We start from the raw sequence: 56568 nt of genomic DNA, 5'->3' as shown, positions 1-56568 counted from the left end.
GCCCGGCGAGTCGAGCGGGACGAGGAACATGGTGAGGCTCTTGTGTTTCGGCGCATCGGGATCGGTGTTGGTGATGAGGAAGACGTACTGGCATTTGTGCGCGCCGGTAGTGAACATCTTCGAGCCGTTTATCACCCAGGAGTCACCGTCGCGCACCGCGCGCGTCTTGCACGTGGCGACGTCGGAGCCACCCTCGGGCTCGGTGTAGCCGAGGCACAGCCGCACCTGACCGTTGAACACCCTGGGCATCACCTCCGCCTTCAATTCGGGGGAACCGAACTTCTCGACCGACCGCGCGATCATGGCGGTAGTGCCGAACGTCACCCACGGCACGTGTGCCCTGCGCTTCTCCAAGTCCCAGATGCGCTTGCGCACGCGGGTGAATCCGCCCTCGGATTCGGGCTTCCATTCGAGCGTCAGATAACCGGCTTCGCCGAGCGCCAGATGCACGCCCTCGTCGAAGTTGTCACCGGTCTCGCGGTCACGCCGGATGACGTCGTCAGTGACGAGTTCGCGCAGCAAGGTGCGGGACTCGTGAAGGAACGCCTCGTCCTCGTCGGACAACTGAACCCGTGAGAAGTCCATTACTACGCTCCTCCACTTTCGCGCGCCGCGACGATCTCGGCGATGTGTTTCGCGCTCGCACCGGGATCGCCGCCGGCCAGCGCCCAGCCCCTGGCGCGAACCAGATACGCGCTCGCTGCGGCCTCCGCGCTCACGCCGAGACCGCCCTGAACCTGCACGGCAATGGTGGCCGCCTTGGCGGCTTCCTCGGCCATGAACACGAACGCCGACGGTGCCAGCTCCGGCCGTTCGTCTGGTTCGTTGTCGAGGAACCACGCCGCGCGCCGCGCCAGGTTCCGCCCGCCCGCAACGGTGATGGCGATATTCGCGAGCGGATGCGAGATGGCCTGCAGAGTCGAGATCGGCACCCCCAGCGTGTACCGGTGCTTGGCGAACTCGGCCGCGATCGTCATGGTCTCCTCGACGAGCCCCACCAGCGCCGCAGCGGTCAGCACCCGCCATTCATCGAGTGCCCGTTGATATGCCGCCAAGGCCTGCGCTCCGCTCGCGACAACGATCCTGTTGTCGGCGGCGGCCGGATCCACCCACGCCATCGGCAGCTTGCCGATGTTGTCCACCCGGACCGGTCGCGTGCCGAACGTGAGCTGGACGATGTCCTCGCCGTCGCGCAGCAGGACTTGGTCGGCGATGGAGCCGGCCGGGATCAGCCGCGTTCCCGATGCGCTCTCATGCTGCGGATCGAGGGCGGCGAGTTGCTTGCCGGTGACGAGATCGGAGTCCGGCGCGCCCAGCCGTGCCAGCAGGCGCGTCGCAGCCACATGGTCTATCCACGGGACCGGCGCCAGCGAGCGGCCGACCTCCTCTGCCACCAGCGTCAGGTCGACGAGCGTCGCCCCGTCTCCCCCAGCGGACTCGGGCACGGCCATCGTCGTCGCACCCATCGCGCACAGTCGTTCCCACAGGCTCTTGTCGAACCCGGTTTCCTCTGCGGCGCGCACAGTTTCGATCGGAGAGTGCGTCTTGAAGAATTGCTTGTAAGCCTCCTGAATCGCCTTGTGGTCTTCGGAGAGGCTGTAGTCCAGCCTTCGCAGTTCGTATCGGTCCATCCTCAGTGCTCCCCCTGCTCCCTGCGTCCGCCGCGTTCCTGCTCTGCGAAAAAGAATTCCTTGGCGTTGTTGTACAGATAGTTGTCCAGCACGTCGGCGGGCAGGTCCAGTGCAACCGCTTCGGGCACCACGCGCCGCATCCGCAGCACCGGCCAGTCCGACGCGTAGATGACTTTGTTCTTGCCGCGGGTGCGCATGTAGTGCAGCAGGCTGTCGGGCAGGCGTTTGGGCGACCACGCCGAGGTCATCAACCGCAGGTTCTGGTACTTGATCATCAAGCGGATCGCGACGTCCCACCACGGGTCCGCGCCGTGGATCATGCACAGTTTCAGCTCGGGGAAGCGAACGCACACCCGGTCGAGGTGGATCGGATTTTGCACCTCACCCGGTATCGGCGGTCCCGGCAGGCCGGTGTTGATGCACAGCGGCAACTCCATTTCGGCGCACTTGGTGTAGAGCGGATAGTAGACCGCGTCGCTGGGTGCATACTGCCCGTCACCCCAGAAGCTCGGTCCCACAACGGCATACGCCACGGGTAGGTCTGCGACGACGGCATTGAGTTCGCGCAGCGACGGCATCGGCTTGAGCAGGTTGACGCCACCCATCGCCAGCCTGAACCGGTCGGGGCGCGACTCGACGAACTTGCGGGCGGTGACCGACGGCCTGGCGAGATTGTCCATCAGGATGGCTTTGGCCACGCCCTGCTCGTCCATCTCGTCGAGGAGTTCGGCGAGGTCGACCGGGCCGAACATCGAATCGGGACCCTTGAAGTAGTCGTCGCGCACCTTCAGCATCCAGGTCGGTTGCTGCTCCGTTTCTCCGAAATGCACGTTGACGAGGCAATCGATCGCTCTGTGTGTCATGTCAGCGCCCGCTGCGCCGCTTGGCTTTTCGCCCACCGGTAGTCTGCCTTTCCATTGCCGAGGCGGCGCACCTTCTCGACCAGGATGAACTCCTTGGGCGCCTTGAACCGGGCCAGGGTCTCGACGCACGAGGCGTGCAGTGACTCGGCATCGATAGTTGCCTCCGGATGGATCTGCACGAGGGCGACGATCTCCTCTCCCCACCGCTCGCTATCACGGCCGACCACCAACGCGTCGGCCACACCGGGGCATGCCCGCAGCACGGCCTCGACCTCCTCGACGAAGACCTTCTCACCCCCGGTGTTGACGACGAGTGAGTCGCGGCCGTACAGGCGCAGCGTGCCGTCTGCCTCGAGCGACGCCCGGTCACCCGACACCACAACGCGCTCACCGTCGATGACGGGGAAGGTCTTGCGGGTCGCGTCGGCATCGTCGAAGTAGCCCAGCGGTATCCGGCCTCTGCGCACGACCCAGCCGACCTCCGGCTCGCCGGGTGCGACGAACCTGGTCAGGTCGTCGGAGGCCACAGTCCCGCCCTCGCGCAGATCGAACGTCTCGCGGTGCGAATTCCGCTGGTTGTGACCGAACGCCATGTTCCCGGTCTCCGACGACCCGTAGCCGTTGATGATCGTCAGCTGGGGCAGCTTCTCCAGCAGGGCGCTCACATGCTTGGGATTGGTTGCTGCGCCGCCGGTTCCGATGGCGTACAGCGTCGAAAGGTTGTAGCCGGTCCGATTCAGCTCCTCGATCAGTGGGGCGGCATACGCGTCACCCACCATCGTCATCATGCCGACCTTCTCGCGTTCGGCGGTCTGCCATACCAGCGCCGGGTTGAAGTTGTTGCGGTCGTCATACAGCACGACCGGCAGTCCGGCGAGCGCGCCGGAGAACACCGTCCACAGACCCGCCGCGTGCATCAGCGGCGACACCGCGAACCACGGCGCGCCCTCGTTGCGCCGCACCTTGTCGTGGATCTCGGTCGGGGAATCATGGTCGCCGCCCACCATCGACGACACGTAGGTGTCACTCTGCCGCCACAGCACTCCTTTCGGCCGACCCGTCGTACCACCCGTGCAGTACATGATGAGATCGTCCGGGGATCCAGCGATCCTCCGGTCCGAATCACCCTGCGCGACAGCATCGTCGAGTGCGATGGCGCCCGGGATGTCGGGGCCGTCGCTGCCGTCGTCGACGGCGATCAGCAGATCGAGATTCAGCGATCCCAGCACGTCGGCGAACTTCGCCCCGAGGGCCCGGTGACAGATGACCGCCCGCGGTTTGACATAGTCGAGGAGTTCGGCGACCTCGCGCGGGGCGTAGTGGTGATTGACGTTCACCGGGACCGTCCGGGCCTTCGCGCAGCCGATCACCATCTCGGGATAGCAGTCGTTGTACATGATCAACGCGACGCGGTCCTGGCCGCACTCCCAGTTGTTAAGCCCGTCGCGCTCGCGATGTGCGCCGAAGCCCCTGTCCGCCAGGAAGTTCGCCAACTTACGCGTGCGCACCGCCATGTCGCCGTACGTGGTCACGTGGTCACCGCAGACCGTCATCGTCCGGTCTCCGATGACGTCGGCGATGGCGTCGACGACATCGCCTATGGTCCACTCGCCCAACGTCATGCTCCTCGCGTGCGCATCATGCCGGAACGTTCACACCAAGTAGGCCGAGGGCGTTGTCCCGCATCACCTTCCGGGTGTCTTCCTCGCTGAACTCCGGGAACTGTGGAATGTCGGCGGTGAACGACATCGGATCCGCGAGCCCCTCACCGTGCGGCCAGTCCGAGCCGAACAGGATCTTGTCCACGCCGATGGTCCCGGCAAGCAGCTTCACGTCATCCTCGTAGTACGGCGCGATCCACACGTTGTTTCGCAGCTGCTCGACCGGGTCTTCCTTGAAGTGGTACGGCGCGGTGTTGGCCGCCTTCTTCAACCGCTTGATCAAGCGGTACACGAAATAGGACCCGTTCTCGATGCTGGCCACCTTGAGCGTCGGGTGCCGCGTGAAGACCTGGTGGACGATCATCGAGGCCATCGAGTCGTGGATGGCACGGTCGTCGAGCAGCACCTGATCCAGCGGATCCTTCTTGCCGAACCCTTCGAACGTCGCCTTGCCGCCCCAAAGCGCCGCGATGGCGAGATAACCGCTGTCCGAAAGGTGGAAGACCACCGGAACGCCGGCTTCGGCGAGCCGGGCCCATACCGGGTCGTGCAGCGGATCACCCAGCGACCGCGGCTTGACCAGACCTGGCACCGGCGCGGGTCGCACACACACGATCTTGGCGTCCCGGCCCAGCACGAACTCGACTTCCTCGACGGCCTTTTCGGGATCGGCCAGCGAGATGATCGGCGCAGCCAGGAACCGGTGATCGGGCCGGTCGAAGCCCCAGTCCTCGTCGAGCCACTGATTGAAGGCGTGCACCGACGCCATGGTCGCCTCGATATCGTGCTTGAGGGCCTCTTCGACGCCGCACGCGAACGTCGGGAGCATGAAGGCGGTCTCGAGGCTCTGGCGGTCGAGAATCTTCACCCGGGCATCGCGGTTCTGGTATTCGGGATGATCGGCCAGGCGGTCGACCTTCATCAGCGACGCCGGGTCGACGCCCTCGGGGATCTCGCCGCGGAACAGCAGATCGAGACATCCGGGCTCGATGATGGGATCGAACGTCGGGTTCGGGATGAAGTGGTTCACGACGCCACCCATGATGGCGAAGGTGCGCTTGCCCTCGGTGAGCATCTGCACGCCGCGGCGCTTGAACTCCTTGGGCAGATGCCGGGTGAACGAGTCGGTGGGCTCGTAGTAGTGGTTGTCGACGTCGATCGCCTTGTAGTCCAGTGTCATCGCGTGACCTCCTCCAAGGGTGGAAAGTTCGGTGTGCGCTTTTCGAAGAAGGCGGTGATGCCCTCGATGAAGTCGGGACGTCGCATGGATTCGCCCATCAGCTTCTCGGCGTGGTCACTGGCCTCGAACACATTGAGCATGGTGTCTGCGTACACCTGTTGTTTGATCACCGCCAGAGAACTCGGCGCGCAGTTCGCGGCGATGTCCTCGGCGTAGGCGATCGTCCGGGGCAGCAACTCTTCCGGAGCCACGACGTCGTTGACGAGGCCGAGCGCCGCGGCCTCCTCGGCAAGGAACACGCGACCGGACAGAAGCAGGTCCATCGCCACGCCCCAGCCGACGACGCGCGGAAGTATCCAGCTGATGCCGTACTCCGCGATAAGACCACGACGCGCGAACGAGGTGGTGAATTTCGCTCCCGCGGCAGCGAACCGGACGTCGCACATCAGCGCCTGGGTCAGCCCGATGCCCGCGCACGCCCCGTTGATCGCGGCAATGACCGGCTTGCGCAGCGTCGCAACGAAATGCGGATGCCGTTCGCCGACCAAGGTGCCGACGTCGGTCTCGCCGCTGGTGTCGGCCTTCTCGATCGACGACAGATCCCCCATGTCGGCCCCTGCGCAGAACGCTCGCCCCGCGCCGGTGACGACGATCGCCCGCACGTTCGGGTCGGCTTCGGCACGGTCGAGCAGCGCGTAGAACTTCGCTGCGAGCCCGCCGCCCCAGCCGTTCATCCGCTCAGGGCGGTTCAGTGTCAGCACAGCCACGCCGCTGTCCCGAAGCTGGTAGAGCACCGGGTCGTCGGCAGCCACCCCGCGGACCTCCTCACGTGCGGTTTCGTCCTGATGTATGCGCATACTGTACACCTATCGGTAGCGCGTTCCGCAACGGGCTGCGGTCATGCAGGGGCCAGTCCGAAGCGCCGGTACGCAGCATCGACCTGCGCCTTCCCCTCGGCGGGGAACTCGGCTTGGGGCGGCCGCGAATGCGGGTAGTCGCCGATCGGCAGACCGAGCACCGACGCCGCGTATTTGAACGCCCCGCCCCAGTGCGTGAAGTAGTCCGGCCGGCCGGGATAGCACGTGAACCAGGAGGCCATATCGATACCGAACTGGTCGAGTCCGGACTTCTCGGCGTAGTCCATCGCCTCGACCAGCTTGTCGTTCCAGACCAGATCCCAGTACCCGGAGATGATCGGCTGCCGCGGAGTTTCGTACAGATAACCTGCCGTACCGAGCTGTGCTGGACCGACGATCCCCGCGCGCAGCCAGCCGGCGCGGTAGACGGTCAGGTCGCATTCCCAGATCGTCAGGTTGGCCGCGAGCTCGTGCAGCAGCCTGCTGCTCGCGGGCCGGAACGCGCCCTCTTTCGTCGCGCAGACGGCCGGGATCTCGGCATAGATCCGCGCACTCTCCGCCGGCGTCAGCACGTAGCCCGACGACGGCGAGTTGAACATGCCCAGTGCGATGTCGGTGCGATCGGCGATGTAGCGGAAGAAGTTCAGCACCCCTTGCCCGCCGTGGGCCTCCATCTTCGGCGTCTGGATGTAGACGATGTCGGCCCCGGCCTCCTGGGCGTGTCGCGTCAGCTCGAGACAGTCCTTGGCGGCCGTGGTCGCGGTGCAGGCCTGCACCACGACGTCGGGGTTGGCCCGTCGGCCCTCCTCGATCGCGATCTCCAACAGGCGTTTTCGCTCATCGATCGTCAGCGACCAGAATTCCGCGATGCCGCTGGTGCACCACAGCATCGGGTGTTTCAACTCGCCGACGCAGTACCGCACCAACGTCCGGTAGGCGTCCCAGTCGATGTCGTCGCCGTCCGTTCCGGAGAACGGGGTGTAGAGGCTGTTGCCGATTCCGCGCAACGCGGAATGTGCCCACTCGCGGGCCTCGCGTGCTGTTGCCATGCCGCCCCCTTTATCTCATTGCCGCGCTCCTCAACGCGGCTCGTCCCTCGCCGCTTGGTCGTCGCGCGGCGCTAGGTGAAGTCGCTGCCGCCGTCGACGTTGGTGTTGGCGCCTGTCATGTAGGAGTTGCGCCGCGACACCAGAAACGCGACGACGGGCCCGATCTCGTCGGGCCTTCCGGCGCGCGGCAGATGCGCGGGATGCCCGAAATGTTTGTCGATGCCTGCCATCACGGCGTACGGGTCGCTGCCGTCGATGCCGACCGAATCGGCCCAACCCGCCGGCGACTCCGACAGGATGCTGCCCGGCGAGATCACGTTCACCGTGATCTCGTCGGGGGCCAGCGCCAGCGACAGGTTCTTGGAGATGCTGGTGACCATCGCCTTGGCCGCGGTGTAGGCGGGCAGGATGACGCTCTGGCGCTGCGTCGAGTGCGCCGAGAAGTTCACGATCCGCGCCCACTCCGCCTTGCGCAGCAGCGGTAAGGCGGACCGGACGCAGTGCACCATGCCCATCACGCCTTTGTCGACGGCCTGCCGCCACTGGTCGTCGGCGAGGTCCTCGAAGGCTCCCACCGCGCCGGGACCAGCCACGTTGACGAGAATGTTGAGCTCGCCCTGCCACCGGTGGCTCACCTCGTCGAAAACCCGTTGCGCCGCTTCGGCATCGGTGACATCGGCCACCAATCCGAGCGCATCAGGGCTGCCGCGGCTCGCCAGGTCCTCGGCCGCCTCATCGAGGACCGACCGCGTTCGCCCGACGATCGCAACGCGCGCCCCGTCGTCGGCCAGACAGCGTGCGGCGGCCAGCCCCATACCGCGGCCGCCGCCGACGACTACGGCGGTGGCGTTCGAGAGCCCGAGATCCATCGCGCCGCCGCCTTCAGGTACCGGTCCAGTTCGGCACACGCTTCTCGGCGAAGGCGATCGCGCCCGCCTTGACGTCGTTGGAGGTGAAGACCGTGATGACGAGAACGCGTCCGCGGCGCTCGCGTAGGAACTCTTCCGACACACGTAGCCCTTCGCCGCTGAAGCACGATTTGCTGGAAAAGCTTACTATAGGCCTTACAGTAGAAGAACGAAACGGTGCCGCCCCCGGCGGGTACATTCGCTTCGGCCATTTATTTTGACGGAGGTGCCCTGCGTGGCAAAGCAAGTAACCGCGGAAAAGCGTCCGCGGCGCGAACGCGGTTCCATCAATCCTGATGACATCATCAAGGGCGCGTTCGAGCTCGCCGAGGACGTCGGCATCGACAACCTCAGCATGCCGCTTCTGGGCAAGCACCTCGGCGTCGGCGTGACAAGCATCTACTGGTACTTCCGCAAGAAGGACGACCTGCTCAACGCGATGACCGACCGCGCGTTGCGGCAATACGTCTTCGCCACCCCCTATGTGGAGGCGAAGGACTGGCGCGAGACGCTACGCAACCATGCGCGGACGATGCGAAAGACGTTCCTCGGCAATCCGATTCTGTGCGACCTGATTCTCATCCGATCCGCGCTGAGCCCGCGAGCGGCGAAGCTCGGGGTCGTCGCCGTCGAGAAGGCCATCGAAAACCTCGCCGAGGCCGGGCTGTCTGCCGAGGATGCCTTCGACACGTACTCCGCCGTTTCTGTGCATGTGCGTGGCTCCGTTGTGCTGCAGCGGCTCTACGACAAGAACAGAGCCGCCGACGGCGGCCCGGGCGACTTCGAGGAGACGATGGTCGTCGATCCGCAGACCGCGCCGCTGCTCGCGCAGGCGACGGCGAAGGGCCACCGCATCGGGGCGGCGGACGATTTCAACTTCGACTACGGCCTCGAGTGCATCCTCGACCACGCCGAGCGACTGATCGAGACGTCGAAGAAGAAAAAGTAGTGATTTCGGCGCGGAAACGTGCGCTCAGCGTGGGTCAGCGCGCCGAAATCGCTAGACCTCGATGACGACGGCGCCGCCCTGGCCGCCGCCCGCGCACATCGCGGCGACACCGATGCCTCCGCCGCGCCGCTGCAACTCGTACACCAGCGTCGTCACCATCCGGGCACCCGATGCCGCGATGGGATGGCCGAGGCTGCAACCGCTTCCGGAGAAGTTCACCAGTTCTTCGTCAAGGCCGTATTCGCGGCACGCCGCGATCGGCACGGAGGCGAACGCCTCGTTGATCTCCCACAGCGCGACGTCCGACGGCTTCAAGCCGGCCCGCTCGAGCACCTTGCCGATGGCCTTGACGGCACCGAGCCCGCAGTCGCGCGGAGCGACACCGGCTGCCGCCCAAGCCTTCACGGTGGCCATCTTCGTCAGATTCTCTGCAGCCGCGTAGTCCGCGTCGACGAGGGCTATCGCGGCCGCAGCGTCGTTGGTTCCGCTGCTGTTGCCCGCGGTGATGGAAAAGCCCTCGATCTCGGGGTGCAGCACCTTGAGACCGGCCAGCTTCTCGACGGTGGTGTCGCGCCGCGGGTGCTCGTCGACGCTGAAGTCCACGACGGATCCATCGAACTGCTCCACCTTCAGCGCGATGATCTCGTCGAGGAACTTGCCCGCGTCGATCGCGGCGATGGCGCGCTGATGTGAGCGCGCGGCCCACGCATCCATTTCCTCTCGGCTGATGCCGACCGTCTGCGCGGTGTTCCACCCGACCGTGATCGACATGTCCTTGGCCGGCGCGTCCGGCGTCTCGACGTGCGTCGGCGGCATCCACCGCTCCTCGAACTTCAGTTCGGGGCCGGGGATGCGCCAGTTCGTCAGCGGGGTCATGGACAGTGACTGCACCCCACCGGCGACCAACGCCCGCTCCATACCGGAACCGATCTGCGCGGCCGCATTGCCGATGGCCGTGAGGCTGCCTGCGCAGTGCCGGTTCACCGACTGCCCCGGAACGTCGTCCATGCCGGTGGCCGTGGCCGCGTAGCGCGCGACATCGCCGCCGCCGTAATGCGATTCGGCGAAGATGATGTCGTCGAAGGCCGCCGGGTCGACTCCGGACCGGCGGACCACCTCGGGAAGCACCGTGGTGATCAGGGTTTCCGGCGGGGTGTTGACCAGCGTTCCCTTGAAGGACCGACCGATAGCTGTCCTGGCGGCGCCGACGATGACGGGTGTGCCCATGTTCTTTGACCTCAGCTTTTGGCGTTAACGACTTTACAAAAGTAGCAGATACTGTATTGCAGCCTGTATGTGATCGCCCTCACTCCGGTTCGGGCACGTGGAAATGCTCGTCACGCAGGCGGAACGCCTCCTTGGTGCCGTGCGCTGCCCGCGTCTTGACGAAGTTGAACTCGCCGTCGGCGAACTGAAGGTTCGTTCCGTAGGCGTGAAACAGGTAGCTCGCCACCTCTTCGCCCTGATAGGCCTGGCTCTGCTCGACCAACCGGAAGGCCTCCTTGGCGATGACGACGCCGTCGGCCGGCATCTTGGCGGCCTTCTGCGCCCAGTACCTCGCCCTGGCCGCTACCTTGGCCGGCTCGCACGTGTCGGTGAAGACGCCGAGATGCTCGATCGCACCCGCCTCGATGATGTCGCCGGTCAGCAGGAGCCGACGGGCCAGCACCGGGCCCAGGCGGTGAAAGAACATGTGCAGGCTGCCCAGCGCGGGTCCGAGGAAGCGGGTGGCAGGCATGCCGATCTTGGTGTCGCGGGCGATCACGGAGATATCGGTCATCAAAGCCATCTCGAAACCGCCGCCGAGTGCGTAGCCGCTGATCTCGCCGACGGTGACCTTCGGAAACCCCATCAGGTTGTGGTAGAAGCCGAAGGACTTTCGGTCGACAGTCAGCCGCCGGCGTTGGCTCGGGCGACTCTTCTTCTCTTCGCGGGGGCGCTCATCGCCATACCAACCGTAGGCATTGTTCATGTCCGCACCGGTGCTGAACACCCCGTCCGCTCCGCGCAACAGCACCACCGTGATGTCGTCGTCATCGGCGACACGATCGAGGCACCGGGCGACGGCCTCGCGCATGGCGGCGTCGTAGGAGTTGCGCTGCCTGGAATTGTTCAGGGTGATCGTCGCGATCCGCTTGTCCGGATCGACGTCGAAGAGCACGCGATCATCGGTAGAAGCCGTCATTGTCCCGCACTCCTCGAAATCAGTTTCGCCTGAATGGTTTTGTCGGCCCCGGCGGCGAGCGTGCCCCGCCGGGCGGCCGAAAGATGGTCCTGCGCCAGCCGTACCGAGCGCGCTGCGTTGCCGTCGCGGATGGCGTCCAGTACCCGTTGATGATCGCGCAGCGCGGCCCGCATGGTTTTGTGGTTCACGTCGTCGTCGCTCCATACCGAGGATTCGTGGGCCGACCAGACCAGTTCGAGCGAGCCGATCAGCAGAATCATCGGCTCGTTGCCGCAGCGCGACACCAGAGCTTCGTGAAACCGCCTGGCATTCGGCACGTAGGCCGACAGGTCGTCGAATTGTTCTGTTTGAGAATCGATTTCGGCCTGAAGATACGGTACGACGGCCGTCATTCGATCTTCGCGAGAGGCGCACATTCCCGCGCAGATCGGCTCGAGGTGCAGTAGCGCCTCGCTGACATCCGCAGGTGTGGACCCTCGCGTCTGTAGCACCATGCTGATCATGTGTGCTGTGCGGTCGGCCGACGGCTGATGGACGATCGCTCCGCCGACATTGCCGCGGCGCACCGATATCAGGCCGTCGCTCTCGAGTATGTGGATGGCCTCGCGCAGCGCGGGCGGACTCACGCCGAACTGCTGGAACAGACTTTCTTGCGACGGCAACTCCTTCAGCCGGCCGGAGAGGATCTCGTCGCGTAGCCGCGACGCCACGATCTCTGCGACGCGCGGCTGGCGAATGCCCTGCAACTCCACGAGGTCAGACTCGTCGCTTGCCGAAGTCGAACCCGGTGAGCCTGTCCGGCGACAGGGCCAGCGTCGTGGCTTCGCCGACGCACAGCACCTCGTCGTTCAGCAGCAGCCGCGCCGTCGATGTCACTCCGCGATCGCCCTGTGCGCGAGCAATGTCGAAGCGCAGCTCGGTCAGGATGGGCGTCGGCCTCCGGAATTTCACGTTCAGCGACCGCGTCTTGCCCGACATCTCGGTGGCGCAGTTCTGGTGCTGGATCACGCAGTCGAAGAAGACCGCGAGGAAACCGCCGTGCACCAAACCCGGTGGCCCTTCATAGACGACGGGAAAGGTGACGCAGCCTTCCGCCGTCTCGGCGGTGATGCGGTCGAATTCGTACTCGGGAAAGGCCGGGTTATAGGCGCCGATGTCGAATGCGTGCGCAAGGTAGACGCGTTGGGTGCCGGTGCCGCCGTCACCGATCCGAGGTGTGGCATCGGGCGGGATTGCGGCGGCCAGCGCGTTCTCCCACTCGGTGAACTGCGCCAGCATGGCGTCGACCGCGGGGTGGGACTGCTCGAGCGACAGCAGGAGACCTGCGAGACGACGGAGCGCGCCTGCGGCGGCCACGGTCTGGGCAAGCGGCTGCTCGCCGAACCGGGGGGTGTCACCGTCCGCCATCCGGGCTTTCCCTTCTATCTTGTATAGGATAGTAATGGTTTAGCCTACTGTATGGGTATCCGTATACGGCTCGAGAAGGGACCCGGCAGTGAGTCAAGAGGTCGGCTCCGCTGACGGCGCGGTGACCGTGCGCCGGGACGGGGCGATCCTGCGGCTCACGCTCGACCGCCCGGCCAGACGCAACTCGCTGAGTCACTCGATGGTCGATGCGCTCGTCGACGCGCTGGCCGCGGCCGCCACCGACGATGCGTTGCGGGTCATTCACATTCGCGGTGAAGGCGACGACTTCTGCGCGGGCGCCGACTGGGTGGCCACCAATTCCGGCGGCGCACGGCCGCGCACAGGCCATCTGGTCCGGCGCATCCCCCATACCTCGCACCGGCTGGTAGAACTCGTCCACAGCATCCATCTGCCCGTCGTCTGCACCGTGCGGGGCTGGGCCGTCGGCCTCGGTTGCAATCTGGCGCTGGCCGCCGACTTCACCGTGGCCGCCGGCGACGCGGTGTTCTGGGCACCGTTCGTGACCCGAGGTTTCAGCCCCGACTCCGGCGCGACGTGGCTGCTGCCACGGCTGGTCGGCATGGCACGCGCCAAGCGGATGCTGTTGCTCGGCGAGAAGGTGGCGGCATCTGACGCCGCGGAGTGGGGGCTCATCCACGACGCCGTCGACCCGGCCGGACTCGACGACGCCGCCGGCCGGCTGCTCGTTGCGCTTGCATCGGCACCAACGGTGGCGGTCGGGCTGGCCAAGCAGGCCATCCACTACGGCCAGCACGCCACCCTGCCGCAGACGATGAACCAGGAACTGTACAACCTGGAGCTCTCCTGCCGGACAACGGATTTCAAAGAGGGTCTGGCCGCGTTCCGCGAACGACGCACGCCGGAGTTTCACGGCCGATGACCGACCAGCGACTCGACGAAGGGAACATCGATGGCCGACAATGCGTACGAAACCATCAAATACGAACGCGACGGGCATAAGGCCACCGTCACACTGAACCGACCGGACGCACTCAACGCGCTGAGCCCCTACATGATCGCCGAGTTGCGCAGGGCCTACGACGAGGCGGAGAACGACGACGACGTCTGGCTCCTCATCGTCACCGGTGCCGGCCGGGCGTTCTGCACAGGTGCGGACGCGAAGCAGATTCCGCAGGACGGCAAGGTCATCAACGAACGGGCCTACCTGTCGACGTATGACCAGTGGGAGGCCCCCCAGGAAGGCACTCCGCCGTTTCGCCGGATGGCCAAGCCCGTGCTGGCAGCGATCAACGGCATCTGCTGCGGCGCGGGCCTGGACTGGGTCACCACTGGCGACATCGTGATCGCCTCCGAGGCGGCCACCTTCTTCGATCCACACGTCAGCATCGGCCTGGTGGCAGGACGCGAGATGGTACGGCTGGCGAAGGTGCTGCCCCGAAATGTCGCGCTGCGCATGGCGCTGACGGGAAAGCACGAACGGATGGACGCGCAGCGGGCATACGAACTCGGGATGATCAGCGAGGTCGTCACCCACGATCGCCTGCTCGAGCGCGCGCACGAGATCGCCGACATCGTGAACAGCAATGCGCCGCTGGCGGTTCGCGGCACGCGGCTGGCCATCCACAAGACGCTGGACCTGCCGCTGCACGACGGCGAGATTCTCGCCGAGGCGTTCAGGGAGCGCAATCTGCACACCGAGGACTCGCTCGAGGGGCCGAGGGCGTTCGTCGAAAAGCGCACACCGAACTGGCAGTGCAGATGAGCGAAGGTTTCGACACCATCCGGCTCGACGTCGATGCCGGCGACCACGTCGCCACCATCACGTTGAACCGGCCCGATGCGCTCAACGCGTTCAACCGCACGATGTGCGAGGAGATGGCGCGCGCGTGGCGCACCGTGAAGCTCGACGATTCGGTCAACGCCGTCGTCCTGCGCGCGGCGGGCGACCGCGCGTTCAGCGCCGGGCTCGACGTCAAGTCGTCCTACGGCCAGCCCGACAACGTGTGGAATCACGAGGATCCCGGCGAGCCGCTGAGCCCGAAGTGGCAGAAGATGTGGAAGCCGGTCGTCTGCGCCGTGCAGGGCATCTGCACTGCGGGCGCGTTCTACTTCGTCAACGAATCCGACGTCGTGATCTGTTCGCAGGACGCCACGTTCTTCGACTCACACGTGTCCGCCGGCCTGGTGTGTGCGCTCGAACCGATCGGCCTGATGCGGCGCATCGGCCTTGGTGAGACCCTGCGAATCGCCTTGATGGGCAACGACGAACGCGTCAGCGCCGACACCGCGCTGCGGATCGGGCTGGTATCCGAGGTGGTGCCGCGCGACCGGCTATGGGAGCGTGCGCACGCCATCGCGGCGACGATCGCCGCCAAGCCACCGGCCGCGACGCAGGGCACCGTGAAGGCGATCTGGGAGTCGCTGGACAAGCCGTATCGGGCCGCGCTCGAACAGAACCTGATCTACACCCGGCTGGGCAACCCGATCGGCGCGGCGGAACTCGCGCAGCGCGGCGGGCCGGTGAAATCCGAACCACGGATCCGGTGATGGCCGGACATCCGCTGTGCCGGCGCATCGCCGACGTGCTCGATCTGCAGCCCGACGCGTCGGCGATCGAGTACGACGACCACTGGTTCACCTACGGGCAGATCGGCATGCTGACCCGGCGGGTTGCCACGATGGCCGCCGGCCGCGGTCAGGTCGGGATGCTGCTGCGCAACCGGCCGACGCATGTCGCCGCGTTCCTCGGCGTGCTGCTGGCCGGCGGGTCGGTGGTGGTCATCAACCCGTCCCGTGGCGACGACCGCACCAAGGCCGACATCACCGCGCTCGACCTGCCGGTGATCATCGGCGACCCGGACGACCTGACGAAACTGGTCGGACCGAACGCCGGATCGACGGTTCTTTCTCTTTCGGTGTTCGACGCCGAGCCACAGGTGGTGGCGGTCGGCGACGGCCACCGGGCGACGAGATCCGGTGTCGCGGTGCGGATGCTGACCAGTGGGACGACAGGGCCACCGAAGCGCATCGACCTCACCTACGACATGCTGGCTTACAGCGTGATGGGTCGCGACCCGGGCCGGTCGCCGTCACCGAGCGAGGTTCGCAGCGGCGTCGCGATCGTTAACGCGCCCCTTGTGCACATCGGCGGGGTGTTCCGGGTGCTGCAATGCGTCGCCGAGGCCCGACCGTTCGCGCTGCTGGACCGGTTCGAACTCGGCACATGGGTCGACGCCGTGCGCAGGCACCGACCGCGCGCGGTCTCGCTGGTGCCCGCCGCACTGCGGATGGTGTTGCACTCCGCCGTGCGCCCGGAAGACCTCGAAAGCGTTCGTGCCGTCACATCGGGTACCGCGCCGCTTTCCGCGGAGGACGCCGACGCCTTCCGGCAGAAGTTCGGTATTCCTGTGCTGACATCCTATGCCGCAACGGAATTCGGTGGTGGTGTGGCCAGCTGGACGCTGGCCGATCATCAGAAGTACTGGCAGGCCAAGCGCGGCAGTGTCGGACGCGCCAACCCGGGCGCAGAACTGCGCGTCGTCGACGACGACGGCAAGCCGCTGGGCGCCGATCAACCGGGCCTGCTCGAGGTCAAACCGGGTCAGCTCGGGCCGTCGGCGGACTGGATGCGCACCACGGACATGGCACGCATCGACGAGGACGGCTTCCTGTGGATTCTCGGTAGGGCCGACCAGGCGATCATCCGCGGCGGCTTCAAGGTGATGCCCGACGATGTCCGCGCCGCCCTGGAAAGTCATCCCGCCGTGCAGGGCGCGGCGGTGGTGGGTCGGCCTGACGACCGGCTCGGAGAAACACCCGTCGCGGTGGTCGAGCTGCGCGACACCGCCTCCGCCGACGCGAGCGAGCTGCTCGAATTCCTGCGGAACCGGCTGGCGCGCTACGAGATCCCCACCGAAATCAGGATCGTCGACGCGATCCCCCGGACACCGTCCGGCAAGCCCGATCTGAGCGCCATCCGTGGCGGCTGAGGCAGACACCGTCGCGGGAGTACTGCGACGGCAGGTGAACGCCAGGGGTTCGCACCCCCTGTTGATATGCGACGGGGACCGCCTCAGCTACGCCGACGCCGACCGTCTCTCGGCCGGACTCGCCCGCGGCCTTGTGGCGCTCGGCGCAGGCAAGGGTACGCACATCGGGCTGCTCTACCCGAACGGGTCGGCGTTCGTCGTCGGCATGCTGGCGGCTGCCCGGATCGGCGCGGTCACCGTTCCGTTCACCACGTTCGCCACCGCATCCGAACTGCGCGAGCAACTCGTGCACAGCGATGTGGCCATCTTGCTCGCCACGTCGCAGTACCGCGGCAACGACTTCGGGCAGCGGCTGGCCGACATCGGTGACTCCGTCCCGCTTCTGCGCCATGTGCTGATCGACGCCGAACCGGAGAGCACCGTCAGCGGGGCGCTGCTGGCGGCGCTGGAGGCCGACGTCGACGGATCCGATCCGCTGGCGATCATCTACACCTCCGGGTCGACCGGTACGCCGAAGGGCGTCGTGCACACTCACGCCGCCCTGCTCGAACACCAACGAAATCTCAACGCGATCCGCGGGCTGACCGCCGACGACAAGCTGTTCTGCAACTCGCCGTTCTTCTGGATCGGCGGCTTCGCGTTCGGTCTGCTCGCCACGCTGGTGGCGGGCTCGACGCTACTGTGCTCGAACGCCACCGACGCAGGCGAGACGCTCGATCTCCTCGAAGCCGAGCGGCCGACGACGACCAACGGTTTCATCGCGGGGATCGCTCACCTGGCGCGTCACGACAGCATGCGCACCCGCGACCTGTCGTCGATGCGGCGAGGAAATCTGTACCCGATCATGGCGCCCGACACCCGGCCGGCCGACCCCGAACTGCGACACAACATGCTCGGCATGACCGAGACAGGAAGCGTGGTCCTGCTCAGCGGCGACGAAGCCGACCAACCCGAGCACCGGCGCGGATCGTTCGGCAAGCCCGCGCCGGGTTTCGAGGTGACGGTCGACGCCGATGGTGAGATGTGTGTCCGCGGACCCTACGTCATGCAGCGCTACTACAAGCGCAGCCGCGAGGAATGCTTCGACGCCGACGGCTGGTTCCACACCGGCGATCTCGTGCGCACCGATGCCGACGGGTTCTTCTATTTCATCGGCAGGCGCGGTTCGATGATCAAGAGCGCGGGCGCCAACGTCGCTCCCGCGGAAGTGGAGAAGGCGATCGTCCGGATCAGCGGAGCCGCCTCGGCGTATGTGTTCGGCGTACCCGATCCCGACCGCGGGCAGGTGGTGGTCGCCGTGCTCGCCACCGACGACGACGTCGACGAATCAGCACTCCGGCAGGAGTTGAAGCGAGAGCTCTCCGCCTACAAGATCCCGAGAAGGATTGTGGCGATGAAATCTGCGCAAATACCGGTGCTGTCGAGCGGCAAGGTCGACGTGAATCGGCTGGCGGCGGTGTTCGGTGGCTGAGGCGCCGTCAACCGTCGATCAGCTGGTTCGGCTTCGCGCCACCCAGTACGCGGACAAGCCGATGGTGATCGATCCGGTTAACCGGGTCACCTACGGCGAACTCGATGCGAGGACGCACGCGGCGGCGGCGGCATTTCTGCAAGCCGGGATGACCAAGGGCACCCGAGTCGGGCTGATCATGCCCAACGGAGTCCGCTGGGTGCAGACCGCCGTCGCGCTGACCCGAATCGGCGCCGTGCTGGTCCCGCTGAGCACCCTGTTGGCGCCACGCGAACTGGTCGCGCAACTGCGGGTCGCGTCCGCGCAGCACCTGGTGGCCGTCGAGGAGTTCCGCGGGCACCGCTATCTCGACGAACTGAACTCCGAGTGCGACGCGCCGACGGATCTGCCTGCGCTCCGGCATGTTTGGACGCCCGATCGTCTACCTCAGGCCACTGCCACGACGAGCAGGGCCGTCGACGCAATCACCGCTACGGTCACGGCCGCCGACACCCTGGTCATCATGTTCACCTCAGGAAGCAGCGGTCCGCCTAAAGGCGTCATTCATTCACACGGCAACGCATTGGGCGCCGTACAGTCCGGCCTTGCGGCTCGGTGCATCGACGCAGACACTCGTCTCTACCTGCCGATGCCGTTCTTCTGGGTGGGCGGCTTCGGCAGCGGCATCCTGTCGGCACTGCTGGCGGGTTCAACACTGATCACCGAGGAGATTCCGAGCCCCGACACCACGCTGCGCCTGCTGGAACGCGAACGAGTGACATTGTTTCGCGGCTGGCCAGATCAGGCCGAAGCCGTTGCCCGCCAGGCGACCTCGGTCGGCGCCGACCTGTCCGCCTTGCGGCCGGGCAGCCTGGAGGCGCTGCTGCCGCCCGCTCAACGGGCAGCGCCCGGCGCGCGGGCCAAGTTGTTCGGCATGACCGAGTCGTTCGGGCCGTACTGCGGCTACCCTGCCGACACCGATATGCCGCGGACGGCATGGGGCAGCTGCGGAAAACCGTTCACCGGCACCGAGGTCCGCGTCGTCGACCCCGATACCGGCGAGCCGGTGCCGACGGGGACCGTCGGCATGATCCAGATTCGCGGGCCGAACACGCTGCGCGGCATCTGCCGACGCAGCCGGGAAGAGGTCTTCACCGCCGACGGCTTCTACCGCACCGGCGATCTAGCGCACCTTGACGACGACGGCTTCTTGTTCTACCACGGCAGATCCGACGACATGTTCAAGGTCAGCGGCGCCACCGTCTACCCCAGCGAGGTCGAGCAGGCGCTGCGCGGCATCGAGGGTGTCGCAAACGCCTTCGTCACCGATGTGTCTGGCGCGGTGGGTGCGGTCGTGATCGCCGACGAGTCCGAGGAACATTTGCGCGCGGCTGCACGAAGGCTGTTGAGTCCGTTCAAGGTTCCGACTGTGTGGCTGGTCGTCGGCTCCGACGACGTCATCCCTCGCGGCGGCACCGGCAAGGTCGATGTCGCGGAGCTGAGAAAGATGCTGACCGCTGAGACTCCTCTCGGCGAGCAGACGCGAACTCGCACAATTTGAGCGCTGAGAGTGCGAGTTCGCGTCTGCTCGCGGGGTGAAGTGAGCTGCTCGCGGGTCAGGTGACCACTCCTCGTTGCTTGAGGTGGGAGATCAGCGGAACCGCACCCGCGGCGAGATGCTCCGACATCGCTGAGCGCGCTAGTTCCTCGTCACGCTTTGCCAACGCCGCGAGCAGACTTCGATGGTGCCTGTTCGACTTGTTCGGCCACCCTTCGATCGTCGGAAAAACCGATTCGGGTGCATAGCGCGTGATCTGCGACATCAACTGTGCGAGCTTGGGCGAATCTGCAGCCACGTTGATCGCCCGGTGGAATTCGTGATTGAGGGCGACCGCATGGTCCTCATCGTCGCTCGCGTAGGCGTCTTCGAGTTTCCTCTGAATTCTTTCCAGCTCGCGCAGCTGGTCGTCGGTGATGTTGGAGGCGGCACGCGCGGCCAGTTCGCCGCCGATGTGCGCCTGCACGTCGGAGACGTCGGTGATGTCGCGACGGGTCACCGGCAGCACCACGAATCCGCGGTGCAGCTTCTGGTCGAGCAGACCCTCGGCGCGCAATTGAAAAAGCGCTTCGCGTACCGGTGTCACGCTGATACCCAGTTCGGCCGCCAACTGGTCGAGCCGCACGTACTCGGCTGCCGCGTACGTCCCGTCGAAGATACGCTTGCGGACGTACCGCGCCACAGCCTCGGAAAGCTGTGTCCGAGTTGCGAATTCCGGGACGGTCACAGTCAGATCCGATAATCCGCGAGCAGCCGCTTGCTGATGATGTTCTTCTGGATCTCGCTGGTACCCTCGCCGATCAACAGGAACGGCGCGTCGCGCATCAGCCGTTCGATCTCGTATTCCTTGGAATAGCCGTAGCCGCCGTGGATGCGGAAGCTCTGCTGGGTGACCTCCGAGCAGAACTCGCTCGCCAGGTACTTGGCCATCCCCGCCGCCACGTCGTTGCGTTCGCCGGAGTCCTTGAGCCGGGCGGCGTTGACCATCATCAAGTGTGCCGCCTCCACTTTCGTAGCCATCTCGGCGAGCTGGAACGCGATCGCCTGGTGCTCGGCGATCGGCTTGCCGAATGTCTGACGCTGTTGGGCGTACTTCACCGCCAGCTCGAACGCGCGGATGCCGACGCCGCAGGCCCTCGCCGACACGTTGACCCGGCCCACCTCGATGCCGTCCATCATCTGGAAGAAGCCCTGCCCGGGGGTCTCGCCGAGAATGTCGTCGGCCTTGGCGACATAGCCGTCGAAGATCAGCTCGGTGGTGTCGATGCCCTTGTACCCGAGCTTGTCGATCTTGCCGGGAATCACCAATCCAGGCGCTACTTCCCCGAAACCGGTTGGCTTTTCGACGAGGAACGCGGTGAGGTTGCGGTGCGGCTTCTCCGCGCCTTCGTCGGTTCGCACCAACACCGCGACCAGCGTCGAGCTGCCGCCGTTGGTGAGCCACATCTTCTGGCCGTCGATGGTGTAGTCGCCGTCGTCGTTGCGCTTGGCCCTGGTGCGGATCGCGGCGACGTCGGAGCCGAGTTCGGGCTCGGACATCGAGAACGCGCCCCGCGTCTCGCCGGTGGCCATCCGCGGCAGGAAGCGTTGCCTCTGCTCCTCGGTGCCGTGCTGGCGCAGCATGTACGCGACGATGAAGTGAGTATTGATCACACCGGAGACGCTCATCCAGCCGCGGGCGAGCTCCTCGACGCACAGTGCATAGGTCAGCAGTGACTCGCCGAGTCCCCCGTACTCCTCCGGAATCATCAGACCGAACAAACCCATCTCGCGCATCTGGTCGACGATGTGCTGCGGGTAGGTGTCGGCATGCTCGAGTTCCTGCGCGTTCGGGATGACCTCTTTGTCAACGAATTGCCGTACGTTGGCCAGTATTTCGGTCTGGAACTCGGTCAGTCCGAGCGTTTGAGCGATTTTCGTCATGCTGCCACCCTCTCGAACACCGCGGCCAGGCCCTGCCCGCCGCCGATACACATCGTCTCCAGTCCGTAGCGGGCCTCTCGCCGGTTCAGTTCCCGGGCCAGGGTGGCGAGCATCCGCCCGCCGGTCGCCCCGACGGGGTGGCCGAGCGAAATCCCCGACCCGTGCACGTTCGTCCGCTCACGGTCGGCGTCGGTCAGACCCCACTCCCGCATCACCGCCAGCGCTTGCGCCGCGAACGCTTCGTTGAGTTCGATCAGGTCGATGTCGCTGAGCTGCAACCCGGCCTTGCCGAGTGCAATCTCGGTTGCGGGCACCGGCCCGATGCCCATGATGTTCGGCGCGACACCCGCTGAACCCCAGGAGACGAGCCGAACCAGCGGCGTCAGCCCCAGCTCGGCCGCCTTCTCCGGCGTCGTCACAATGCACATGGCGGCCGCGTCGTTCTGTCCGCTGGCGTTTCCGGCGGTGACAGTAGCATCCGGATCATCCTTGGCCAGAACCGGTTTCAACTTGGCCAGCGACTCCAGGGAGGTGTCGGCTCGCGGATGTTCGTCGGTGTCGATGATGTCTTCGCCCGGTCGGGTGCGCACCGCGACGGGGATGATTTCTTCAGCGAGTATGCCGTCCTTCTGCGCGGCGACCGCCCGCTGATGCGATGTCACAGCGAGCTCATCCTGCTCCTGCCGCGAGATACCGTACTGGCGGCGCAGGTTCTCGGCGGTCTCTAGCATGCCGCCGGGCACCGGATAGTGCTGCCCGCCCGCGGTGGAGCGCCCACGTGCGAGTGCGTCGTGCACCGTGACGCCGGATCTGGCTCCGCCCCAGCGCATATCCGTCGAATAGAACGCGACGTTGCTCATGCTCTCCGCGCCGCCCGCCACGACGACATCGTCGTCGCCGGCGCTCACCTGCAGGCAGGCCTGGATGACGGCCTGCAGGCCGGATCCGCAGCGCCGATCGACCTGCATGCCGGGAACGGTCACCGGCAGACCAGCGTCCAACGCGACGACGCGACCGATGGCGGGCGCCTCGCTGTTGGGATAGCAGTGGCCGAGGATCACGTCGTCCACCGCGTCGGGCGCGACGCCGGTCCGGCGCAGCAGGCCCTTCAACGCGGTCACTGCGAGATCGACCGCGGTCAGCGATCCGAATATGCCGCCGTAGCGGCCGATCGGGGTGCGGACGGGCTCACAGACCACGGCCTCGCGGGTGTTCATACGTCACCCTCCTTCGCCCAAACCAACGATTGGGCGCAAAAGTGCGAGTAGTTCTCGCCTTTTCGTCGATTTCGGCGCCCCGAAGATTCACGGCAACTCATACGTGCCTCCCACCCGTGACCTCGAGGACGGTGCCCGTCATATACGACGACAGGTCGCTGGCGAGGAACAGGGCGACGTTGGCGACCTCCGCAGGCTCACCGGCCCGGCCCATCGGCACCTCGGCGAGCTTCTGATCCCAAATGTGTTGTGGCATGGCCTCGGTCATCGCGGATCTGATCAGTCCCGGTTGGATCGCGTTGACCCGCACGCCGAGGTGGGCAAGCTCTTTGGCGGCGGCCTTGGTCATCCCGACGATGCCTGCCTTGGCCGCTGAGTAGTTCGTCTGGCCGACGAGGCCCACCTTGCCCGAGATCGACGACATGTTCACGATCGCGCCGCGTTTGTTCTCACGCATGATCGCGGCGGCCGCCCTGGTTCCGTTCCAGGTGCCCTTCAGGTGCACGGCGATGACCTCGTCGAACTGCTGCTCTGTCATCTTGCGCATCGTCGCGTCGCGGGTGATGCCCGCGTTGTTGACCATGATGTCGAGGCCGCCGAAGTGCTCGACCGCCGCACCGACCAACGCGTCGACCTCGTCGGCCTTGGTCACGTCGCAGCGCACGGCCAGCGTGGAACCGGACCCGAGTTGTGTGGCGGCGGCCTCCGTCGCGGCGAGGTCGAGGTCGCCGAGCACCACCCGCGCACCCTCGGCGATGAAGCGCTCGGCGATCGCATAGCCCAAGCCCTGCGCACCACCGGTGACGACCGCTGTCTGATCTGTCAGCAATGACACCTGATCACCCATCCTTGCTGTTGTGGGCCACGAGGGCCCCGGCAGATCGACATCATATTTCATATATGATTTGCGGCACCGCGCGGCACCGATTCGTCGAACAGGAGTACGCCTGAAATGACCACCGCTGAAGTCAGCGACGAGGATTTCCACGAGATCCTCGCTCAGACTCGTCATTTCGTTCGCACCGCGGTCGTGCCGCGCGAGCAGGAGATCCTCGCCGGCGACCGGGTCCCCGACGACCTGCGCGACCAGGCCGCGAAGATGGGCCTGTTCGGCTACGCGATCCCTCAGGAGTGGGGCGGTCTCGGCCTGAACCTGGCGCAGGACGTCGAGATGGCGATCGAACTGGGCTACACCTCGCTGGCCCTGCGGTCGATGTTCGGCACCAACAACGGCATCGCGGGCCAGGTGCTCGTCGGCTTCGGCACCGACGAGCAGAAGGCCCAGTGGCTCGAGCGCCTGGCGACCGGCGAGGTGGCGTCGTTCGCCTTGACAGAGCCCGGCGCGGGATCCAACCCATCTGGCCTGCGCACGAAGGCGGTCCGCGACGGCACACAGGACGATGCAGACTGGATCATCAACGGAGACAAGCGTTTTATCACCAACGCGCCCATCGCGGATCTTTTCGTCGTCTTCGCCCGCAGCAGGCCCGCCGACGACGACGGCCCCGGTATCGCGGTCTTCCTTGTTCCCGCCGACGCCGCCGGTGTCCAGGTCGGCGCCAAGGACGCCAAGATGGGCCAGGAGGGTGCGTGGACGGCCGATGTCAGCTTCACCGACGTCAGGGTGCCCGCAGGCGCACTGATCGGCGGCAGTGAGGACATCGGTTACCGGGCGGCGATGACGTCGCTTGCCCGCGGCCGGGTGCACATCGCTGCGCTGGCGGTCGGCATCGCACAGCGAGCCCTTGACGAATCGGTTGCGTACGCGGCCACGGCCACCCAGGGCGGCAAGCCGATCGGCAGCTTCCAACTGGTTCAGGCGATGCTGGCCGACCAGCAGACCGGCGTGATGGCCGGGCGCGCACTCGTCCGCGACACCGCCCGACTTTGGCTCTCCGGCGAGGACCGCAGGATCGCGCCGTCGGCGGCCAAGCTGTTCTGCACCGAAATGGCCGGCAAGGTGGCCGATCTCGCGGTGCAGGTGCACGGCGGCAGCGGCTATATGCGAGAGGTGCCCGTGGAGCGAATCTATCGCGACGTTCGGCTGCTCCGGTTGTACGAAGGAACCAGCGAAATTCAACGGCTGATCATCGGGGGCAACCTCGTCAAAGGCGCCCAGAAGTGAGCCAGAGGCTGCGTGCGCAGAAGTCTTTTCGCTCCTCGCGTCCGCGGAAGTCTTGTCGCTCCTCGCGTGCGCAGAAGTCGATTCGCTCCTCGCGTGCGCGTGTCAGAACACCACAGTTTGGTTGCCGAACCGAATGATTCGGTCCTGACAGTGCCAGAGCACCGCGCGCGACAGCACCACGCGTTCCACGTCCGCGCCGAGCCGCCTCAAATCCTCGACGGAATGCCGATGGTCGACCCGCACCACGTCCTGCTCGATGATCGGTCCATCGTCGAGTTCCTCGGTGACGTAATGCGCGGTCGCCCCGACCAACTTCACACCCCGTTCCTTGGCCCGTCGGTACGGTGCCGCTCCGATGAACGCGGGCAGAAACGAGTGGTGGATGTTGATCAGCGGACAACCGACGTCCGTCAGGAAGTCCTGACTGAGGATCTGCATGTAGCGCGCCAGGACCACCAAGTCGACGTTGCCGCGCAGAAGATCGACCTGACGACGTTCGGCGTCTGTCCGAGTGTCGTTCGCTGCGGGGACATGAAGGAACGGCACCCCGAAAGGCCGAACCGCGTCAGCGAGATCGGGATGGTTGGAGATCACCATCGAGACGGACATGTCCAGCTCACCACGACGGTTGCGCCACAGCAGATCCAATAGGCAGTGGTCTTCCTTCGATACCAGGATCGCGACGCGTTTCGGTTTGGCCGCTTCCGTCAGCCGGAAGTCCATCTCGAACCGGCCGGCGACCTGCTCGCGAAAGTGGTGCTCGAGGGAGTCGCGTGCGGCTGTCAGACCCGGCATGTGAAAGATCGTGCGTTGCATGAAGGTGCCGCCCGATTGTTCGGTGGCGTGCTGATCCAGCGAAACAATGTTGGCGCCGGAATCCGCCAGAAAGCCGCTCACCGCCGCAACGAGGCCGGGACGGTCCGCGCACCGCAGCAGCAACCGGCCGACATCCTTGGACATCCCTCAGGGTCTCACTCCGGCAGGCGACGGACAGCGGACTGAGGTGGAAAAATCAGCGGTTTGGCGGCACGATTGGACATCGGCGCTCGCTGCCTGGCCGCCGAGGCAACTGACGACGGCCTCGGCCCGGATTTACGGCAACGTTAGTTCATCGCGCCAGTTTCGCTGACTCGTTCGCCGTTCGATCGAAAAAAACATCCATAATCTGCGGATATTTACGTGCGCGAAAGTTGCCGAGCAATTTCCTTCCTTCATACCCGCAAACAACATAGCTCGCCAAGGGAATCTTTGCCGGACAAGATCGGCCCGCTAGCTGGAATAACGGTCTCGAAAAGAGCAATACTCGATGTCTGGGTATTCATATAGACCGCATGTGAATGCCGCCTCGGTAACCGCGACTACTCGTCCATTCTGGTCGCCGTCACCCGAACGATGGGACAGAAATGACCGTTCCTCTGCAGAGCGCCAACCGGCCGATTTCCCACTCGCCGCTCGAGGAGCAAATCAGTTGGTTTGATTCCGACACCGAGTGCACGATGGTCGTTTCAACACCTGCCGCCGACCCGGCACTATGGGCCGAATTCGTCGACGGCGCGGCACGCAGCTACTTCAAGCACGGGATCGAGCAAGCGCTGGACATCGATTCGCTCGCAGATGCGGCCAATACCCAGCTGTTCCATGCCGTGGTGAACGATGCCGGAGCGATCATGGGCGGAATCCGTTCCAAGGGGCCGCTGGAGACGCCTGATGATTCACACGCCATCGTCGAGTGGGCGGGCCGGCCCGGTCTGCGCACGGTGCGCAAGATGATCGGCGACCGATTGCCGTTCGGCGTTGTGGAGATGAAGACCGCCTGGATGGCCGACGACCCCTGCCGGAGCCGAGCACTCGCAGGCACGCTGGCGCGGACTCCGTTCGCCGCCATGGCACTGCTGGACGCGCAGTTCGTGGTCGCGACAGCCGGATCACACGTGCTCAACCGCTGGCGCTCGTCCGGCGGCGTGGTCGCAACGAAGATTCCCGCGGCGCCGTATCCCGACGACCGATACCGTACGAAGATGATGTGGTGGGATCGCAGCACCTTCACCAACGACGCCGCGCCTGAGCAGCTTTCGAAGATCTTTAACGACATGGCCATCGTCGCGCGTCAGCTTGACCATGTGGGTGCCCGGGCACTCGGCAGCGGCCTGTGACCCCAGCCGGCGAAGAGTCCTTCACCGCAACGCTGCTCATCGAGGCACAACCGAATGACCGACAACTGTTATCGGAGTTGAGAGCAGACTCCAGCATCGAAATCGTCGACAGGTCCGACGAACAGCTCGATGAATTACGCCGACTCCGTCCGGTGCCCGGTCCTGAGGTCATCGCCGAACCGCCGATTTGGGCTTTTTACCCTTGGCGACGAACCGTCACAAGCATTCTGGGTCCGAGGGGCTTCCGGGCCGTGCGGCTCAACCGCAACCGAAATCTGATCACCTCGGAGGAACAGGAGCGGCTCGGCGGCCTCCGGATCGGCATCGTCGGGCTCAGCGTCGGCCATGCCGTCGCCCACACCCTGGCGCAGGAGGGACTCTGCGGCCGGCTGCGGCTCGCGGACTTCGACGAACTGGAGTTGTCCAACCTCAACCGGGTGCCGGCCACCGTCTTCGACGTGGGCGTGAACAAGGCGAAGGTGGCGGCCAGACGGATTGCCGAGCTTGATCCCTATCTACCGGTTGAGGTGTTCGACCGGGGAATCACGACGGAGTCGGTCGACCGGTTCCTCGACGGTGTCGACATCCTCGTGGAGGAGTGCGACTCGCTGGACACCAAGGTCCTGGTCCGCCAGGCGGCCCGCGCGCGACGCATCCCGGTCCTGATGGCCACCGGTGACCGCGGCACCTTGGACGTCGAACGCTTCGACGTGGAGCCGGAGCGGCAGATTCTGCACGGCCTGTTGGGCGACGTGGACTTCGCTGAGCTCTCGGGGCTGCCGAGTGAGGACAAGGTTCCCTACGCCCTTCGCATGATGGACGGTGGACGGCTGTCGGCCCGCATGGCGGCATCCCTCATCGAGGTCGGAACCACCCTGGGCACTTGGCCGCAGCTGGTGTCCGAGGTCGCCCAGAGCGCAGCGCTGGTGGCCGAGGCCGTCAGGCGGATCGGTCTCGGTGAGGGGCTGGCATCGGGCAGGGTGCGCATCGACATTGCGCGCGACCTCGACGAGATCCACGACCCTTCGGCGTCGACTGCGACAGCCCAGGCCGCCGGAGACCAGCGCGCCGAGGTCGCACCGACCGACGCCATCGGTCGGGTGGTCGCCGCCGCGGTGCGCGCGCCGTCCGGCGGGAACGTCCAGCCCTGGCGCATTTCGACGCACGACCAGGCGGTCACGATCGCGCTCGCGCCGGAATACACGTCGACGATGGACGTCGGTTATCGCGGAAGTGCGGTCGCGGTCGGCGCCGCCGCCTTCAACGCGCGGGTGGCGGCGGCCGCCGGCGGAATCCTCGGACCTGTGAGCCTCCAACCGGGAGACGACGCGCATCCGCTGCGAGCTGTCTTGCGTCTCGCCGATGGATCCGACCGCGAACTTGCGGCGCTGTACGACGCGATGCTCGCCAGAGAGACCAACCGCCACCATGGCAGGCAGGTCTCGCTAACCGAGGACGTCGTCGAACGCCTCCATGCCGTTGCAGAGCACGAAGGCGCCCGGCTACACCTGCTGACCATGCCGAACGATGTCGCCAAGGCGGCGGCCATCCTGGCCGAGTCCGACCGCATCCGGTACCTGACACCCCGGCTTCACGCCGAGATGATCTCCGAAGTTCGTTTCCCCGGGGATGCTTCGCAGGACACCGGAATCGACGTCCGAAGCCTGGAGCTTTTCCCCGCCGATCTGGTCAAGCTGGACGTTCTGCGGCGTGCGGAGGTCATGGCTTACCTGCACAAATGGGGACTAGGGACGGCGCTGGGCTCCGACACCTCCGAACGCATTCGGACCAGTTCATGTGTTGCGGTGGTGTCGACGGACGGTCAGGCGCTAACGGACTACGCGCGGGCGGGGTCGGCCGTCGAAGCCGTCTGGGTCGTCGCCCAGCAGAGTGGCCTCGCGGTGCAACCGGTGTCCCCGGTGTTCCTCTACGCCCACGACGACGAAGATCTGCAGACACTCTCGTCGACGTACGCGCCGACTCTGAGGCGGATGAACGACGAGTTCCGCCGGCTGTCAGCTATTGAGTCCGGCGAAGCACTCGCGCTGGTACTCAGGTTCACCGACGCGCCCGCCACGTCGGTGAGGAGTCAGCGTCGCCGGGTTGATGCCAGTACTCTCATGGCATAACAACGGACACCGGAGCAAACGTGGCTCGTACCCTCGACGAAGTCGTCACCGCCGTCGCGACTGAACTGATGGCGGTGAATGCGGCTACCTCCGCCGCGGTCAGTCAGCGCGTGCTGGCCGACCTTGTCGGACATTTCGGCATCGACGTCAGCTTCCTGCGGTACAACGACCACAAAATCCGCGCGACGAGGTTGATCGCCGAGTGGCCGGTCCGCCCCGACGTCCCCGACCCAGACCCGCTCGGCCTTGTGTACTTCGTCGACGCCGATCCCGTGTTCGCCGCCGCCGAGCATGCGAAAGAAATTCTGCTCTTCCGGCCCGAGCCCGCGACCGACGACTACCAGAAGACCATCGAGGAAGCCCGCAACATCCCCGGGGTGACGATGGCGGTCGTGCCGATGCTGTCCGGCGACGTCACGACGGGCTGCCTGGGGTTCGTCAAGTTCGGCGACAGGGATTGGACACCGAAGGAACTCAACGCGCTCAAGGCGATCGCCTCGCTGTTCGCACAGCTACAGGCCCGCATCGCCGCCGAGGAACAGCTCCGCTTCCTCGCCGAGCACGACGATCTGACGGGCCTCAACAACCGTCGCGCGCTCATCGCTCATCTGGATCAGCGGTTGGCGCCGGGCCAACCGGGCCCTGTTTCGGCGCTGTTTCTCGACCTGGACCGGCTCAAGGCCATCAACGACTACCTGGGCCATACGGCGGGAGACTGGTTCATCCGCGTGTTCTCCAGGCGGCTGCGCGAGGGCGCGGAAGGCCCCAACCTGATCGCCCGCCTCGGCGGTGACGAGTTCGTCGTCGTGCCGGTGGTGCCGATGAGCGCCGTCGAAGCGGAAACGCTCGCCACCCGCCTGCAGGCGACGCTGCGCGAGCGGGTGTCCATCGACGGCGAGATGCTCACCCGCACCGTGAGCATCGGCGTCGCGCTCGGGGTACCCGGTCGCGACACCACGTCGGATCTCCTGCGCCGCGCGGACCAGGCGCTTTTAGCGGCTAAGACCGCAGGCGGTAACAAGATCGCGGTGTTCTCCGACGACATGTCGCTCAAGGGCGAGTTCCGCAACGACATCGAGCTGCATCTGCAGAGTGCGATCGAGAACGGCGCCCTGGTCCTGCACTATCTGCCCGAAGTGGACATGCGTACGGGCGAGATCCTTGCGTTCGAGGCGCTGGTGCGCTGGCAGCACCCGACGCGGGGCCTGCTCTCCCCCAACGCGTTCATCGGCGTGGCAGAGTCGATCAATTTCGCGGGCGAGCTGGGCCGCTGGGTGATGCGCGCCGCCTGCGCCGAGTTCCGCCGATGGCGGTCGAAGGGGATCGGCGAAGACGTCGTGCTGCGGATCAACGTCTCACCGGTGCAGCTGGTTACCGAGGGCTTCGTCGAGACGGTCGCGAGCATCATCGACGAGTTCGGCCTTGACGGCGGCTCGGTGTGCCTGGAGATCACCGAAAGCGTAGTCGTGCAGGACATCGAGACCACCCGGATCACCCTCGCCGGGTTGAAGGAGGTCGGGGTTCAGATCGCGATCGACGACTTCGGCACCGGCTACAGCGTGCTGTCGCACCTGAAGTCGCTGCCGGTCGACACGCTGAAGATCGACAAGAGCTTCGTGCGTGAGCTCGGGACCAACCCGGGCGATCTGGCTATCGTGCGCGCCGTTATCGCCTTGGCAGAGTCGTTCGGTCTGGAGCTGGTCGCCGAGGGTGTGGAGACCGAGGAAGCCGCGCTGACGCTGCTGCGGCACGGGTGCCACCGCGCTCAGGGCTTCTTGCTGTCGCGGCCGGTGGCCGGCGATGCGATGGAGTCGCTACTTGCCCAACGGCGGATACCGGTGCAGTTCTCCGTAGCACCGGTTCGCTGACTGGCGCTGCCGGGTCTCTCGTGCGGCATCGATCAGATGCCGATGCGCGGGACGACATGCCCTGTGCGGAGAAGGAGCGGGCGGCCGGATCGTCAGAAGCTCGACGCGGCCGAACCGGCTCGGCGCCCGCCGCACAACGCTGACCAGCAACGACGTGTAGCCCGAGACATCGCAGGGCATGACAGCTCTGGCGTCGTGTCCACCGGTGGAGACGATCACGCCGCGCCGGGCCCGCACGGCCCGCGGTCCCCACGGTGTGCCGACGACGGCGCCCCTGGCCTGGCCCTCCTCGAATACGATGCGATGCAGTGGGCTGTCCATGCTGATATCGATGCCCCGGTTACAGGCCTGCACACACAACCAGTCGCTCAGAATCAGTTTTCGCAGGTCCGCCCCGTTCTCGATGGAACCGATCGGTGTCACTTCGAACGGCTCTCCGCGGCTGGAGCGCATGGTGACTTCGCTGCGCTCGGAGACCCGGCTGTAGAGGAACCCGTATGGAGAGGCGAGGCAGCCCGCGGCCCAGGCCTGCAGTCCGGAGCCCGTGAACGGCTCGACCCTCTGCGACCTCGACGGAGCGGGCGCGAAGTCGTCGATCACCCGGACGGGCGTCGCCGCCGTGGGTTCCGGATGGGAGCCGGGTAGCAGGTTCTGCGACAGCTCCCGGAAGTAGCGCTTCGTCTCGTCATCGTCGACTTGGATGCCGGCCGCGTCCGCCACGAAGACGTCAAGGCCGGCATCCACTGCGGCAATCGCCGTCGCAAGGCCCCCGATCCCCGAACCGGTACAAACGACGTCTACCTCGTCATCCCAATTCATAGCAATTGACCTTCCAATTGCCAGTGGCAGAAGAATTCGACAAAAGGGCGTTTCCATTGGGTACTTGCTTATGCAAATGAGTGCTATTGCAGATTAAAGCAACAACATCTGTGTGCGATTCAGCAATGGAGTCCTCGCGCGCGAACGATCCCTCCGGGTTCGAACCAGAAGTCATCACACTGGAGAGATTACATACCTTTTGAATTATCTGCGGCAGGCTTGGTGACTTAGAGTATTAATCGGTGGGACTCACGATGACGGAGCAGGTCGACAGGCGAGCGGACGCGACGCGTCTGCAAATCCTGCTTGCGGCGTCGCAGGAGTTCGCGCGGAAGTCCTACAGTCAGGTGAGCCTGGACGACATCCTGGCGCAGGCCCAGGTCACCAAGGGTGCGATGTACTTCCACTTCCGCTCCAAGCACGAGCTGGCGCTGGCGATCATCGATCGACACAACGCAATGGGCTGCCAATCACTGAACGAAGTGCTCGCCCGCAAGCTATCCGGGCTCGAGACACTCGTCGACATGTCGTGCGTGATCGCCACCCGCGACATCGGCGATGCCGTCGGCAGGGCCGGCCTGAACCTGCTCGAGTCGATCGGGCGGGCCGATGGAGTGCAGGCTCGGGTGGTCGACGAGTGGACGGCGGCGTTCGCCGAAGTGGTACGTCGCGCCGTCGCCGAGGGCGACGTCCTCGCCGACCGCGAACCAGAAGACGTCGGCCGGCTGGTGGTCTCGGCGTTCCTTGGATTGCGCCAGACCACCGACATCGACGATCCGCAGCGTTACTTCGGCGACCTCGTGAAGATCTGGTCGTTCACCCTGCCCGGCTTCGCGAACCCGGAGCGGATCGGCTATTTCAACCAGTTCATCAAGCGCCGGACCGCACTCGCCGCAGCGAGGGCGACGCCGCTCAACCCTCGATGAAATAGGCTCGGTCGATGGTCCGCCAGGCACGGTCCGAGGCCACCAGGAAGAAGATCGTCAACGCCGCGGTGGACCTCTTCGCCGAAGTGGGTTACCAGGCAACCGGACTCGGCGACATCATCGAACGCGCGGAGTTGACGAAGGGCGCGCTGTACTACCACTTTGATTCCAAGGAAGCACTGGCCACCGCGATCATCGAGGAGGGCGTCAGCACCGCGCTCATCGCGTTCCGCAACATCGGTGAGCCGTCCGCGCCCGCACTGGAGAACATGATCCACGGCGTCTTCTTCGTCGCCGAAATGATCCGCACCGACAAGATGGTTCGAACCGGCGCCCAACTGTTGCGGGCGTTCGGCCCGTTCAACGATGCGACCGTGCTGACTCATCGGCACCTGTTGGCGGACATGGTGAATCAGGCCGGGCAGGCGATTGCCGAAGGCGATCTTCGCGACGATCTGGACCCGCAGGCAGTCGGCGAGGTGATCGTCGGCGCGATGCTCGGCGCCGAGTTGATGTCGAACGTCGGCTCAGGGGGGTCCGATCTGATGGATCGCATCGCGCGAACGTGGTCGCTGGTGCTTCCCGCCCTCGCCACCGAGGGCTCGCTCCCGTACTTCCGTGAGTTCCTTGCCAGGGAATCGATGCGCCATCGTCCCGCCTAGGGTTCGTCCGACCACAGCTGCTCGGTCAGGTCCTGGAAGGCCGCCAGCGCCACCGGATCGTCGCCCCGCACCAAGGCCGACCTGCTCATCCGTGCCCGCCTGATCGAACCGTCCTGGTGCACCAGCTCGACGATGAGGTCGGCGTGCTGGCGCACCACGTTCACCGCGGATTCGTCGGCGGGCATGGCGTGAAAGATCTGGCTGAACTTCAGCACCAGTACCTGCTCGGCCGTGTAACCCAGCATTTCGGCGAAGGCCGAGTTGGCGAAAAGGATGGCGCCGTCCTCCCCGGTGGCCAGCACTGGCACCGGAAACCGCTCGAGCACAACCAATGCGGGCAGCTCCCGCAGCACGTCCATCGGCTGCTGCTTCGATCTGTTATCCCGACGCCGCTCCACCGTGCCGATTATGCCTGCGCATCGCGCGCGCAGCTCACCAATCCGGCGGCGCCGCTCCCCTGCCGAAACCCCAGGTGGCCTGACCAAGTCGTGGCTTGTGCCCGGCTGCGCCCGAGCGACGTCGGAAGTCGAGTGCCAGCTGGGGTCGCGGGTCGGCGCCTTCGAACATGCGCAGACACGGTGCCCTGAACTGGCATGCGAGACAATGCGGACCGGGGCTGGGATAGATGACCGGCGCGGCGGTCATCTCGATGGCTTCAGTCGCGATGAGGCTGCCGGCAGCGGCGATCTCGTCGCGGCTGCGCCGGATCCGTGTGTGGCGCACCATTCCCGCCGTCAGCTGCTCGATGCGATCGGCTGCCGCTCGCGATTCGCGGGCCGCCCTCCGAACGTGCTGCGGTATCGACCGACCGCCGCCGCTGGCTTCGTGTTGTGCCACCGGCTCGGCTTTGCCCATCGCCGCCGATTCGTCGACGCGAGGGACTTGCGGTCCGCCCAGACGAACCTCGTTGTGCACGGTGCCTGCGATCTCCATGCCGATGTAGTCCTGCTCCCACGCCCAGCAGGCCGCGGTGGCCTCCTCGTCGAGCACCATCTCCTCGACGGACCGCCACTCGTCGACGATCTGGTGCCGCACCACCCAGTACTCGTCGGTGGCGTCCACCGCCAGCAGGTCGACGCGGCAGGCGTAGCTGACTGCCGCACCATCCGAGGTCAGCAACCCGTTGTCCGGATCGGACGGGTCTCGTAGCAGGGCCGTCACGTCGTGCTGGATCTTGACCGGAGCGAAGTCGTCAACGGTCACCGCCCAGGCGTCATAGCGGTCGATCATCGACGTTGCTCGATCGAGTTCGTGCGCGCAGCCCGCGTCCTCCAAGGACCGCCGCATCGCCTTGTGGACCAGCGACTGCTTCAACTCGTGTTGCCAGTCCCAGGTGCCCGGGTAGTAGTAAACAGCCAGTGCGTCCCTGATCGCCGTTACCAGAGCGAATGATTCAGACACTTGCACGGGTTCGAGACCGCGGCGACGCGGTGACGCGAAGTCCCACTGCCGCCTGCACCGTTTGAACTGTGCGCGGTCATCTGGGCTGATCTGATAATCCACAGCTATCCCTTGCGCACCCGACAGTAGTCCCGGTCGGCAGGGTCTCGAAACCCTCCGATTATCTTCAGCTGAGTAACTGGCTTTGCAATGTGTCTACGAGCAGAGGGGCCCCCCATGGACCTGCAGTGGTCGGAGGCCGACATTGCCTTCCGCGACGAGGTACGCAGCTTTCTCGACGAGAAGCTGACACCCGAGTTGCGCACCGCGGGCCGGCTGATGACCAGCGTGTACGCCGACCACGATGCGAGCATGGAGTGGCAACGGATTCTGCACGAACGAGGTTGGGCCGCGCCCGCGTGGCCCGTCGAACACGGCGGCTGCCACTGGAGCCTGACCCAGCATTACATCTTCAGCAGGGAATCCATCCTGGCGGGCGCTCCTTCGTTATCCCCCATGGGAATTCGCATGGTGGCGCACGCGATCATCGCCTTCGGCACCAACGCGCAGAAGGACTACTTCCTGCCTGCAATCCTGACCGGCGAGGTGTTCTTCTGTCAGGGTTACTCCGAACCCGAAGCGGGGTCGGACCTGGCATCGCTTTCGATGTCCGCAACGGACGACGGGGATGGTCTGGTCTGCACCGGAAGCAAGATCTGGACGACGCACGCCCGCGAGGCCAACTGGATGTTCGGCTTGGTGCGCACCTCGCGAGTCGAGAAGAAGCAACAGGGCATCACCTTCGTCTTGATCGATATGACCTCACCGGGCATTCAGATTCGCCCGCTGGTGATGACCTCGGGTGAGGAGGTGCAGAACCAGGTCTTCTTCGACGAGGTTCGGGTCCCCAAGGCCAACGTCGTCGGCAAGATCGACGACGGCTGGACGGTGGCGAAGTACCTACTCGAATTCGAGCGCGGCGGCGGCGCGTCCTCGCCGGCACTGCAGGTCATGGCCGGGGAGATCGCGACGGTGGCCGCCGAGATGCCCGGCCCGGAGGGGGGCCGCCTCATCGACGACCACGCGTTCGCGCGCAAGCTCGCCGACGCGCGGATACGCACGGAGGTGCTCGAGATCCTCGAGTACCGGGTGCTCGCGGCGGTGTCCGAGGGCAAGAATCCGGGCACGGCGTCGTCGATGCTCAAGGTGGTGGCCACCGAGCTCAGCCAAACGCTGACCGAAATAGCCATGGAGGCCGCCGGACCACGCGGGCGTGCCTACCAACCGCATGCCACCCGGCCCGGCGGGCCTGTCACCGAATTCGAGCCGCCACCGGACGGCTACGTCAGCGGCGAGCCGTGGCAGGCGGTCGCACCGCTGCGCTACTTCAACGATCGGGCCGGTTCGATCTATGCCGGCAGCAACGAGATTCAGCGGAACATCCTTGCCAAGGCGGAATTGGGGCTGTAGATGGACTTCAACCTGACCAAGGAGCAGGAACTGCTCCGTGACGGTTTGACGAAATTTCTTTCCACCCGTTACGCCCTCGAGAAGAGCCGTGCGGCGGCCAAGACCGGCGCCGGATGGCAGCCTGAGATATGGCGGGCGTTCGCCGACGAACTTGGAATCCTGGGTGCCACTTCGCCGGAGGATGTCGGCGGAAGCGGCGGAGGCCCAGTCGAACTCATGGTGATCACGGAGGCGCTAGGTCATGCTCTGGTAATCGAGCCCTACGTCGACACGGTGGTCGTCGCGGGCGGACTTCTGCACCGCGCCGGTGGCGAGCAGGCCACGTCGCTGCTGGAGAAGATCGTGGCGGGCACCGCGATCGTCGCGCTGGCCGCCGGTGAGTCCGAATCCGGCGACCGCTGGCTGGACGTCACGACCACCGCGCAACGCGAAGGTGATGATTGGATCCTCAACGGCGCCAAGACCGTTGCGACGACCGCGCCGCTGGCCACCCATCTGCTGATCACCGCGAAGACCCCTGAAGGTGTCTCGCTGTTCGCCGTCGACGTGGAGTCCGCGGGTTCCGGTCTATCGCTCACCGGATACCGGACCGTCGACGACCGGCGCGCCGCGGATCTGGTGCTCGACGGTCTGCGCGTGCCCGCCGGCGCGTTGCTTGGCGAAGCCGGACAGGCGTGGCCGTCGATAGAGCAGGCGCGCGACGAAGGTGCAGCCGCCATCTGTTCGGAGGCCGTGGGATGCATGCGAAAGGTGCTGGCGGACACGGTCGAATACTGCAAACAGCGCAGGCAGTTCGGTGTGCCGATCGGTAATTTCCAGGTGCTGGCGCATCGCATGGTCGATATGCACATCGAGCTGGAGCAGGCCGTCGCCGCCGTTCTCCTCGCCGTACTGCACCTCGAAGACGAGCCGGTTGTTCGCGCGCGGTCGGTGTCGGCAGCGAAGGCGACGGTCGGCAGAGCGGCCCGGTTCATCGGCCAGCAGGCCGTCCAACTGCACGGCGGGATGGGCATGACCGAGGAACTGGCGATCGGCCACTACTTCAAGCGGCTGACGGCGATGCAGTACGAATTCGGCACCACCGACCACCACATCGGACGGTATGCGGAGCTGTCGCGGGTGACGCCTCTCGTAGTGTGATCGACGTGACCTCGCGCGGATGGCTGTTGTTCGTCGCGATGAGCATCATCTGGGGCATCCCATATTTGATGATCAAGGTCGCCGTGGAAGGCGTCTCGGTCCCCGTGCTGGTATTCGCGAGGACTGCCGTCGGTGCGGCCGTGCTCCTCCCGCTTGTGTTGAAGACGGGAATTCCCGCGATGATCCGCGAACACTGGAAGGCCCTGCTGGGCTTCTCCTTCTTCGAGATCATCGCCGCGTGGTTCCTGATCTCCGACGCCGAACGCCATCTGACCAGTTCGATGACGGGCCTGCTGATCGCCGCCGCGCCGATCATCGCAGCGATCCTCGACCGCTTCACCCGCGGTGAGCAACACCTCGGGTTCAGGCGGGTGCTGGGCCTCGGCATCGGACTCGCCGGGGTGGCCGTGCTCGCCGGGCCGCATCTCGTGGGCGGCAGTGCCTGGCCGATCATCGAGGTGCTGATGGTGGCCACCTGCTACGCGATCGCCCCGTTGATCGCCGCCCGGCATCTTCGCGATGTGCCCGCGCTTCCGATGACCGCAACGTGCCTCGGGTTCGGCGCCCTGGTGTACGCCGCTCCCGCCGCGGCCACATGGCCGACCGAGATGCCGTCCCTTCGAGTGCTGTCGGCACTGGCCGGGCTGGCGATCATCTGCACGGCTCTCGCCTTCATCGTGTTCTTCGCGCTCATCCGCGAAGTCGGAGCCGCACGCGCACTCGTCTTCACCTACGTGAACCCCGCGGTCGCGCTGCTGGCCGGCGTGATCGTCCTGAACGAGCCGCTCACCGCGTGGAATGTGGCAGCGCTGTTGCTGATCCTTGTCGGCTGCGTACTGGCGACACACCGGCCCGGCGAGGCGGTGCCAGACCCGCAGCGTGATGAGCATGTCGCCAGGTGACCGCCACCACCAGGGCAAATACCGGTGGAAAGGCCCGGTTGCCATTAGCTTGGTTATGTGAAGACAACCGGACCCGTCGATGCGCGTCAGCTGGACGGCAGCGCGCCCGTCGACGCAGAGATCCGACGGGCGATGCTGCGCCACATGCTGATGGCCCGCGGCATCGACGACGAAGCGGGGCGGCTGGAGAACCAGGGCGCGCTCGACCTGTGGCTATCGTGCCGCGGTCAGGAAGCGGCACAGGTCGGGTCTGCGATGGCGATCGGTGCTGAAGCGGTGATCTTTCCCAGCTATCGGGAGCACGCGGTCGCGGTGGTGCGCGGCATCGATGCTGTCTCGTTGGCCGCGCAGTGGGCAGGTCGCACGTTCTGCGGCTGGAATCCGCGCAGGCACAGGTTCTTTCCCTACACCCTGGTGTTGGCGGCACAGGCACTGCACGCCGTCGGGTACGCCATCGGTCGGCGCCTGCAGAACATGGCGGAATCCGTGGTCGTCTATGTCGGCGACGGAGCCACCAGCGAAGGCGACATGTCCGAGGCGTTGAACCTGGCCGCAGTCGAGTCCGCTGCGGTGCTGTTCATCTGCCAGAACAACGGCTGGGCGATCTCCAAACCGAGCCATGAGCAGATGCTGACCTCGATTGCCCATCGCGCCAACGGATTCGGCATTCGATCGTGGTCCATCTCGGCCGACGATCCCGAGCGCACCTACCTGAGCTGCCTCGAGGCGATGCACCACGTCGAGTCGTCCCGGTCGCCGGGCCTGATCGAGCTGCGGACCACCCGCATCGGCGGGCACACCACCACCGACCCGCACGCCAGCTACCGGGAAGCCGAAGAGCTCGCCGCGGCGGAGGCGAGCGATCCGGTTGAGCGCTACCGCAAAACCCTCCTCACTTCCGGCGTCGTCGACGAGGAATGGCTGGGCACCGTCGAAGCCGATATCGACAAGACTCGTCGGGCACTGCTGGAAGCCTTCGTCCCATGACCGGTACGACGACATCACTTAGCTTGGCCGACTCGCTCAACGGCGCCCTGCATGAACTGATGGAGACCGACGAGTCGGTCGTGCTACTCGGTCAGGACATCGGCCGCCTCGGTGGCGTGTTCCGGGTGACGAAGGGCCTTCAGGAACGCTTCGGAGCGGATCGTGTCCGCGACGCGATCCTGGCGGAATCCTCCATCGTGGGACAGGCCATCGGCATGTCGCTGACGGGGCTCAAACCCGTCTGCGAGATCCAGTTCGAGGGTTTCATCTATCCCGCCATGAACCAGATCGTCACCCAGGCCGCGAGGATGACGACACGCTGGAACGACGACATCACGCTCAACCTGGTAATCCGGGTACCCGTCGGCGGGGGCATCCGCGCCGTCGAGCATCACAGCGAGTCGAACGAAGCGTACTTCGCGCACACACCAGGTCTGTATGTCGCCTTTCCGTCCTGCCCGACCGACGCTGCCGCGATGCTGAAGTACTCGAGTTCGGTGGGTTCACCGGTCATCTTCTTCGAGCCGAAGCGCCTGTACTGGAAGAGAAGTCGGCAACCGCGCGAGCTTTCCGAGCCTGCGTCGCCATTGAGCGCACACATCGTGCGACGCGGTTCCGATATCACCGTCGCAGGATTCGGCGCGGTGCTCGAGGAAGTGCTTGCGGCCGCCGAAAGGGTCGTTCCCGGGATCGATGTCGAGGTCGTGGATCTGCGCTGGATCGCCCCGATGGACATCGACACCGTGCTCGAGTCGGTCGCCCGCACCGGTCGCCTGCTGGTGGTACACGAGGCGGTCGGGTTTGGTGGCGTCGGCGCCGAGGTCGTCGCGACGGTAGCCGAACACGGCACTTCGCACTTGAAGTCGCCGATGCGGCGGTTGGCCCCGCCACGGCGGCTCTACCCACCCGCCGATTACGAAAAGCATTACCTGATCGGCGTATCCGACATCGTCGGCGCGATCGAGGAGATGTGCGTGTGAGCGATACCGTGGCCATCTTGGTACCCGAGTTCGGTCACGGACTGAGCGAGGCACTCGTCGTCGAGTGGCTCGTGTCGATCGGCGATACCGTCGAACGCGGCGATGTGATCGCCGTGCTGGAGACCGACAAGAGCAGTGTCGATCTGCTGGCCGAGAAGGCCGGCACAATAGTGGAGATCGTCGTCGCCGCGCGTTCGATCACCACCTCAGGTGCTGTCTTGTACAAGCTCGACGAGCGACGATGAAAGGCGAAATACAATGCCGCCCATAGACGAGCGCATGAACTCGGTCATGCTGTCGATCATCCGGCGCCGAACCCCGTCTGCGGAGGTCGGCGACTTCGACAAGCCGATCTACGACCTGGACATGGATTCCCTCGACGTCGTCGACCTCAGCCAGGCGCTCGAGAAGGAGTTCGGCGTCGAAGCCGACCTGGAACGCGTCGCCGACTGCGAGACCCCCTCGGATATCGGCTCCTACTTCCGAGAATTGATCGGCTCGCCATGAGCACCGGCATCGTCGACATCGAAACGGCGACTCCCGGAGAGCACATCGACAACAGCTACTTCGACTCGATCGGTCTTACCGACGAATGGATACGGCGACGCACGGGAGTCGCCGCGCGCTGGTGGATGGACCCCGACGAGCCGCTCGAGGATGTCGCTTCGCGGGTCTGCGCGCCCTTGGTCGCGCGCCACAGCGAGCGCGTGCACATCGCTGCACTGGTCGTCGCCAGCTGCTCCACTGGTGGGAAGGTGCCCGCGATCGCGCAGCGGGTCGCGACACAATCGGGACTACCGACCAATGTGCTGGCATTCGATGTGAACGCGGCCTGCAGCGGCTTCGTCTACGGCGTGATCTCCGGGCTGTCGCTCTGTCCCTCAGACGGCGCGGTCATCGTGTGCGCCGTAGAGGCGATGTCCCGACTGATCGACAAAAGCGACCGCAACACCGGCTGTCTGTTCGGCGACGGGGCAGGCGCGGTGCTCGTCGAATCGCGGCCGTCATTCAGGCGGCCGGAGTGGCACGCCGGCTGCGACGGAGAGCGGGTCGACCTGATGCGCGGCGAAATCGGCGGCGGCATCCAGCTCGACGGTATGCAGGTCTACGACCGCGCGGTGCGGACGATGTCCGACACCGTCAATCGACTACACGGCAACGGCATCAAATCCGACATCGTCATCGGTCATCAGGCCAACTCCCGAATCCTGCAGAGGGTCCGCGAAGAGGTCGACGCCGGTGACGCCGAGTTCGTGGACAGCGTCGAACAATTCGGCAATACGTCGGCGGCATCGATACCGCTGGCTCTGGGCAGCTGTGTGGCCGAGAAGTCTGCTCCGCAGACGGGCAGGATGACGCTGGTGGCGTACGGCGCCGGTGAGGCGTGGGGCGGCGTGGCCGTCGACTACGACCTCGCCGACGCCATGGCGCGGCATGGGTCGTGAGCAGAGTCGTCCTGATCACCGGGGCCTCTCGTGGCGTAGGGGCGCAGATCGCGACGCAGCTCGCGGATTCGGCCCACCACGTCGTCGTCAACTACCGGGAGAAGGCGAAGCGTGCGGATGCCGTCGTCGATACGGTTCGGGCTGCGGGCGGCAATGCCAGTGCTGTCCGCGCCGATGTCACCGAGGAGCAGGCGGTGGCGACGATGCTCGAAGACATCGACGATCGGTTCGGCAACCTGGACGTATTGGTGCTCAACGCATCCGGCGGATTGGAGCCCGGCGCTGATCCCGGCTATCCGATGCGGCTCAACCGCGATGCCCAGGTGCGACTGGCTCAGCTGGCGCTTTCGCTGATGCGCGCCGGCGGTCGGATCGTGTTCGTCACCAGCCATCTGGCCCACTTTTACGGCCGCAAACCGGTTCCCGACGAATACCTCCCGATCGCCACAAGCAAGCAGGCCGGCGAGAAAGCGTTGCGCGACATGCTTCCGACGTTCGAGGCGGCCGGGCTGACGTTGGTCGTGGTGTCCGGCGACATGATCGAAGGCAGCACCATGGTGCGTCTGTTCGAACGGCGTGATCTTGAGGCGGTGCAGGCGCGGCGCCGTGCGGGCGACGGACTGCCGACCGCCGCGGAGTTCGCCGATGCGATCGTTCGCGCCACGCATGAGCCGCATCGCAATGGCGACACGGTGTACGTGGGCGGGCCGGATTACTTGTCCTGACCCCCGAGATCGGCGATAGGAGGAGTCGTGTCTTCGAGTCATCCGATGCGGCGCATCGAGATGCTGCTGTTCGACGGGCTCGACGAACTCGACGTCGTCGCGCCGTTCGAGATCCTGGTGTCAGCAGGTTATCGAGTCGACCTCGTCACCGTGGAACCCTGCCGTCGCGTCGACGCTGCGCACGGGATGACACTGACACCCACCGGCGTCCTGGGCCAACCGGACCTGCTCGTTGTCCCGGGCGGCGGCTGGGTGTCGAAAGCGCCCAAGAGCGCATGGAGCGAGGTGCGTCGTGGCGTCATTCCCACGGCGATCGCCGAGCGGCACGCGGCGGGTGCGCGCATCGCGGGTGTCTGCACCGGGGCGATGTTGATCGCTGCCGGCGGAATACTGCGCGGCAGACCGGCGGTCACCCACCGATCGGCACTCGACGACCTCCGCGGATTCGATGTGGACGTACACCCCGAAGCGCGTGTCGTCGACGCCGGCGATGTGCTCACCAGCGGAGGTGTCACGTCGGGCATCGATTTGGCGCTACACCTCATCGAGCTCGATCGCGGCCGGGAAGCTGCGCTGAAAGAGGCAGCCCGGATTGAACACGATTACCGTGGGCCGGTTCTGACCTGAGCCGAACTCGTGAACGGGTACTGCTATGCGTACCGGCCGCATGCACGCGCCGCAGAGAATGGAGGACCGAATGGAGACCTGGGACGCGATTCGCGCTCGACGCAACGTCAGAACGTACCGCCAGGAACCGCTCAGTGATGACGACCTGCGTCGCATCGTCGAAGCAGGCTGGCGGTCACCGTCGGCGAAGAACCGGCAGCCGTGGGATTTCGTGATCGTGACGGATCCGGCACAGCTGCGCGAACTGTCGACGGTGTGGCAGGGCGCTCGCCACATCGCGTCGGCGCCTGCGGCCATCGCTCTGGTCGCTCCCGAACCGCCCGACGAGCGACGCAAGGTCATCGACCAGTACGACCTCGGCCAGGCCACGATGGCCATGATGCTGGCCGCAACCGATCTCGGCATCGGCACCGGCCATTCGTCCGTCGGCGACCAGGAAAAAGCCCGCGCGATCCTCGGCGTCCCCGACGACCACTTCGTCGCCTACCTGATCGGCTTGGGTCAACCCGCGGATCGCCCGCTCACCCCGATCAACAAGCCCGATCGCCGGCCGTTCGAGGAGGTCGTCCACCGCGGGAAGTGGTGATCCTCGCGCCGCTCGCCGCACGCTTGTCTGACGATTTGCGACGCGTCACGATATGGCGATGACGCCTACCGACCGTGTCCTCGTACTCGGGTCCGGATTCGCTGGGCTCTGGGCCGCGCTCGGTGCAGCACGGCGGCTCGACGAGCTCGGCGCCGCGCCGGGCGCTGTCGATGTCACGGTCATCAGTAGCCAGCCGTATCACGACATCCGGGTCCGCAACTACGAGTCCGATCTGAGCCCCTGCCGAATACCCTTGCCGCAGCTGCTCGAGCCGGCCGGAATCGGCCACATCACCGCCACGGTGACCGACATCGACGCTGCGGCCGCGACCGTGGGTACGGCAGACGGTGTGATTCACGGCTACGACCGCCTCGTGCTCGCTGTGGGCAGCAGGGTGGCCAAACCGGACCTGCCCGGACTGGCCGAGTTCAGCTACGACGTCGACACCTACGACGGTGCGATGAAGCTGCAGGCGCACATCGGCGACCTGGCCGGCGGGGAGGCAGATTCCGCAGCCGCGACAGCGGTCGTCGTGGGCGCCGGTCTCACCGGAATCGAAACCGCCAGCGAGCTGCCCGCGATGTTGTCGGCCGCGCTCGGACCCGGCATCACACCGCGGGTCATCCTCGTCGACCACAACCCGCTCGTCGGATCGGACATGGGTGACTCTGCCCGGCCCGTCATCGAGAAAGCGTTGGCCGCGAACGCGGTCGACACGATGACCGGAGTCGGCGTCGCCGCCGTCGATGAAAAAAGCGTGACGTTGTCGTCCGGTCACGTCATCCCCGCCAGGACGGTGGTGTGGTGCGCGGGAATGCGGGCCAACCCGTTGACCGCGCAATTCGGCCTGCCGCGTGACCGGTTGGGTCGGCTACCGGTCGACGACTATCTACGGGTCGAGGGCGTCGACAGTGTGTTCGCGGCGGGCGACGTGGCGGTGGCGAGGATGGACGACGACCACCTGTCGGTCATGTCGTGTCAGCACGGCAGGCCGATGGGCCGCTATGCCGGCTACAACGTGGTCAGCGACCTGATGGGTGCTCCCATGCTGTCGCTTCGCATCCCCTGGTACGTCACCGTTCTGGATCTCGGCCCTGCCGGTGCGGTGTACACCGAGGGCTGGGACCGCAAGGTCGTCAGCCGCGGCGAAGAGGCCAAGGCCACCAAGCGGCTGATCAACGGCGAACGCATCTATCCTCCGCTCATCGGCGGCCGCGCCGGGCTTCTCGCCGCGGCCGCGCCGAACCTACAGGCGCCGCCTGCTTACGGGCGATGAGCGCGACATGACGACACCGTTCCCGGTTGTGCTCGATCATGTCGGGTTGATCTCGTCCAGGCTCTTTCCCGTGGTTCGCGGCCCAATCGGAATAAGCACGGCGACCGCCGCCACCAGCGCGACGAGGACGACGCCGAACATCGCGGTGGCTCCGACGAAAGACCTTGTGCTGCAGGCGCTTCGTGCATCGCGCCAACCGATGTCGTCGGCCGAGGTGTCCACGGAGATCGGCGTTTCGCGGGCCACCGCACAGCGATATCTGTCCACGTTGGCCAATTCCGGCGAGGTCAAGATTCAGCTCCGCTACGGCACAACCGGACGGCCCGAGCAGGAATTCGTCGCCGCCGACAAACCGCCCGCCCGGCCCGCCCGGGCTTGAGCTCGCAGGGTCAGCCATCCGATGATCTTTGTGACCAATCCCTGCCCACAACCGACATAAACAGGCGAAAAGGAACTTTTGCGCATTGTGCTCAGGACACGAGGCGCAAGCCTGACCCGCCAGAAAACGAAGTCTTAGCGGCAATCCGCGACCGATGACGTCAGAAACGGTGTAAATGTTGACGCCTAGGTAAACACTTGGGGAGGGTGCGGACCAATGACACATTATTCAGGTGACGCGACCGCCGAGGGTCCGCAACGGCGGGTGGAGGTCGACGCCGCGGTACGGGTCTATCCCGGCACGTCGCGTGAGATGCATGGATTGGTCGTCGAGGACTTCGGCGACATTTCCGGTGAAGCCGTCGACATCGGCGAGCACCATATCGTCGACGCCGCTCGACGATGGGCGGTCCGAGTGGCCGATGGCACCTTGGTCTTCGTCGACGACGCCGACATTGCGTCGAGCGATTGATCGATACTCGCTACGTCCGGTCGGTCGGCCGACCGATGAGTATCCGGTAAGCCCGATTGAGCCTGTCACGCAATTGCTGTGGCGTCTCGATGTCGACTTCGGGGTCGAATCGACCCTGTTTGTCGAGCACGTCCAGGTAGGTCGCGGCCAGAACGGCCGACCACAGCTTCAACCCCTGCTGCACCAGGCGATCCGACATCGATGTGGCGAAGTGATCGGCCAGCACATCGGAAAGCATGTCGGTGCGTTGCGCGGAGACCTTCTTCTGCAGATCGGGTGACGATGCGACGGCCTTGCCCATGTGCCGCATGTCTTCGAGCGTGATCGGACCCGTCCCGTCGATCACGTCGTTGAGTACCGATGCGTGTGCTTTCAGGAGCGCCTCGACCACCGGCGTTTGCGGGTCAATCCCGGTCAGGACTCTGACGACGTCGGCGAGCATGTCTCGGGCGACGTTCAACACGACGGCGTCTTTGGTGCCGATCGTGGCGACGATCTCCTCGGAGGGAATGCCGGTTGCTTCGGCGATCTGCTCCATCGAGGTGGCATCGAACCCGTGCTTCGCCAACACGGTCAGCGCTGTTCCCACAACTTTCCCCCGAGCGTGGTCGTGCACGCTGGGAAACCTAGCACTACTGGCAATGCGTCATTTGAGGATCCTGATATGCATCCGTGCCAATGATTCGCTCGGTTAGCGGCGCGCTCACGGTGTATTCAGAGGCCGTCAAGGATCCACACATTCACAGGTGCATTCCAACGTCCGCATAGCCTGCACCTCATTTGCGATGTCCAAATGGATGACATGATCCCGACACTCGAGGCGCCCAAGGCCGTCGACGCCACGCCAGGACCTCCCGCCGGTTCCCGACGCGGACTCGGTAGGCGGACCCGTGAGCGCATAGCATTCGGGGCCCTGCTGATCGCGACGTCGATCGCCTACCTGTGGAACATCACCGTCAACGGCATGGGCAACCAGTTCTACGCGGGCGCCGCGCAGGCCGGCTCGAAGAACTGGGAGGCACTGCTGTTCGGGTCGGTGGATCCGCACAACTTCATCACGGTGGACAAGCCACCGGTGTCGCAGTGGGTGATGGGATTGTCCGGTCAACTCTTCGGCTTCAGCAGCGCCAGCATGCTGATACCCCAGGCGTTGATGGCAGTCGCTACCGTGGCGCTGCTCTACGACGCGATTCGCCGCATCGCCGGCCACTGGGCCGGCCTGCTCGCCGGCGCGCTGTTCGCGCTGATGCCCGTCGTGGCGTTGATGTTCAGGTACAACAACCCCGACGCCGTGATGGTCCTTCTCATGGTGGCCGCTGCCTACTGCACGGTGCGCGCACTGCAACGCGCCAACGCGCAGTGGCTCGTATTGGCAGGCACGGCAGTCGGTTTCGCTTTCCTGGCCAAGATGCTGGAAGGGCTGATGGTGGCACCGGCGATCGGGCTGGCGTATCTCGTCGTCGCGCCGACGTCACTGCGTCGGCGGCTGGTGCACGTGGGCGCGGCCGCGCTGGCGTGCCTGGCGGCCGCGGGTTGGTTCGTGGCTCTGACGCTGCTGTGGCCGGCGTCGTCGCGGCCCTACCTTGCGGGCTCGACGGACAACAACTTCATGAATCTGGTGCTCGGCTACAACGGGCTGGCCCGGATTCTCGGTCGCGACCACGGCACGCCGTTCGCGTTCGGCCCGTCGATCGGCGCCGCGCTGGGCGCCGGAGTCCTTCCGGAGCGCCGCGGCGGATTCGGCGGTTTCGGCGGAGCGGACCCGGGGATCACGCGGCTGTTCACCGGAGAGTTCGGCTTCGAGATCGGCTGGTTGCTGCCTGCCGCTTTGCTCGCCCTGGTGTTCGTGGTGGTCGCGCGCCGACGCGCCAAGCGCACCGACCTCGTACGAGGCGGTGCGATCCTGTTCGGCGGCTGGTTGTTGATCGACGGCCTGGTGCTCAGCTACATGAAGGGAATGGCACACCCGTACTACTGCCTGTCGGTGGCACCGGCGGTGGCGGCTCTCATCGCGCTCGGCGGGAGTGAGATGTGGCGGCTGCGCCAACTGGTGTACGGCCGAATCGCCTTGGCCACAACGGTGCTCGGGACAGGCATATGGAGTTGGTGGCTCCTCGGACAGAACGCGGACTGGATGCCCGCGCTGCGGTGGGTGATTCTTGCCCTCACGATCGTGGTTACTGTCGCATTGGTGGTGGGACTGAGTTCACCGAGCCGACGGCGATTCGCTGCAGCAGCGCTCACGTTGAGCGTGATCGTCGCCGCAGCGGGGTCAGCCTCCTACGCATTCGCGACGCTCGGCGTCTCCCATAAGGGCGGAGGGGCGCGGGTCGGCCCCGCCGAGGCGGACGGACCCGGCCATGGCGGTTGGGACGACGGCGCCGACAACACACGGCTTGACGCACTGTTGGAGGCGACCGATACGCAATGGTCGGCGGCGGTCAACGGATCGTCGGCGGCAGCCGGTCTCGAACTGGCCACCAACACCGCGGTGATGGCGATCGGCGGATTCTCGGGATCCGACCCTGTCCCCTCTCTTTCTCAGTTCCAGACCGATGTCAGTGATCACAGGATCGGCTACTACATCGCACCCGACACCTCACACGGTCCCGGCCGCGGTCGCCAGCACACCGACATCACGCGTTGGGTCGCGGCGAACTTCGCGGCGGTCAAAGCCGGGCCTGCCACCGTCTACGACCTCGGGGCGCCGCTCGCAAGGTAAGAACAGGAACGCGTGGCGCTCAATGGGGCGACTGCTGCGCCTGGTCGCGTTCTTGCAGCAGTCGGTCCTTGCTACGAAGTAGGCGCAACAGGGTGACCAAGACGAGTCCGCCGGCTATGTTGCCCGCGAGCGTGTATCCGAACCAGGCGAGCCAGTCGAAGTACCCGAACGGCGCCTTCCCGGATGTCAGAGCGCCAAAGATCAACAGCGAGTCAAGGATTGAGTGGAACATCTGCAGACCGGCCAGCAGAAAGGCGCCGGCGATCGCGGCCGCGATCTTGCCCGGCACTGAGTCGGTGCCGTGCTGCATCCGGGTCATCAACGTGATAACCATTCCGCCGAGGACGGCCAGCGACAACGATTCTGCCGACAGGGGCGCCTCGATGAAGTGTCGCGCCGATTCGATGGTCTGTGTCCGCAACTTCGGGAACGCGGTCATCACCAGCCACATGATCACCCAGCCACCGGCCAGGTTGGCCACCAGTGTGCCGCTCCACAGTTTGACCAACTGCGCCACACTGGCACGTTTGGCGGCCACCGTGGTCACCGGCACCAGAAACCCCTCCGTGAACAACTCGCTGCGGCCTAGCAGAAGTGCTAGAAAGCCGACGGAGAACGCCAGCCCGGCCACCAGGGGGTCATGCGTCGCGACGAGCACTGACAGGTACGCCAGCACGCCCATCGCGACCTCTGTGCCACCGAAGAAACCTGTGGTCAGCACCTCGCGCCAGGGCCGGTGGAGGCGTTGCGTGCCCTCGGCGATCATCCGGTTGAACGCGTCCTCGAGCTCGTCTTCGATCGGACTGTCGGAATCTCCGAGCTCGCGTTGGGTGGTTCCGCTCACGAAAAAGTCCTCGCCTCGACCATGGTTGAAGCCACTGTGTACCCGGGCGGCGAAAGCCCCAAGCGGACCGTCAGCTGCCGCAACAGGCTCGCAACGTCGGTCTACGCCGGGCCGTACAGGTTTCCCTGCCGGACGTCTTCGCGGCACTTGACGCGGCTCTGCTGGGTCTGCGCGACACAAACACGAACCTGGTCCTCGATTCCGGCCGGATACACCAGGTCGTTGGGGCCGGGTGCATCGCTCGGGGTGGGGACCCGACCCGAATAGATCGACCACATGATGTCGCCGGTGGTCGGCAGACGCGCGCAGTACGCGGTCTGCCCGACCGAGGTAATTCCTTCAGCGCCGAGGGTGGCGCAGTCCGCTCCGATCAAGACGACCGGGATGACGGCCGACGTCGGTGGTGCCGGCTGCGGTTGAGCCGGGGGGTTGGAGCGGTGTCGATCGCTGAGTAGCAGGCCGACCACCGCGGCCACGCCGACCAGCGCCGCGAGAGCGACGGCCACACTCACCGGACGAAAAGCGCGCTTTCGACTCGTCGTCACCGGTGCGCGTCGCGCTCTGGCCGCCGGCATGGTGGCATCGCCTGAGACGACTTCGGGCGAGACGCCGTCGAGGCTCTCCTTCAGCGCATCGGCGAATGCCATGCAGCAGGGGTAACGGTCCTCCGGTTTCTTGGCCAGGGCGCGGGAGAACACCGGACCTAGACCGGACAGTTCGGGAACGCGGTCGGCGATGGCCGGCGGCGGCGCGGTCAGATGCTGGCTGATGACGACGGCCGGGTTGGTGTGTTGGAAGGGCTGCTGTCCGGTGAGCAGATGAAAGGCCGTCGCCGCGAGCGCATATTGGTCGGCCCTGCCGTCCAAGGCATCGCCAAGGAGTTGTTCGGGCGCGGCATAAGCGACCGTTCCCACGGTCATGTCGGTCGCCGTAAGGCCACCCGAGTCGTCGACCCACCGCGCGATCCCGAAGTCGGCGAGCAAGATCCTCTGCCGCCCGGATTCGGCGGCGGACAGCAGGATATTGGACGGCTTGACGTCGCGATGCAGAAGCTGGCGCTGATGCGCGTAATCCAGCGCATCGGCGACCGCGGACACCAGGCGTACCACGTCGCCGGGCGGCATTCCGCCGCCGCGGTAGTCCTGCAGGAGCCGGGCTGCGTCAGTGCCCTCTACGTAATCCATCGTGAGCCACAGCTGGCCGTCGGTTTCGCCGCGGTCGTGCACGCTGACGATGTCCGGATGCCAGAGGTGCGCGACGATATCGGCTTCCCGGTTGAACCGTTGCCGGTATTCGCTGTCGCTGGTGAGCTCCGCGGGCAGCAATTTGAGAGCATCCCGACGCGGCAGCCGCGGATGATCGACGAGATACACCTCGCCCATGCCGCCGGATCCGAGGATGCGCACGACGGTGTAGCCGGCGAATACGTCGCCGACCGCTAGCGGCATTGCCCCCCCTGATCAGACCTGCGCCACATCTCGCGGTTATCGCCTGTTTGCCGAATATCGAAACCTCCCAGTGGGAGCACGACCTTATCGCGCGAACGTGGAACAGGCGCACACGAGCGCCCGTGTCAAGCTTGACGAAGGATCGGTTTCCTGGCTAACCCACTAAGAATCTAAAATCTGCGGCGCCGACTCCCCCGTGCAGGGATCATGCCGTGGCCATTGCCCCGTTCTCGAGTTCACGTATCGCGGTGCGCAGTCCGCGGCGTCTTCCAGTGGCCGGATCGACGCCGAAGCTCTCCCGCATCCCGTCGCGGACCCTGAATTTCAGCTCGGAGTTCGTCTCGGGGGCGTCGTCGGAAGTCGCCTTGAGCAGCTTGTTGGGCAGGGCGAGTTTCGCAATGGTCCAGAACGACTGCATGTACTGGCGGCCCAGCGACCCTGTCGTGTAGGGCAGGTCGTACTTGTCGCACAGCGCCCGCACCCGCTCGCTGATTTCGGCGTAGCGGTTGCTCGGCAGATCAGGGAACAGGTGGTGTTCGATCTGGTAGCAGAGGTTGCCGCTCATGAACGCCATCAGTGGACCGGCGTGAAAGTTGGCCGACCCCAGCATTTGTCGTAGGTACCACTCGGCTTGGGTCTCGTCGTCGAACTCCTGTTTGGTGAACTTCTCTGCGCCGTCGGGAAAGTGCCCGCAGAAGATCACCATGTACGACCAGTAGTTGCGGATCAGGTTCGCGACCGCGTTGGCGCCAAGGGTGTGCTTCCAGGCCCGCCCTGTCAATGCGGGAAAGACGACGTAGTCCTTACCGACCTGCTTGCCGACCTTCTTGCCGATGATCTTCAGATCCTTGAGCACCTCGCCCTTCGACTTGTCGCCCTTACGGAACTTCGTCGTCTCCAGACCGTGGGCGGCGACACCCCACTCGAAGAGAGTTCCGAGCGTGAGGTTGATGACAGGGTTGAAGACCATCCACTTCTCCCACCGCTGATCGCGGGTGAGACGCATGATGCCGTAACCGATGTCGTCATCGAGCCCGACGACGTTGGTGTACTTGTGGTGGATGAAGTTGTGCGACTTCTTCCAATGCTCGCTCGGCGAGGTGGTGTCCCATTCCCATTCGGTGGAGTGGATCTCGGGGTCGTTCATCCAGTCCCACTGCCCGTGAATGATGTTGTGCCCGAGCTCCATGTTCTCGATGATCTTGGCGGTGCCCAGCATCGCCGTCCCCACGCCCCACGCCACCTTGTTGCGGCTCGCGAACAGGACGGCGCGCCCGCCGGCCGCGAGGGCGCGCTGCAGCTGAATCGCGCGGCGGATGTAGCGGGCGTCGCGCTCACCGCGTGACTCCTCGATGTCAGTCCTGATCGCGTCCAGCTCCCGCGCAAGTGCTTCGACGTCCTCGGGTGTGAGGTGTGTGTATTGCTTGATATCGGTGATGGCCATGGTGTCCCCCTTAGATCTTCAGCGTGCAGTCGCCGGAGGCGGTGGACACGCAGGTGTTGATGCGGTCCCCCGCTCCGTGTTCGTCTCCGGATCGGAAGTCCCGGACGTAGCCGTCTTCCAGCGGGAGGACGCACGTCTGGCAGATGCCCATTCGGCAGCCGAACGGCATTTGGATCCCGACCCTCTCACCGGCTTCCAGAATCGACGTGGCGCCGTCGATCTCGATGGTCTTGTCCGAGATCGCGAAGGTGACCGTGCCGCCCTCACCACCCTTGTCGGTGCGGGCGATGGCGAATCGTTCCATATGCAGGTCGTCGGAAAGCCCGGCGGCGTCCCACACTTTCTCGACCGTGTCCAGCATGGGCGTGGGACCGCACGCCCAAGTCGGCCGGTCTCGCCAATCCGGCACGATGTCGTCGAGCAGATCAAAGTCGAGCTTGCCGTCCTGCTGCGTGAGCTGGAGGTGCAGTCGATAGCCGGGCTGGTCGCTTTCCAGCTTCCGCAGTTCGTCGTGGAAGATGACGGCCTCGGCCGACGGCGCGGAGTGCAGGTGCACGATGTCCGGGCTCTGTTCGCGCGCAGTCATCGAGCGCAACATCGCCATCAGCGGGGTGATGCCGCTGCCTGCGCTGACGAACAGGATTTTCGACGGCGGCGGGTCGGGCAGCGCGAAGTCTCCCTTGGGGGCCGCAAGCCGAACAATCGTTCCCGGCTTTACGCCGTTGACCAGGTGAGTGGACAGAAAACCCTCGGGCGTTGCCTTCACGGTGATCGTGATCAACTTTTTATCCCGCACCGGCACAGAGGTCAAAGAATACGAGCGCCAGTGCCACCGGCCGTCGACCCGCAACCCGATGCCGACGTACTGACCGGGCTGGTAGTCGGCCGAAAATCCCCAGCCCGGTTTGATCGTCACGGTGGCGGAGTCGGCCGTCTCGGTGCGTACGTCCACGATTTCGCCGCGAAGCTCACGCGCCGTCCACAGCGGGTTGAGTAGTTTGAGGTAGTCGTCAGGCAGCAGCGGCGTCGTGGCTCGCGCCGCGAGACCGCGCAGGACGTTCACCTTCGGGGTGACCGCAGTCTCTATGTTCCTCGCCGGCTTGATGCTCCAACGCGCCACGTTGCGAAGCGTCGGAGTCATTGGTGCCCCTCCCGCCAGGGCCGTGTCGTCGTCATGGCCGTTTGATACCCGCCGGTAACAAATCTCACACCTCGGGTGTTGGTGTGTCGCCGACCACGAGTAATGCCCGACGACAACGCTTCCGATAGACGCTCTGCGCGCCGGCGCTGCGGCTACCGGTGCGGCGGCCCCAGGTATGGAAAGTCGGTGAGCGTGTCGGTGTGCGGGCTCAGCCCCGACGGCGGACACTCACCCTTGGTCAAGAAGGCCAGCCGATAGTCGATCACGTCGTCGGTGAAGACCCGCCCGTTCGGATACGTCGCGGGTATCGACGGGTCGAAGGTCAGCATGTCGGGCAGGGTGCCTTCATCGTCGATCGCCTCGATGGCTTCTTCGCGCGAGTACCCGCCGGTATGTCCCAGCTGATGGATGAACATCTCGATCCACCGCTCCCGGTCGCGCACGGGCTCACTGGCGTTGTATTCCTCCTTGGTGTCGTCGGTGTTGAAGAAGCTGCTGACCGACGGATGCCCGGCACGGTCGACGTGGACCAGGTCGCCGTCGCGGCGAAGGCTGCATCGACCCCAGATCCTGATGTCGGGGTCAGCGCCCAAGAAGCCGGTGGGCATCTCGATGACCGTGGAGAAGACATTGGCTTCGGCGTTCGAATCCACGCCCGTCCAGGGTGATTCGCCCGGCAGCGTGAGCTCGGTGAAATTGCGCTTGCCGGAGGTGTCGAAGAGTTCCTTGACTCCGTCGAAGTCGAAGAAGAACGCGTCACTGCGGGCGCCTGCGAAGAACGAGAAGTCGCCGGACGTGGCGATATGGGGCTCGTCGCCGACGAATGAGACCGGAATCGCCGAGAAGATCTGCTCACCGACCGCTTCGGGCGACTCTGCATCGTCGCCGGTCGCCAGGTACACGTCGACTGTCTGCTTGCCGTCGACGGGTTCGGAGAAGACATAGCTGAAAGCGATGTCGTTCCTCAGGTCCCCGTCGTTGTCGACCGCGACACGGTAAATCGCACCGGGGTGGAGGGCTTCGGCGAGCGGGTTGGCGTTGAGGATGATGACCGTCCGCGACGGGTCTGACGGCGACACGAAGGCATAGAGGTCGCACAGGTCCAGTCGCTGGTCGCCAAGCGGCGGCCCGAGGCTCAGGCCGGTGAAATGGTTGGACATAGGGGATGCCCCTTTCGATCGGTTGTCGGAACGGCAAAGCGGGCTTCGTCACCGTTCGCGTCGGATTCTTCCCGAAACGGAATTCCCGTAGGAGAAGTTCGGGGCAATGTCAAGCGGCCAATGCATCATTTATGCGGCTTGGCTAATCAGAGCGGCGAGGCGTTGGGCGGGTGTGTCGAGGTCCAGTGTGGGTCGGGGGCCTTCCCGAGTCGCTACCTGATCGGCAGGCCGGTGATCGCTCTGCCCATGACGAGTCGCTGGATCTCACTGGTTCCTTCGAAGATGGTGAAGATCTTTGCGTCCCTGTGCATGCGTTCGACCGGGTAGTCACGCGTATAACCGTTGCCGCCGAGGATTTGGATGGCCTCATCGGTCACGTAGACGGCGGTTTCGCTCGCTACGAGTTTGGCCATCGAGCCCTCGGCGTTGGTGAACGGCTGGTTGTTACGCGCCATCCAACCCGCCCGCCACACCAGCAACCTGGCGGCATCGACACGAGACTTCATGTCGGCGAGTTTGAACGCAATCGCCTGGAAGTCAGCGATCTTTCGCCCGAACTGTTCTCGCTGCTGCGCGTACTCGAGTGAGTATTCGTAGGCCGCGCGGGCAACGCCCAGCGCCATCGCCCCCACCGAAGGCCGAGTCCGTTCGAACGTCTTCATCGCCGCATGCGCGGCGGCACTTCGCCCTTCGCGATTGCGAGCGATCCGCTCGTCGAATCTGTCTTTGCCGCCGACAATCAGCCGACTCGGGATGCGAACGTCTTCCAGGATCACCTCGGCGGTGTGCGACGCCCGAATCCCGTGCTTTTTGAACTTTTGTCCTTGTTTGAAGCCCGGTGTGTTCGGCGGGATGATGAATGTGGCTTGCCCGCGGCTGCCCAGTTCGGGATGAACGGACGCAACAACGATGTGCACGTTGGCGATCCCGCCATTCGTAGCCCACGTTTTGACACCGTTGAGCACCCACTCGTCGTTGGCTTCGTCGTATCGGGCACGGGTAAGAATGGCGCCCACGTCTGAGCCCGCCCCAGGTTCCGACGAGCAGAACGACGCAAGAAGCGGGTCCTCCGGCGTGCCGAACATCTGCGGCAGCCATTCGCCGAGCTGTTCGGGTGTGCCGGTAGCGGCAAGCGACGCGGCTGCCAGCCCGGTGCCCAGGATGGACAATGCGATGCCTGCATCGCCCCAGAACATCTCCTCGAAGACGACCAACATTCCGAGACCGGTTGGTTCGGCCGCTTGGGTTGCGAATAAGTCCACCGAGTAGAGGCCCACTTTGGCCGCCTCCTGGATGATCGGCCAAGGGGTTTCCTCGCGTTCATCCCACTCCGCTGCCGCCGGACGCAGTACGGATTCCGCGAACTCGTGAACCCAGTCCCTGACCTGAATTACATCCTCGGAAAGCTCGAGAGAAAACGACACAGCCGCTCATCCTTCTTATGCATGCGCACGGGAGTAGTACCACTTCGGTGAACAACCGTACACTGATACTTACCAGGGAGTAAGTTCAGCCACTATGGAGTAGGTCACTCGTGGCCGTCCACGGGCAAGTCGGAGGCGCCGCCCTCTCCTCGACGATCGAAGCGCGCCGTTTCCAGCTTCGCCCGGCACAATGCCTGAGGGGTATTTGTTGTGGCGGCCGGTACCGTCTCGTACTGTCAACCTGATTGATATGGGGCCGACCCCGTAGAAATATTGCCGTCTGCAGGTCGCCGCTCGTCGAAAGGGTCACGGATGCCGCGGCTTTCGCTCGGAAGCCGATTGAGCCGACGCTGGATGCTTCTGGTGGCGGTGTTCGTCGTCGCAATCGCGGGATTCGCCGTGTACCGCCTCAACGGCATCTTCGGCTCGCATGACGTCACGTCCACCCCCAGCGGCGCCGCCAACGACATCGTGCCGTTCAACCCCAAGCACGTCGTCCTGGAGGTCTTCGGCCCGCCGGGCACGG

Annotated in this window: 55 protein-coding genes and 2 pseudogenes (1 of these 57 only partly in view); 29 read left to right on the top strand and 28 right to left on the bottom strand. The window is 65.4% G+C overall.

The window, feature by feature from the left end; all coding sequences use genetic code 11:
• The 9 genes and pseudogenes from QOC76_RS27450 to QOC76_RS27410 all read right to left on the bottom strand — a co-directional run.
• Positions 1-585 carry the 5' portion of an acyl-CoA dehydrogenase family protein gene (locus QOC76_RS27450; RefSeq protein WP_526362447.1) on the bottom strand. It extends 630 nt beyond the left edge of the window, so only the first 585 of its 1215 coding nucleotides appear in the window; its start codon is at positions 583-585; its stop codon lies beyond the left edge, outside the window.
• Between the two features lie 2 nt (positions 586-587).
• A complete protein-coding gene (locus QOC76_RS27445; protein WP_526362445.1) occupies positions 588-1631 on the bottom strand; it encodes an acyl-CoA dehydrogenase family protein in 1044 nt (347 codons plus the stop codon).
• A 2-nt stretch (positions 1632-1633) separates the two neighbouring features.
• The gene (locus tag QOC76_RS27440) at positions 1634-2494 is read right to left on the bottom strand and encodes an amidohydrolase family protein (RefSeq protein ID WP_526362443.1); all 861 of its coding nucleotides are present in this window, start codon (positions 2492-2494) and stop codon (positions 1634-1636) included.
• Positions 2491-4110, bottom strand: coding sequence for an AMP-binding protein (locus QOC76_RS27435; RefSeq protein ID WP_526362441.1), 1620 nt, complete (start codon positions 4108-4110; stop codon positions 2491-2493). Before QOC76_RS27435 ends, QOC76_RS27440 begins: the two co-directional genes overlap by 4 nt.
• Before the next feature lie 22 nt (positions 4111-4132).
• Positions 4133-5335, bottom strand: a complete 1203-nt coding sequence (locus QOC76_RS27430; RefSeq protein WP_526362439.1) for an amidohydrolase family protein — start codon at positions 5333-5335, stop codon at positions 4133-4135.
• Positions 5332-6192 (bottom strand): enoyl-CoA hydratase, encoded by an 861-nt coding sequence (locus QOC76_RS27425; protein ID WP_526362437.1) that lies wholly within the window; start codon positions 6190-6192, stop codon positions 5332-5334. Before QOC76_RS27425 ends, QOC76_RS27430 begins: the two co-directional genes overlap by 4 nt.
• 41 nt (positions 6193-6233) lie before the next feature.
• Entirely contained in the window at positions 6234-7241 is a 1008-nt protein-coding gene (locus QOC76_RS27420; protein WP_526362435.1) for a dihydrodipicolinate synthase family protein, read from the bottom strand.
• 71 nt (positions 7242-7312) lie between these two features.
• Entirely contained in the window at positions 7313-8110 is a 798-nt protein-coding gene (locus QOC76_RS27415) for an SDR family NAD(P)-dependent oxidoreductase (protein ID WP_526362433.1), read from the bottom strand.
• 13 nt (positions 8111-8123) lie between these two features.
• Positions 8124-8210, bottom strand: a pseudogene (locus QOC76_RS27410) (crotonase/enoyl-CoA hydratase family protein); the annotation flags it as partial.
• Positions 8211-8384: 174 nt separating this feature from the next.
• On the opposite strand from QOC76_RS27410, the gene QOC76_RS27405 reads away from it, so the two are divergent.
• Positions 8385-9098, top strand: coding sequence for a TetR/AcrR family transcriptional regulator (locus tag QOC76_RS27405; RefSeq protein ID WP_526362431.1), 714 nt, complete (start codon positions 8385-8387; stop codon positions 9096-9098).
• A 51-nt stretch (positions 9099-9149) separates the two neighbouring features.
• Here QOC76_RS27405 and QOC76_RS27400 read toward each other — a convergent pair whose 3' ends face one another.
• From QOC76_RS27400 to QOC76_RS27385, 4 genes are all read right to left on the bottom strand, one after another.
• Positions 9150-10325, bottom strand: coding sequence for a thiolase family protein (locus QOC76_RS27400; RefSeq protein ID WP_526362429.1), 1176 nt, complete (start codon positions 10323-10325; stop codon positions 9150-9152).
• 79 nt (positions 10326-10404) lie between these two features.
• Positions 10405-11283: an enoyl-CoA hydratase/isomerase family protein gene (locus QOC76_RS27395; protein ID WP_526362427.1), complete on the bottom strand. Its 879-nt coding sequence runs from the start codon at positions 11281-11283 to the stop codon at positions 10405-10407.
• Entirely contained in the window at positions 11280-12035 is a 756-nt protein-coding gene (locus QOC76_RS27390) for a FadR/GntR family transcriptional regulator (RefSeq protein WP_526362425.1), read from the bottom strand. Before QOC76_RS27390 ends, QOC76_RS27395 begins: the two co-directional genes overlap by 4 nt.
• Positions 12036-12039: 4 nt before the next feature.
• A complete protein-coding gene (locus QOC76_RS27385; protein ID WP_526362423.1) occupies positions 12040-12690 on the bottom strand; it encodes a PaaI family thioesterase in 651 nt (216 codons plus the stop codon).
• Between the two features lie 88 nt (positions 12691-12778).
• On the opposite strand from QOC76_RS27385, the gene QOC76_RS27380 reads away from it, so the two are divergent.
• From QOC76_RS27380 to QOC76_RS27355, 6 genes are all read left to right on the top strand, one after another.
• On the top strand, positions 12779-13591 hold the full coding sequence (locus QOC76_RS27380) for an enoyl-CoA hydratase/isomerase family protein (RefSeq protein ID WP_526362421.1): 813 nt from the start codon (positions 12779-12781) through the stop codon (positions 13589-13591).
• A 30-nt stretch (positions 13592-13621) separates the two neighbouring features.
• Positions 13622-14434 (top strand): enoyl-CoA hydratase/isomerase family protein, encoded by an 813-nt coding sequence (locus QOC76_RS27375; protein ID WP_526362419.1) that lies wholly within the window; start codon positions 13622-13624, stop codon positions 14432-14434.
• Complete coding sequence (locus QOC76_RS27370) at positions 14431-15219, top strand: enoyl-CoA hydratase/isomerase family protein (protein WP_526362417.1); 789 nt, start codon at positions 14431-14433, stop codon at positions 15217-15219. Before QOC76_RS27375 ends, QOC76_RS27370 begins: the two co-directional genes overlap by 4 nt.
• Positions 15219-16661 (top strand): class I adenylate-forming enzyme family protein, encoded by a 1443-nt coding sequence (locus QOC76_RS27365; RefSeq protein WP_526362415.1) that lies wholly within the window; start codon positions 15219-15221, stop codon positions 16659-16661. Before QOC76_RS27370 ends, QOC76_RS27365 begins: the two co-directional genes overlap by 1 nt.
• Complete coding sequence (locus QOC76_RS27360) at positions 16651-18132, top strand: class I adenylate-forming enzyme family protein (protein ID WP_526362413.1); 1482 nt, start codon at positions 16651-16653, stop codon at positions 18130-18132. Before QOC76_RS27365 ends, QOC76_RS27360 begins: the two co-directional genes overlap by 11 nt.
• A gap of 61 nt (positions 18133-18193) precedes the next feature.
• Positions 18194-19672 carry a class I adenylate-forming enzyme family protein gene (locus QOC76_RS27355; protein ID WP_526362459.1) on the top strand — a complete coding sequence of 493 codons (1479 nt, stop codon included), beginning with the start codon at positions 18194-18196 and terminating at the stop codon, positions 19670-19672.
• Between the two features lie 55 nt (positions 19673-19727).
• Here QOC76_RS27355 and QOC76_RS27350 read toward each other — a convergent pair whose 3' ends face one another.
• The 4 genes from QOC76_RS27350 to fabG form a co-directional block, all read right to left on the bottom strand.
• Complete coding sequence (locus tag QOC76_RS27350) at positions 19728-20396, bottom strand: GntR family transcriptional regulator (protein ID WP_526362411.1); 669 nt, start codon at positions 20394-20396, stop codon at positions 19728-19730.
• Between the two features lie 2 nt (positions 20397-20398).
• The gene (locus tag QOC76_RS27345) at positions 20399-21592 is read right to left on the bottom strand and encodes an acyl-CoA dehydrogenase family protein (protein WP_526362409.1); all 1194 of its coding nucleotides are present in this window, start codon (positions 21590-21592) and stop codon (positions 20399-20401) included.
• Complete coding sequence (locus tag QOC76_RS27340; RefSeq protein ID WP_526362407.1) at positions 21589-22809, bottom strand: thiolase family protein; 1221 nt, start codon at positions 22807-22809, stop codon at positions 21589-21591. The genes QOC76_RS27345 and QOC76_RS27340 overlap by 4 nt, the downstream gene beginning before the upstream one ends.
• A gap of 97 nt (positions 22810-22906) precedes the next feature.
• The gene (fabG, locus tag QOC76_RS27335; RefSeq protein ID WP_526362405.1) at positions 22907-23656 is read right to left on the bottom strand and encodes a 3-oxoacyl-ACP reductase FabG; all 750 of its coding nucleotides are present in this window, start codon (positions 23654-23656) and stop codon (positions 22907-22909) included.
• A gap of 105 nt (positions 23657-23761) precedes the next feature.
• Between fabG and QOC76_RS27330 the strand changes: the two genes are divergently transcribed.
• Positions 23762-24934, top strand: coding sequence for an acyl-CoA dehydrogenase family protein (locus tag QOC76_RS27330; RefSeq protein ID WP_526362403.1), 1173 nt, complete (start codon positions 23762-23764; stop codon positions 24932-24934).
• Positions 24935-25036: 102 nt separating this feature from the next.
• Here the strand turns inward: QOC76_RS27330 and purU are convergent, their stop codons facing one another.
• The gene (gene purU / locus QOC76_RS27325) at positions 25037-25894 is read right to left on the bottom strand and encodes a formyltetrahydrofolate deformylase (protein WP_526362401.1); all 858 of its coding nucleotides are present in this window, start codon (positions 25892-25894) and stop codon (positions 25037-25039) included.
• Positions 25895-26337: 443 nt separating this feature from the next.
• Here purU and QOC76_RS27320 point away from each other — a divergent pair, with 443 nt between their 5' ends.
• From QOC76_RS27320 to QOC76_RS27310, 3 genes are all read left to right on the top strand, one after another.
• Positions 26338-27087 carry a hypothetical protein gene (locus QOC76_RS27320; protein ID WP_526362399.1) on the top strand — a complete coding sequence of 250 codons (750 nt, stop codon included), beginning with the start codon at positions 26338-26340 and terminating at the stop codon, positions 27085-27087.
• Complete coding sequence (locus QOC76_RS27315) at positions 27084-29216, top strand: Rv1355c family protein (RefSeq protein ID WP_526362397.1); 2133 nt, start codon at positions 27084-27086, stop codon at positions 29214-29216. Before QOC76_RS27320 ends, QOC76_RS27315 begins: the two co-directional genes overlap by 4 nt.
• A gap of 68 nt (positions 29217-29284) precedes the next feature.
• On the top strand, positions 29285-31084 hold the full coding sequence (locus tag QOC76_RS27310; protein ID WP_526362457.1) for a putative bifunctional diguanylate cyclase/phosphodiesterase: 1800 nt from the start codon (positions 29285-29287) through the stop codon (positions 31082-31084).
• On the opposite strand, the gene QOC76_RS27305 is transcribed toward QOC76_RS27310, so the two are convergent.
• Positions 31031-31903, bottom strand: a complete 873-nt coding sequence (locus tag QOC76_RS27305) for an FAD-binding protein (protein ID WP_526362395.1) — start codon at positions 31901-31903, stop codon at positions 31031-31033. The genes QOC76_RS27310 and QOC76_RS27305 overlap by 54 nt on opposite strands.
• Positions 31904-32157: 254 nt before the next feature.
• On the opposite strand from QOC76_RS27305, the gene QOC76_RS27300 reads away from it, so the two are divergent.
• Complete coding sequence (locus QOC76_RS27300) at positions 32158-32829, top strand: TetR family transcriptional regulator (RefSeq protein ID WP_526362455.1); 672 nt, start codon at positions 32158-32160, stop codon at positions 32827-32829.
• A 14-nt stretch (positions 32830-32843) separates the two neighbouring features.
• Positions 32844-33491 carry a ScbR family autoregulator-binding transcription factor gene (locus tag QOC76_RS27295; protein ID WP_526362393.1) on the top strand — a complete coding sequence of 216 codons (648 nt, stop codon included), beginning with the start codon at positions 32844-32846 and terminating at the stop codon, positions 33489-33491.
• Here the strand turns inward: QOC76_RS27295 and QOC76_RS27290 are convergent.
• Both QOC76_RS27290 and QOC76_RS27285 read right to left on the bottom strand, forming a co-directional pair.
• Positions 33488-33850 (bottom strand): PAS domain S-box protein, encoded by a 363-nt coding sequence (locus QOC76_RS27290; RefSeq protein ID WP_526362391.1) that lies wholly within the window; start codon positions 33848-33850, stop codon positions 33488-33490. The two genes, QOC76_RS27295 and QOC76_RS27290, sit on opposite strands and share 4 nt — an antisense overlap.
• A 73-nt stretch (positions 33851-33923) precedes the next feature.
• Positions 33924-34892, bottom strand: coding sequence for a hypothetical protein (locus QOC76_RS27285; RefSeq protein ID WP_526362389.1), 969 nt, complete (start codon positions 34890-34892; stop codon positions 33924-33926).
• Positions 34893-35108: 216 nt separating this feature from the next.
• Here QOC76_RS27285 and QOC76_RS27280 point away from each other — a divergent pair, with 216 nt between their 5' ends.
• The 14 genes and pseudogenes from QOC76_RS27280 (at position 35109) to QOC76_RS27215 (ending at position 45859) form a co-directional block, all read left to right on the top strand.
• The gene (locus QOC76_RS27280) at positions 35109-36341 is read left to right on the top strand and encodes an acyl-CoA dehydrogenase family protein (protein ID WP_526362387.1); all 1233 of its coding nucleotides are present in this window, start codon (positions 35109-35111) and stop codon (positions 36339-36341) included.
• A complete protein-coding gene (locus QOC76_RS27275) occupies positions 36342-37481 on the top strand; it encodes an acyl-CoA dehydrogenase family protein (protein ID WP_526362385.1) in 1140 nt (379 codons plus the stop codon).
• 5 nt (positions 37482-37486) lie between these two features.
• Positions 37487-38383, top strand: coding sequence for an EamA family transporter (locus QOC76_RS27270; RefSeq protein ID WP_526362383.1), 897 nt, complete (start codon positions 37487-37489; stop codon positions 38381-38383).
• A gap of 57 nt (positions 38384-38440) precedes the next feature.
• Entirely contained in the window at positions 38441-39370 is a 930-nt protein-coding gene (locus QOC76_RS27265; protein ID WP_526362381.1) for a thiamine pyrophosphate-dependent dehydrogenase E1 component subunit alpha, read from the top strand.
• Positions 39367-40350, top strand: a complete 984-nt coding sequence (locus QOC76_RS27260) for an alpha-ketoacid dehydrogenase subunit beta (RefSeq protein ID WP_526362379.1) — start codon at positions 39367-39369, stop codon at positions 40348-40350. The genes QOC76_RS27265 and QOC76_RS27260 overlap by 4 nt, the downstream gene beginning before the upstream one ends.
• Entirely contained in the window at positions 40347-40595 is a 249-nt protein-coding gene (locus QOC76_RS27255) for a biotin/lipoyl-containing protein (protein ID WP_526362377.1), read from the top strand. The genes QOC76_RS27260 and QOC76_RS27255 overlap by 4 nt, the downstream gene beginning before the upstream one ends.
• A 13-nt stretch (positions 40596-40608) precedes the next feature.
• Entirely contained in the window at positions 40609-40857 is a 249-nt protein-coding gene (locus QOC76_RS27250) for an acyl carrier protein (protein ID WP_526362375.1), read from the top strand.
• Positions 40854-41795: a 3-oxoacyl-[acyl-carrier-protein] synthase III C-terminal domain-containing protein gene (locus tag QOC76_RS27245; RefSeq protein ID WP_526362373.1), complete on the top strand. Its 942-nt coding sequence runs from the start codon at positions 40854-40856 to the stop codon at positions 41793-41795. Before QOC76_RS27250 ends, QOC76_RS27245 begins: the two co-directional genes overlap by 4 nt.
• Positions 41792-42520 carry an SDR family oxidoreductase gene (locus QOC76_RS27240; RefSeq protein WP_526362371.1) on the top strand — a complete coding sequence of 243 codons (729 nt, stop codon included), beginning with the start codon at positions 41792-41794 and terminating at the stop codon, positions 42518-42520. Before QOC76_RS27245 ends, QOC76_RS27240 begins: the two co-directional genes overlap by 4 nt.
• Before the next feature lie 27 nt (positions 42521-42547).
• The gene (locus QOC76_RS27235; protein ID WP_526362369.1) at positions 42548-43147 is read left to right on the top strand and encodes a DJ-1/PfpI family protein; all 600 of its coding nucleotides are present in this window, start codon (positions 42548-42550) and stop codon (positions 43145-43147) included.
• Between the two features lie 70 nt (positions 43148-43217).
• A complete protein-coding gene (locus tag QOC76_RS27230; protein WP_526362367.1) occupies positions 43218-43733 on the top strand; it encodes a nitroreductase family protein in 516 nt (171 codons plus the stop codon).
• A gap of 58 nt (positions 43734-43791) precedes the next feature.
• A complete protein-coding gene (locus tag QOC76_RS27225; protein ID WP_526362365.1) occupies positions 43792-45009 on the top strand; it encodes an NAD(P)/FAD-dependent oxidoreductase in 1218 nt (405 codons plus the stop codon).
• A 142-nt stretch (positions 45010-45151) separates the two neighbouring features.
• A pseudogene (locus QOC76_RS27220) lies at positions 45152-45388 on the top strand (helix-turn-helix domain-containing protein); the annotation flags it as partial.
• A gap of 216 nt (positions 45389-45604) precedes the next feature.
• A complete protein-coding gene (locus QOC76_RS27215) occupies positions 45605-45859 on the top strand; it encodes a hypothetical protein (RefSeq protein WP_526362363.1) in 255 nt (84 codons plus the stop codon).
• Between the two features lie 10 nt (positions 45860-45869).
• Here the strand turns inward: QOC76_RS27215 and QOC76_RS27210 are convergent, their stop codons facing one another.
• Complete coding sequence (locus QOC76_RS27210; RefSeq protein WP_526362361.1) at positions 45870-46448, bottom strand: TetR/AcrR family transcriptional regulator; 579 nt, start codon at positions 46446-46448, stop codon at positions 45870-45872.
• A gap of 204 nt (positions 46449-46652) precedes the next feature.
• Here QOC76_RS27210 and QOC76_RS27205 point away from each other — a divergent pair, with 204 nt between their 5' ends.
• Positions 46653-48581: a glycosyltransferase family 39 protein gene (locus QOC76_RS27205; RefSeq protein WP_526362359.1), complete on the top strand. Its 1929-nt coding sequence runs from the start codon at positions 46653-46655 to the stop codon at positions 48579-48581.
• Positions 48582-48600: 19 nt separating this feature from the next.
• Here QOC76_RS27205 and QOC76_RS27200 read toward each other — a convergent pair whose 3' ends face one another.
• From QOC76_RS27200 to QOC76_RS27175, 6 genes are all read right to left on the bottom strand, one after another.
• Positions 48601-49425 (bottom strand): formate/nitrite transporter family protein, encoded by an 825-nt coding sequence (locus QOC76_RS27200; RefSeq protein WP_526362357.1) that lies wholly within the window; start codon positions 49423-49425, stop codon positions 48601-48603.
• 101 nt (positions 49426-49526) lie between these two features.
• A complete protein-coding gene (locus tag QOC76_RS27195; RefSeq protein WP_526362355.1) occupies positions 49527-50873 on the bottom strand; it encodes a serine/threonine-protein kinase in 1347 nt (448 codons plus the stop codon).
• Positions 50874-51078: 205 nt separating this feature from the next.
• Positions 51079-52317, bottom strand: coding sequence for a fatty acid desaturase family protein (locus tag QOC76_RS27190; protein WP_526362353.1), 1239 nt, complete (start codon positions 52315-52317; stop codon positions 51079-51081).
• Between the two features lie 10 nt (positions 52318-52327).
• Complete coding sequence (locus tag QOC76_RS27185) at positions 52328-53458, bottom strand: ferredoxin reductase (RefSeq protein ID WP_526362351.1); 1131 nt, start codon at positions 53456-53458, stop codon at positions 52328-52330.
• A gap of 152 nt (positions 53459-53610) precedes the next feature.
• Complete coding sequence (locus QOC76_RS27180) at positions 53611-54618, bottom strand: DUF4331 family protein (protein ID WP_526362349.1); 1008 nt, start codon at positions 54616-54618, stop codon at positions 53611-53613.
• Positions 54619-54830: 212 nt separating this feature from the next.
• Entirely contained in the window at positions 54831-56042 is a 1212-nt protein-coding gene (locus QOC76_RS27175; RefSeq protein WP_526362347.1) for an acyl-CoA dehydrogenase family protein, read from the bottom strand.
• A 312-nt stretch (positions 56043-56354) separates the two neighbouring features.
• On the opposite strand from QOC76_RS27175, the gene QOC76_RS27170 reads away from it, so the two are divergent.
• Positions 56355-56568: MmpS family transport accessory protein (locus QOC76_RS27170; protein ID WP_526362345.1), on the top strand; the 214-nt coding region annotated here is incomplete at its 3' end.

The organism is Mycobacterium sp., assembly GCF_032159565.1.
Taxonomy (GTDB): domain Bacteria; phylum Actinomycetota; class Actinomycetes; order Mycobacteriales; family Mycobacteriaceae; genus Mycobacterium.
This window is presented reverse-complemented; position numbering and strand designations above follow the sequence as displayed.

What these genes read in the sequence shown, in the direction of transcription:
- QOC76_RS27445 (WP_526362445.1), bottom strand. Translation starts at nt 1,631, where the DNA reads ATGGACCGATACGAACTGCGAAGGCTGGACTACAGCCTCTCCGAAGAC.
- QOC76_RS27440 (WP_526362443.1), bottom strand. Translation starts at nt 2,494, where the DNA reads ATGACACACAGAGCGATCGATTGCCTCGTCAACGTGCATTTCGGAGAA.
- QOC76_RS27430 (WP_526362439.1), bottom strand. Translation starts at nt 5,335, where the DNA reads ATGACACTGGACTACAAGGCGATCGACGTCGACAACCACTACTACGAG.
- QOC76_RS27425 (WP_526362437.1), bottom strand. Translation starts at nt 6,192, where the DNA reads ATGCGCATACATCAGGACGAAACCGCACGTGAGGAGGTCCGCGGGGTG.
- QOC76_RS27420 (WP_526362435.1), bottom strand. Translation starts at nt 7,241, where the DNA reads ATGGCAACAGCACGCGAGGCCCGCGAGTGGGCACATTCCGCGTTGCGC.
- QOC76_RS27415 (WP_526362433.1), bottom strand. Translation starts at nt 8,110, where the DNA reads ATGGATCTCGGGCTCTCGAACGCCACCGCCGTAGTCGTCGGCGGCGGC.
- QOC76_RS27400 (WP_526362429.1), bottom strand. Translation starts at nt 10,325, where the DNA reads ATGGGCACACCCGTCATCGTCGGCGCCGCCAGGACAGCTATCGGTCGG.
- QOC76_RS27395 (WP_526362427.1), bottom strand. Translation starts at nt 11,283, where the DNA reads ATGACGGCTTCTACCGATGATCGCGTGCTCTTCGACGTCGATCCGGAC.
- QOC76_RS27385 (WP_526362423.1), bottom strand. Translation starts at nt 12,690, where the DNA reads ATGGCGGACGGTGACACCCCCCGGTTCGGCGAGCAGCCGCTTGCCCAG.
- QOC76_RS27375 (WP_526362419.1), top strand. Translation starts at nt 13,622, where the DNA reads ATGGCCGACAATGCGTACGAAACCATCAAATACGAACGCGACGGGCAT.
- QOC76_RS27370 (WP_526362417.1), top strand. Translation starts at nt 14,431, where the DNA reads ATGAGCGAAGGTTTCGACACCATCCGGCTCGACGTCGATGCCGGCGAC.
- QOC76_RS27365 (WP_526362415.1), top strand. Translation starts at nt 15,219, where the DNA reads ATGGCCGGACATCCGCTGTGCCGGCGCATCGCCGACGTGCTCGATCTG.
- QOC76_RS27355 (WP_526362459.1), top strand. Translation starts at nt 18,194, where the DNA reads ATGGTGATCGATCCGGTTAACCGGGTCACCTACGGCGAACTCGATGCG.
- QOC76_RS27345 (WP_526362409.1), bottom strand. Translation starts at nt 21,592, where the DNA reads ATGACGAAAATCGCTCAAACGCTCGGACTGACCGAGTTCCAGACCGAA.
- QOC76_RS27340 (WP_526362407.1), bottom strand. Translation starts at nt 22,809, where the DNA reads ATGAACACCCGCGAGGCCGTGGTCTGTGAGCCCGTCCGCACCCCGATC.
- fabG (WP_526362405.1), bottom strand. Translation starts at nt 23,656, where the DNA reads ATGGGTGATCAGGTGTCATTGCTGACAGATCAGACAGCGGTCGTCACC.
- QOC76_RS27330 (WP_526362403.1), top strand. Translation starts at nt 23,762, where the DNA reads ATGACCACCGCTGAAGTCAGCGACGAGGATTTCCACGAGATCCTCGCT.
- purU (WP_526362401.1), bottom strand. Translation starts at nt 25,894, where the DNA reads ATGTCCAAGGATGTCGGCCGGTTGCTGCTGCGGTGCGCGGACCGTCCC.
- QOC76_RS27320 (WP_526362399.1), top strand. Translation starts at nt 26,338, where the DNA reads ATGACCGTTCCTCTGCAGAGCGCCAACCGGCCGATTTCCCACTCGCCG.
- QOC76_RS27310 (WP_526362457.1), top strand. Translation starts at nt 29,285, where the DNA reads ATGGCGGTGAATGCGGCTACCTCCGCCGCGGTCAGTCAGCGCGTGCTG.
- QOC76_RS27305 (WP_526362395.1), bottom strand. Translation starts at nt 31,903, where the DNA reads ATGAATTGGGATGACGAGGTAGACGTCGTTTGTACCGGTTCGGGGATC.
- QOC76_RS27300 (WP_526362455.1), top strand. Translation starts at nt 32,158, where the DNA reads ATGACGGAGCAGGTCGACAGGCGAGCGGACGCGACGCGTCTGCAAATC.
- QOC76_RS27295 (WP_526362393.1), top strand. Translation starts at nt 32,844, where the DNA reads ATGGTCCGCCAGGCACGGTCCGAGGCCACCAGGAAGAAGATCGTCAAC.
- QOC76_RS27290 (WP_526362391.1), bottom strand. Translation starts at nt 33,850, where the DNA reads ATGGACGTGCTGCGGGAGCTGCCCGCATTGGTTGTGCTCGAGCGGTTT.
- QOC76_RS27280 (WP_526362387.1), top strand. Translation starts at nt 35,109, where the DNA reads ATGGACCTGCAGTGGTCGGAGGCCGACATTGCCTTCCGCGACGAGGTA.
- QOC76_RS27275 (WP_526362385.1), top strand. Translation starts at nt 36,342, where the DNA reads ATGGACTTCAACCTGACCAAGGAGCAGGAACTGCTCCGTGACGGTTTG.
- QOC76_RS27260 (WP_526362379.1), top strand. Translation starts at nt 39,367, where the DNA reads ATGACCGGTACGACGACATCACTTAGCTTGGCCGACTCGCTCAACGGC.
- QOC76_RS27250 (WP_526362375.1), top strand. Translation starts at nt 40,609, where the DNA reads ATGCCGCCCATAGACGAGCGCATGAACTCGGTCATGCTGTCGATCATC.
- QOC76_RS27245 (WP_526362373.1), top strand. Translation starts at nt 40,854, where the DNA reads ATGAGCACCGGCATCGTCGACATCGAAACGGCGACTCCCGGAGAGCAC.
- QOC76_RS27230 (WP_526362367.1), top strand. Translation starts at nt 43,218, where the DNA reads ATGGAGACCTGGGACGCGATTCGCGCTCGACGCAACGTCAGAACGTAC.
- QOC76_RS27225 (WP_526362365.1), top strand. Translation starts at nt 43,792, where the DNA reads ATGACGCCTACCGACCGTGTCCTCGTACTCGGGTCCGGATTCGCTGGG.
- QOC76_RS27215 (WP_526362363.1), top strand. Translation starts at nt 45,605, where the DNA reads ATGACACATTATTCAGGTGACGCGACCGCCGAGGGTCCGCAACGGCGG.
- QOC76_RS27205 (WP_526362359.1), top strand. Translation starts at nt 46,653, where the DNA reads ATGGATGACATGATCCCGACACTCGAGGCGCCCAAGGCCGTCGACGCC.
- QOC76_RS27195 (WP_526362355.1), bottom strand. Translation starts at nt 50,873, where the DNA reads ATGCCGCTAGCGGTCGGCGACGTATTCGCCGGCTACACCGTCGTGCGC.
- QOC76_RS27190 (WP_526362353.1), bottom strand. Translation starts at nt 52,317, where the DNA reads ATGGCCATCACCGATATCAAGCAATACACACACCTCACACCCGAGGAC.
- QOC76_RS27185 (WP_526362351.1), bottom strand. Translation starts at nt 53,458, where the DNA reads ATGACTCCGACGCTTCGCAACGTGGCGCGTTGGAGCATCAAGCCGGCG.
- QOC76_RS27180 (WP_526362349.1), bottom strand. Translation starts at nt 54,618, where the DNA reads ATGTCCAACCATTTCACCGGCCTGAGCCTCGGGCCGCCGCTTGGCGAC.